Here is a 57,671-nt window from a genome sequence, read left to right as displayed (position 1 = left end):
GCCCTGGGCCAAGGCATACACCAAGGCCCTCCAGACCATCACCGCACTGCCCCAACGATGCTGAACACCAACCCCGCCCCTACGACCCGAGGACCTTGGAGAGGCCGGCAGACCGGCGGATCCCGCATGCCCTCAAAGCCCACAACAAGGCCGCGGAAGCAACCATCACCAACCGCCGACAACTCAGCGGCTCTCCGGTGGATCCGGGTTAAGAGGTCGTTTTCTCCCGTTGTTTTATCCCGTGAGGCGGATTTGTTCCGGTGATGTCGGGTCGCGCCAGGAGATGGTGGCCTCGCCGGTGAGTCGGCGGGCCATGAGCTCGGTCATCGCAAGGTGGATCATGGCTTCGGAGCGAGCCGGAAGAGTCTCGTAGTCGCGGGTCAAGCGGCGGTGGAGCATGAGCCAGCCGTAGGTTCGCTCCACGGTCCAGCGTTTCGGGATCGGGGTGAATCCCCTGGTCCCGGGATTGCGCTGGACGATTTCGAGGTCGATGCCGAGGGTGGCGGCATGCTCCACGAAGTGCTTGCGGTAGCCGCCGTCCACCCAGACTTTGCGGATGGTGGGATGGGCGGAGGCAGCCTGCTCGAGGAGAGCCTGACCTGCGACGGAGTCCTGAACACTGGCCGCGGTGACAAGGACCGCCAGCAGAAGGCCGAGGGTGTCGGTGATGATGCTCCGTTTGTGGCCGACGATTTTCTTGCCGGCGTCGGTGCCCTGGCTCGAAGCGGGGACACTGGTGGAGGTCTTGACGCTCTGCGCGTCGATCACGCAGGCCGACGGGTTCGCGTTGCGGCCCTCCTTCTGTCGTACCAACTCCCGCAACAGGCCGTTGAGCTGGCCGAACACGCCGTCCTTCTGCCACTTGGCGAAGTAGCCGTAGACGCCTTCCCAAGGCGGGAAGTCGTGGGGTAGGTAGCGCCACTGCACCCCGGTACGGTCTACGTACAAGATCGCGTCCATGATCTCGCGCAGCTCGTGCTCGGGCGGCCGGCTGATGTCCAGGGCGTGTCGGCGTCGCTCGGACCGCCAGGCGGACGGAACCGGCTCGATCAACTCCCAGCGAGCATCAGAAAGATCACTCGGATACGGACGTCGCTCACTCATGGTGTGGACGTACCGCGTGCAGCCGAGTGCGCCCAGGCGCACGGAATTACCTGTGGAAGCACAGCCCAGAAGCGGGCTTCCTGGGATGAGACAGGCGCAAGCCTCCTCCCGCCCCAACCGTCACCCCACCAACCCCACGAGACCAACCCAGTCCAACAGCCCCTTCAGCACCACATCACTGCACAGAAGAAAGCGGGCAATAAGAGGGCGCCAGAGATGAAAACGACCTCTAAGAGGACGTTCTGAGCCGGTATGCGCGCTTCGGATGCGGGCTTGAGTTGGCCACGGCTCGGAAGATCACGCGGTCCCTTCGACAGCTTCTACAGTGTCCCGAGACGAACGGGTCGGGGGCATGGCGATCAGAAGGGTTGACGCACCGACGTGGCACAGAACGAGCGTTGGCTGACCTGAAGCCCGTTCGCCAGCGTCAGGCCGCCGCTCTGGCGCTGTGGCGGTGGCGTGCGCCGGTGCTCGCGTTCGAAATGGATGCCGACTGGGGCGTCGACCCGCATGTGCTGGAGTCGCTGTTCCGACTGGCAGCGGAACCTCCTGGGGAACAGTCGAACCGCGCCTACGGCCAGGCATCCGCCGAGCTGTGCACGGCCCCGATCTTCGAGTCCGAAGTCGACCCAGACACGGTCCAGCTCTTCCAACTGGAAATCTTCGGGGGCTTGTGGGCCTTCGGCGAGCTGCTCGACAAGCCAGGCCTGGACGAGGCCAAACGAGTAGTCGAGCTGTCGTCCGGCCTGGCGGGCTACCTGGACGGTCTCGTCGAGGGCTCGTTTTACTCCCATCCCTCGGAGGAAGCGCACCACCAGTACCTCGCCGACCTGGCGGACCGTACGAGCGGCGAGGGCTACTTCGCCTCACGCAACTTCGTTGTCGAGTCCGCGTGCCACGGCGCTCTCCGGACCTTTCGCGATTCCGATGGGCTGCTCGACTCGTCCGCGGGACGCGAGTTGCTCGCGCTTTGCGAGGACTTCGGCGAAGAGCTTGTCGCAACGCTGCGGTGGCTCCGCACGACGGGCCATTAGCGATCACGCCGCGAGCCCGGCGGCGGGCTGGCGACTCGGCGGACGATGCGTCTGGGCACCTCGGGCATGCGTCCGAATGTACGCGCGACACGGTCTCCGGGCGGGATGCCACGGCGTCTTGGTGGGAAGAGGCCGTGGACCTCGACAGCCGCGGCCGCCTCTGGCCAGCTACTCGCCGCTCTCCGCCTGCTCGACGACGTAGATGCCCATGCCGGTCACGGTCTCGACCAGGCCCTCGTCTTTGAGGACCTGGACGGCCTTACGCAGGGTGTCCCGTGCGACAGAGAACTCGGCTTCCAGGTCGACCAGGCTGGGGATGCGGCGGCCGGGCGGGATGGTGCCGTCGGCGATGCGGCTGCGGAGCGCGTTGGCGACCTGCCGGTAGGGCGGCACGGGCGACTCTCTGTCGATGCTGCTCATGATCGGGACGCTAGGTGACTGCCGCAGTCTTGCCATAGCTACCCACGGGGCTAGTCGGGGGTAGTACGGTCGCTCTACGCTGGACAGAGAAAGGACCCCGGCGGGTCGGTCAGGACCCCCGGGGCGTGGACAGCACCCAAGGAGTGCCGACATGACGAACCCTACGGCCCGACCATCCACCGCTGAAGATCAGGTGTCGGTCGACCTGGAGACCATGCGCGCCGCCGTCGACCGCCTGCTGGACCCGGACTCCGTGCCCGAGGCGCTGCCGCCGGCCCTCGACGATCTGGACGCGCTGACGCTCCTGCTGCGCGGGCACCTCGACCTGCTGATGCCGGCGGTCGACCAGCTGGCCCGCAAGCTGTCGAAGAACAGCATTCCGAGGTACTGCGCCCTCGCCTGCATCGGTGAGGCCCGCAGCAGGCTCAGGGAGCAGCCGAGTTCCGCGTTAGGCGGAGCTCTGGCCCACGCCCGTCGTCTAGCCCGCGCGCTGAACGCGCTGTGCGACCACTTCGAGGCCCTCGCCCAGGCCGCGCCGTGAAGTCGATCACCGGCCTGCTCGTGTACGTGGCGGTCGTGACCGCCCCCGTCCTGGCTCCGGTGCTGGCCCGCACACCGCGCTAACACACGCCATAGACCCCGCCTCTTCCGTGCTCCGCAAGACACGATGAGGCGGGACCGCCCGTCCCGTCGGATCTCCGCAAGAGTCGGCGGGGCGGGATCCTTTTTCCTGCGCGTGTGTTGAAGGTCGGCGAGGTCACGATCTGGCTTCAGCCGAGACAGGGACGCCGCCCGCTCGTGCCACGAGCGGGCGGCGTCGGTGTGCCAGTGACTGGACCGAGGTGGAAACGCCGGAGGGTCAGCGCAAGGGGGGGTGTGCGCTGACCCTCCGGTGACGGCTGTCTCGGCTACTTCCCGAGTCCTACTTGCGAAAGACCAACGGGGGTGGCTCCGGGGCGGCCGTCAGGATCGGTGTGCCGCCCGCCCCGGGGGGTTTGGGGCGTGCGGCCGTCCGATCGGTGAGGAGATCCGGAGCCGAAGGCCCCGGGTGTGTGCGCGAGGGCACGACCAGGTCGAAGCTGGGGAGGCCTCGGCCCGATGTCACCCACAGTCCCCTGTGGGCGGGGTGTTTCTCTCATCTGGGTAGAACCTACGACAGGGGGAACCACTCCGACAGCAGGAAACGCGCCCTGCCATCCACCTCGCACACCTTCTTCACACGCTCTGACCCCTGCCCCCTCCGGCTCGGCCCCGCGGCGGGCGCGGGGCCGAGGAGGGCAGGGGACCAGGAGCACGCATTCTGTGGCTCAGCTGGGAGTTTCCTGTGAGCGCGAGGTCATTTCCCCGGTGCGTCAGATGCGCGCGAAAGCCTGCTCGATGATGTCGAGGCCCTCGTTCAGCAGGTCCTGACCGATGACGAGCGGGGGCAGGAAGCGCAGCACGTTGCCGTAGGTGCCACAGGTCAGGACCAGCAGGCCCTCCTGGTGGCAGGCCTTGGCGAGCGCGCCGGTCGCCTCCGGGTTCGGCTCCTTGGTGGTGCGGTCCTTGACCAGCTCGATCGCGATCATGGCGCCGCGGCCGCGGACATCGCCGATGACGTCGAACTTCTCGGCCATCGCCGTGAGGCGGGCCTTCATGGTCTCCTCGATCTCCTTCGCGCGGGCGTTGAGATCGAACTCCTTCATCGTCTCGATCGCGCCGAGAGCGCCGGCGCAGGCGACCGGGTTGCCGCCGTAGGTGCCGCCGAGGCCGCCCGCGTGTGCGGCGTCCATGATCTCGGCGCGACCGGTCACGGCGGCGAGCGGCAGACCGCCCGCGATGCCCTTGGCGGTGGTGATCAGGTCCGGGACGATGCCCTCGTCCTCGCAGGCGAACCACTGGCCGGTGCGGCAGAAGCCGGACTGGATCTCGTCGGCGACGAAGACGATGCCGTTGTCCGTGGCGAACTTGCGCAGCGCGGGCAGGAAGCCCTTCGCCGGCTCGATGAAGCCGCCCTCGCCGAGCACCGGCTCGATGATGATGGCGGCCACGTTGTCGGCGCCGATCTGCTTGGTGATCTGGTCGACGGCCTGGGCGGCGGCCTCGGGGCCGCAGTTCTCCGGACCGGTCGGCCAGCGGTAGGCGTACGCCATCGGCATGCGGTAGACCTCGGGCGCGAACGGGCCGAAGCCGTGCTTGTACGGCATGTTCTTGGAGGTCAGGGCCATCGTCAGGTTGGTCCGGCCGTGGTAGCCGTGGTCGAAGACGACGACCGCCTGGCGCTTGGTGTAGGCACGGGCGATCTTGACGGCGTTCTCGACGGCCTCGGCGCCCGAGTTGAACAGCGCGGACTTCTTGGCGTGGTCACCGGGCGTGAGCTCGGCCAGCGCCTCGGCGACGGCCACGTAGCTCTCGTAGGGCGTGACCATGAAACACGTGTGCGTGAAGTCCTGCAGCTGCGCCGACGCGCGGCGTACGACGGCCTCGGCGGAGGCGCCGACCGACGTCACCGCGATGCCGGAGCCGAAGTCGATCAGACGGTTGCCGTCGACGTCCTCGATGATCCCGCCGCCCGCGCGCGCGGTGAAGACCGGCAGCACGGAGCCCACGCCCTGCGCGACCGCCGCGGTACGGCGGGCCTGCAGTTCCTGCGACTTCGGGCCGGGGATGGCGGTGACGACGCGGCGCTCCTGGGGAAGTGCGGTCATGGGGGCTCCCTGAGATCGTGCGAACCCGGCCCGGAACAGCCGGTGCACCGGCGTGCCGGTGGGCGGCGGGGTCGGGCGGGGGTGTTTTTCGGACGCTTACCTTCTTTTCTCGCAGGTTAAGACCGGTCGCCGGGGGTGGGCATGCTCCATGTGGGCGCCTTGGCCGGGGCCGCTTGTCCGCACTGGACATAGCGCCGTGGGTCGCGGCTTCGCGGGCGCGGCCGTGTAAGCGGTGAACTCCCCTTGCGGGAGCGTTAGATTGACTCGCTGATGGTGCAGGGAGCGGCTGGTCAGGGGGGCAGGAGCGATGGACAGCGACGGGACGCAGGACGCGCGCGGCACACGGGCCAATCCCGTGCCGCGTCCGGCCGGGCCGCCTCAGGTGCCGCCCCGGCCGGCGCACGCCCCCGGGGCACCGCCCCGGCCGGACGGCACGGCGTTCCTGGCCTGGCTGCGCGCGCCGCGGCCGGAGACGGCGCCCGGCGTGTGGCGTCTCGGGCACCGGCCGCGGCCCGAGCAGGAACCCGAGCGGACGCCGACGCGGCAGCTGATCAGCGGGGCGCTCATCGCCTTCCTGGTGGGCTGGCTGATCTGGTCGCTGCTGTGGAACGGTTACCTCGGCGGCTGGTGGGTGGTGCCGCTCGAACTGTTCACTCCGGACTCCTGGCGCCACAGCGGCGACCGCGTCGGCAACGCCTTTCTCTGGTACGGCTACTACACGGTCATCGCCCTCGCCATCATGACCGTCGTCGGCAAGCTCGGCCGCTGGGGCGAGCTCTGGCGGCGCTTCGGCCCGCCGGCCTGGCGCGCCGCCGCCCCGGTCAGCCAGCGGCCCCCGGCACCGGAGGACGACCCGGCCCAGTGGAACCAGCTGCGCGCCGCCGGTGCGGGCGACGCCGCCGACCGGCTCGCCGCCGACGCGCGCGCCGGACTCATGGGCGACGTTGACCACGCCCGGGTGGCCCGCGCCTGGCAGGGTGTGCTCAACGGCCGGCACAGCCTCGCCTCTTTCACCGGCGCGGTCCTCAAGGACGGCGCCGCCGCCTGCCTGCACCCCTCGGGCGAGCGCGACCTGCCCGCCCGGCTCGGCCGGCACGACCTGATCACCGGGCAGGTACGGCTCGGCTCGACCGTCGACGACACCCGCAACCCCTACGCCTACCGCGGCACGGGCCTCGCCCTCGGCCCCGAGCTGCTCGGCACCTCGCTGGTCGCCGTCGGCCCCGCGGGCTCCGGCAAGACCGGCTCGGTCGTATGGCCGCTCGCCGAGTCGCTGTGCCTGCACGCGCTCGCCGGCCGGGCCGCGGTGGTCGTGGTCGGCGCGGCCGGTGCCGGGCTCGGCCCGGCGGACGCCTACGACGTCGTCGTACGCATCGGCCATCCCGAATCGGTGTACGACCTGGACCTGTACGGCGGGACCAGCGACCCGGACGAGGCGGCGGCCGTGCTCGCCGAGGCGCTCGTGGGCGACCTCGCCGATCCGCACCCGGGCGGGGACAGCCGCCGCTCGACCACCGTGCTCGCCCAGTTGCTCGGGCCGTACCGGGCCGTGCACGGCCGGTTCCCGTCCGTGCCGGAGCTGCGTCAGCTCCTCGACGGAGCCCCCGGACCGCTCTCGGCGTTGCGCAAGGCCCTTCAGGACACCGGGCAGGACTCGCTGCTGCGCGAGCTCGACGCGCGCGAGCGTCAGTCGGGGCACCCCGGCGACGTGGGCGGCGTCCTGGCGGACCGGGTCGCGCTGCTCGACCGGCCGGCGTTCGCCGCCTTCTTCGACACCTCAGGGCAGTCCCGGCCCTTCTCCCTGCGCGCCCTCGACCACCCGGTACGGGTCAGGATCGACCTGCCCGAGCGCGGCCACGCCGACGCCTCGCGAATCCTGGCGCGGCTGGTCCTCGCCCAGTTCACGGCCAGCGTCGCGACCCGCGAGGACCGGTCGTTGTTCGCGTGCCTGGTGCTCGACGACGCGACGGGTGCGGTGACACCCGAGACCGTGCGCGGCGTCCAGCGGCTGCGGTCCGCCAACGCCGGCGTGGTCCTGACCCTGCGCACCCTCGACGACGTCCCCCGGCCGCTGCGGGGCCCCCTGCTCGGCGCCACCGGCTGCCGGATGGCGCTGTCCGGGCTCACTCCCTGGGACGGGCAGGACTTCGCCGAGGTCTGGGGGAAGGAGTGGATCGAGACGCGGGACGTCACGGACCGGCAGATCATCGCGGAGACCCCGGCGGGGAAGGCGCTGCACATGCTGCGGCGGGTGATCACCGGGCATGCGCCCACCGCGCGGGCCGTGACCGTCCGCCAGGTCGAGCGCGAGCGCTGGTCCGCGTCCGAACTGGCGCACGCGGTCCCGCCTGGCCACGCGGTGCTGTCCCTGACGAATGTACGGGGCGAGCATGCGCCTCCGCTCCTCGTGGACCTGCGGAGCTGAGACAGCCGGGCCGGGACGTCCGGGGTTCTTGGCACGCGGCGACCGTACGGTGAGGCAGAATCGACATAGCTCGTTCATACGCCGCGGCCAAAGGATCACAAAGATCACACAGTCCGTGGCTGCCATGGATTTCGTGCAGACCCTATCCGTGCCGACCTGAAGGCCTCATGCCTCCCACGCTCGCCTCGCTCGTCCACCACTCCGCGCTGAAGCTCACCGTGCGCGCGGGCGAGGACCGCCTGGACGTGCCCGTCCGCTGGGCGCACGTCAGCGAGCTCGCCGACCCGGTGCCCTACATGGAGGGCGGCGAGCTGCTGCTGATCACGGCGCTGACGCTCGACGCCGACGACCCCGAGGCCATGAGCCGCTATGTGAAGCGGCTCGTGGGCGCGGGCGTGGTCGGGCTCGGGTTCGCCGTCGGGGTGAACTACGACGAGATCCCGAAGGCCCTCGTGGACGCGGCGCGAGAGGAGGGGCTCCCGCTGCTCGAGGTGCCCCGGCGCACCCCCTTCCTCGCCATCAGCAAGGCCGTCTCCGCCGCCATAGCGGCCGACCAGTACCGCGCCGTGACCGCGGGGTTCGCCGCCCAGCGCGAGCTGACCAAGCAGGCCCTCAACGACGGCCCCGAGGGACTGCTCGCCGCGCTCGCCGGGCAGGTGGACGGCTGGGCCGCGATGTACGACCCCTCCGGCGCCGTTGTCGCGGCCGCACCCGAGTGGGCGGAGCGGCGGGCGGCCCGGCTCACTGCCGACGTGGAACGGCTGCGGGAGCGGCCCGCCCCGGCCAGTTCCGTGGTCGCGGGGCCGAGCGGCGAGGACCGGGTCGAGCTGCACTCCCTCGGCACCGGCCGGCGCCCGCGTGCCGCGCTCGCCGTGGGCACCGCGGCCGCGCTGGGCACCGCCGAGAGGTACGCCGTGCACTCCGCCATCGCCCTGCTGACCCTCACCACCGAGCGGTCCCGGTCCCTGCACGCGGCCGAGCAGCGGATCGGGGCGGCCGTGCTGCGCATGCTGCTCGCCGGTCAGCCCGACCACGCGCGGGCGGTGGCCGGGGACCTGTACGGCGGCCTCCTCGACGCGCCCTTCCGGCTGATCCTCGCCGAATCGGCGTCCGCGTCGGCGGCCCGGGCGCACGCCGACGGGCACGCACGCGTGGCGCCCGCGCCGCAGACCGCCGTGGCGCCGGCGCCGGCGGAGACGAACGGCGATCCGCTCGGTGGGCTCACCGAGACCCTGGAGTCCGCCGCCGCCCGCTCCGGGGAGGCCGTGCTCGTCGTACCCGACGGGGAGCGGCTCGTGGTGCTCGCCGTCGACGGGGGCGCGGCTGTGGCCGCCTGCCAGGAGTACGTGCAGGCGGCGCGGGCCGCCGCGGTGGAGCATCCGGCCGCCGACGAGGGCGAACTGGTGGTGGGGCTTTCGGCGCCCGCCGGGCCGATCGCCGTCGCGGTCGCCTACAAGCAGGCCGAGCAGGCGCTGTCGGTGGCCCGGCGGCGCGGCCGGTCCCTGGTCGAGCACGAGGAGCTGGCGGCCGGCTCGGTCGTGCCGCTGCTCGCGGACGACGCCGTGCGTGCCTTCGCCGACGGTCTGCTGCGCGCGCTGCGCGAACACGACGCCACGGGGCGGGGCGATCTGGTCGCCTCGCTGCGCGCCTGGCTGTCCCGCCACGGCCAGTGGGACGCGGCGGCGGCCGACCTCGGCGTCCACCGCCACACGCTGCGCTACCGGATGCGAAGGGTCGAGGAGATCCTCGGGCGCTCGCTCGACGATCCGGACGTGCGGATGGAGCTGTGGCTGGCGCTCAAGGCGTCCGCCTCGGCGGGCGAGTGACGGCCACCGGACCGCGGCTGTACAACCCGTACTAGCCCCGCACCCCACTGCTACGCACCGGACAAACGACCCATCGCCCACCCGGCCCTACCGTGGACCTCGAACTTCATGGAACACCAACCTCGGAAGGGCCGGGACTCGCACATGACTTCCACCCACGCCTTCTGGCTCGCCGGCCGCCAGGCCACCGGTGAGACCACCTTCGACGTCACCTCCCCGTGGGACGGCCGGCTCGTCGGCAAGGTCAGCGTCCCGACCGAGGCCCAGGTCGAGGAGGCCGTGGCCGCCGCGTACGCCGTGCGCGACGAGTTCGCCGCCACCCCGGCGCACGTCCGGGCCGCCGCGCTCGACCATGTGTCGAAGCGCCTGGTCGAGCGCACCGAGGAGATCGCGCAGCTGATCTCCGCCGAGAACGGCAAGCCCATCAAATGGGCCCGTGGCGAGGTCGGCCGCGCCGTGTCCGTGTTCCGCTTCGCGGCCGAGGAGGCCCGTCGCTTCAACGGCGGCGAGGCCCAGCGCCTCGACACCGACGCCGGCGGCCAGGGCCGCCTCGCGCTGACCCGCCGCTTCCCGAAGGGCGTCGTCCTCGGCATCGCGCCGTTCAACTTCCCGCTGAACCTGTGCGCCCACAAGGTCGCCCCGGCCATCGCCGCTGGCGCCCCGATCATCCTCAAGCCGGCGCCCGCCACCCCGCTGTCCGGCCTGATCATCGGTGACCTGCTCGCCGAGACCGACCTGCCCGCCGGCTCCTGGTCGATCCTCCCGGTCGCCAACGACCGCATGCCCGCGCTGGTCCAGGACGAGCGGCTGCCGGTCATCTCCTTCACCGGCTCCGACAAGGTCGGTTACGCGATCATGGACTCGGTGCCGCGCAAGCACCTCACGCTGGAGCTCGGCGGCAACGGCGCGGCCGTGGTCCTCGCCGACTACGCGAGCGACGAAGACCTGGACTGGGCCGCGAACCGCATCGCCACCTTCTCCAACTACCAGGGCGGCCAGTCCTGCATCTCCGTGCAGCGCGTGATCGCCGACGCGTCGGTCTACGACCGGCTGCTCCCGCGTATCGTCGCGGCGGTCGAGGCGCAGGTCACCGGTGACCCCTCCGACTCCGCCACGGACGTCGGCCCGCTGGTCAGCGAGGACGCGGCCAAGCGCGTGGAGTCCTGGGTCGAGGAGGCGGTCGGTGCGGGCGCCAAGCTCCTGACCGGTGGCAAGCGGGACGGCGCCGCCTACGCACCCACCGTCCTGACCGAGGTGCCGGCCGATGTGACCCTCTTCTGCGAGGAGATCTTCGGGCCGGTGCTCACGGTGCAGAAGGTGGACGGCGAGGCGGAGGCCTTCGCCGCCGTCAACGACTCCAAGTACGGCCTCCAGGCGGGCGTGTTCACGCACGACCTCCAGGTCGCCTTCCGTGCCCACCGGGCCCTCGAGGTCGGCGGCGTCGTCATCGGCGACGTGCCCTCCTACCGTGCCGACCAGATGCCGTACGGCGGCGCCAAGCAGTCCGGTGTCGGGCGTGAGGGCGTCAAGTTCGCGATGGACGACTACACGTACGAGCGCGTGCTGGTCCTGACGGGCCTCGCTCTCTGACGCCACGTTCACGCCGACGGCCGGAGCCCGCTGTGCGGGGGCTCCGGCCGTCGGCGTACGACCACATCCCGAGCCGAGCACGGTCGTGCGCAGGAACGTCCGGGTGGTGACAGGCAACGGGCCGACAGGGACAGTGTCATATGCGGGCGTTGTGCCTATTTTGCATACAATATGTTTCTTCATTCCTCCAAGGTCAGACCACCCCGCGAGTCACCCTGTCGTGGGCGAGTCGTGCGGGGGTGCCGGTCGTCGGGGTGCGGTGTCGCAGGTCGTGGCCGCCGAGGTCTTCAAGGGCCCGGGTCGACTTGACACCAGGGCCAGTTCGGCGGATGTCGGCCGAGATGTTTTCCCGGGCGGGTGGTTGCGCGAGGACTGGTGGCGGCGCCCGGATTGGGGTACCAACGATCGAGTAGCACCGGTCAGTAACGTACGCCCGCAAGATCGCCGTACGGCGCACTTGGTCGTCGTACGACTTCTTGATCGAAGCACGCCCCATTGATCCCGATTCGCGGCGAGGTGAGCCTCATGTCCGCACCAACAGCCCCCACTCCCAAGCCCACCGTCACCGAGCGTGAGGCCCGTCAGGTCGCCGAGGCCGCACGCCAGCAGGACTGGCAGAAGCCCAGCTTTGCCAAGGAGCTGTTCCTCGGCCGTTTCCGGCTCGACCTCATCCACCCCCACCCGCTGCCCACCGACGAGCACGTACAGCGCGGCGAGGAGTTCCTCGCCAAGCTGCGCGACTTCTGCGAGACGCAGATCGACTCCGCCCGCATCGAGCGGGAGGCGCGGATCCCCGACGAGACGATCGACGGGCTCAAGGAACTCGGCGCCTTGGGCATGAAGATCGACACGAAGTACGGCGGTCTCGGCCTCACTCAGGTGTACTACAACAAGGCGCTCGCTCTGGTCGGCTCCGCGAGCCCGGCGATCGGCGCGCTGCTGTCCGCGCATCAGTCGATCGGCGTACCGCAGCCGCTCAAACTCTTCGGCACCCAGGAGCAGAGGGACACCTTCCTGCCCCGCTGTGCCCGCACCGACATCTCGGCGTTCCTGCTCACCGAGCCGGACGTGGGTTCGGACCCCGCCCGCCTCGCAACCACGGCCGTCCCGGACGGGGACGACTACGTGATCGACGGCGTGAAGCTGTGGACCACCAACGGCGTGGTCGCCGATCTGCTCGTCGTCATGGCGCGCGTGCCCAAGTCCGAAGGCCACAAGGGCGGTATCACCGCGTTCGTCGTCGAGGCCGCGTCGGAAGGCGTCACCGTCGAGAACCGCAACGCCTTCATGGGGCTGCGCGGCCTCGAGAACGGCGTCACGCGCTTCCATCGCGTGCGCGTCCCGGCCGCCAACCGCATCGGACCCGAGGGCGCGGGCCTCAAGATCGCGCTCACCACGCTGAACACCGGCCGGCTCTCCCTGCCCGCGATGTGCGTGGGCGCGGGCAAGTGGTGTCTGAAGATCGCCCGGGAGTGGTCGGCGGTCCGCGAGCAGTGGGGCAAGCCGGTCGCGCTGCACGAGGCGGTCGGTTCGAAGATCTCCTTCATCGCGGCGACCACCTTCGCCCTGGAGGCGGTCGTCGACCTCTCCTCGCAGATGGCCGACGAGGACCGCAACGACATCCGTATCGAGGCCGCCCTCGCCAAGCTGTACGGCTCGGAGATGGCCTGGCTGATGGCCGACGAGCTGGTCCAGATCCGCGGCGGCCGGGGCTTCGAGACGGCCGAGTCCCTCAAGGCGCGCGGCGAGCGGGCGGTGCCGGCCGAGCAACTGCTGCGCGATCTGCGCATCAACCGGATCTTCGAGGGCTCCACGGAGATCATGCACCTGCTGATCGCACGCGAGGCGGTGGACGCCCATCTGTCCGTGGCCGGTGATCTGATCGATCCGGACAAGTCCCTGGCCGACAAGGCGAAGGCCGGTGCGAACGCCGGTGTCTTCTACGCCAAGTGGCTGCCGAAACTGGTCGCGGGTCAGGGCCAGGTCCCGGGCGCGTACGGCGAGTTCCGCCAGGAGGTCGACCTCTCCTCGCACCTGCGGTACGTCGAGCGCAGTGCCCGCAAGCTGGCCCGCTCCACGTTCTACGGCATGTCCCGCTGGCAGGGCCGCATGGAGACCAAGCAGGGCTTCCTGGGCCGGATCGTGGACATCGGCGCCGAACTGTTCGCGATGAGCGCGGCCTGCGTGCGGGCCGAGCACCTGCGTCGCTCGGGGCAGCACGGACGCGAGGCCTACCAGCTCGCCGACGTCTTCTGCCGGCAGTCCCGCATCCGCGTCGAGGAACTGTTCGGCCGGCTGTGGGCCAACACGGACGACCTCGACCACAAGGTGGTCAAGGGAGTGCTGTCCGGTACGTACGAGTGGCTGGAGGACGGCGTCGTCGACCCGTCCGGCGAAGGCCCCTGGATCGCGGACGCGACGCCCGGCCCGAGCCGCCGGGAGAACGTGCACCGTCCGATCCGGTGACGGCGGCATCCCCGCGCCCCTTTCGGGGTGCGGGGAACCGCGCGATCAACCACGGGTGACCGGTGGCCGACGCATGACGCGCGGCCCCGGTCGCTTGCTCGCGGGGCTCAGCAGTACTTGTCGCTGGGGTCCCGCGTCGTCCACGAGCAGGAGTCGACCTTCGAACCGTTCGACTTCGTCAGCGTCGCCGTGTCGCTCGTGTTGTTCCAGACGTACCAGCGACGGTTCTGGTACTTGTCCGCCGTGGTGTCCTTGCCCCGGCCGGTGTGCACCTTCATCGTCTTGTGCGCACCGATCTTCACGTTGAGGAACGTGTACCGGTGGTTCGAGGCGTCCTTCAGGATCCAGCCCTTCAGCGAGACCGCCGAGGAACCGTTGTTCTTGATCTGGACCCATTCGGCGTTGAGGCTCTTGTTCGAACCGTCGTCCTTGCCGGGGCTGTCGAACCAGACCCGGTAAATGGTCACCCCACCCGCGGCCTGCGCGGGAGTGGCCAGGAATGCCGTGCTCGCCAGGGCCACGGCGCCCGCGAGAGCGGGCAGGGCGGCGCGAATGCGCATGAAGATCCCCCCAAGGATGTCGTCCTCCGGCCGGTCTCCCACCGGCCAGGATTGAAGAGTTATCACAAGATCTTCACTGGAGCTTCACAGGAGGCGATTCTGCTTCGCCCGGCAGCGAGGGCGGATATGGCGCACGCGTGAGGGATGCCCTGTCCTCACGTCGGCGCCGTACCGCAACAATGGAGGCATGAGCGACAGTCCAGCCCCTCTTGCCGACCCCCATCTCGTCTTCGACTCCGTGGACGGAATGCGGGAGGTCGTGATCCTCGGCTCCACCGGCTCGATCGGCACCCAGGCCATCGACCTCGTGCTGCGCAACCCCGACCGCTTCCAGGTCACCGCGCTCTCGGCCAACGGCGGCCGGGTCGGACTGCTCGCCGAGCAGGCCCGCCGGCTGCGTGTGCGCACGGTCGCCGTCGCGCGCGAGGACGTCGTGCCGGCCCTGCGGGAGGCCCTGAGCGCCCAGTACGGCCCCGGAGAGCCGCTCCCCGAGATCCTCGCCGGACCCGAGGCGGCGACCCGCCTGGCCGCCTCGGACTGCCACACGGTCCTGAACGGCATCACCGGCTCCATCGGCCTCGCGCCCACCCTCGCCGCCCTGGAGGCGGGCCGTACGCTCGCGCTCGCCAACAAGGAGTCGCTCATCGTCGGCGGCCCGCTGGTGAAGGCCCTGGCCAAGCCCGGCCAGATCATCCCGGTCGACTCCGAGCACGCCGCCCTCTTCCAGGCCCTCGCCGCCGGCACCCGCGCCGATGTGCGCAAGCTCGTGGTCACCGCCTCCGGCGGCCCGTTCCGCGGCCGGACGAAGGCCGAGCTGGCCGACGTCGCCCCCGAGGACGCCCTCGCCCATCCCACCTGGGCGATGGGCCCGGTCATCACGATCAACTCGGCGACCCTGGTGAACAAGGGCCTGGAAGTGATCGAGGCGCACCTGCTGTACGACATTCCCTTCGATCGCATTGAGGTGGTCGTGCATCCGCAGTCGTATGTCCACTCGATGGTGGAATTCACGGACGGATCGACGCTGGCGCAGGCGACGCCCCCGGATATGCGGGGGCCGATCGCCATCGGACTCGGCTGGCCCGAACGGGTGCCCGAAGCGGCGCCCGCCTTCGACTGGAGCAAGGCGTCCACCTGGGAATTCTTCCCGCTCGACACCGAGGCGTTCCCCTCGGTCGGACTCGCCCGGCACGTGGGAGAGCTCGCGGGCACGGCCCCGGCAGTGTTCAATGCGGCAAATGAGGAGTGCGTCGACGCGTTCCTGAACGGCAGCCTGCCGTTTCTCGGGATCATGGATACGGTCACACGGGTGGTGGAGGAACACGGCACCCCTCGTAAGGGAACTTCTCTGACCGTCGCGGACGTCCTCGAAGCGGAGGCCTGGGCGCGCGCCCGGGCGAGGGAACTGACGGCGCAGACGGCAACCGCGGAGGCTCGTGCATGACGACCCTGATGATGATCCTCGGCATAATCGTCTTCGCGTTGGGCCTGCTGGTCTCGATCGCCTGGCACGAGCTGGGGCATCTGTCGACGGCCAAGCTCTTCGGCATCCGGGTGCCGCAGTACATGGTCGGCTTCGGCCCGACCGTCTGGTCCCGCAAGAAGGGCGAGACCGAGTACGGCGTCAAGGCGATTCCGCTCGGCGGCTACATCCGCATGATCGGGATGTTCCCGCCGGGGCCGGACGGCCGGATCGAGGCCCGCTCCACCTCGCCGTGGCGCGGGATGATCGAGGACGCGCGGGCCCAGTCCTTCGAGGAACTGCAGCCCGGTGACGAGGACCGCCTCTTCTACACGCGCAAGCCGTGGAAGCGGGTCATCGTCATGTTCGCGGGCCCCTTCATGAACCTGATCCTCGCCGTGGCGGTCTTCCTCGGCGTGATGATGACCTTCGGCGTCCAGACCCAGACCACCACGGTCTCCAAGGTCTCCGACTGCGTCATCCAGCAGAGCGACAACCGCACCAAGTGCGTGAAGGACGACCCGGCCGCTCCCGCCCGGGCCGCCGGACTCAAGCCCGGCGACAAGATCCTCGCGTTCAACGGCGCACAGGTGCAGGACTGGTCCATGCTCCAGTCCGAGATCCGCGCCAACCCCGGCAAGGACGTCACGCTCACGGTCGAACGCAAGGGCCAGAAAGTCGACCTGCACGCCCACCTGATCAAGAACCAGGTGAGCAAGACGGACGGCAACGGCGGCTATGTCGAGGGCAAGTACGTGTACGCCGGCTTCCTCGGCTTCACACCCGCCGCGGGCATCGTCCCGCAGTCCTTCGACCAGTCCGTGCAGCGCATGGGCGACATGATGGAGAATGGCGTCGAGTCGCTGATCTCCCTGCCCGGCAAGATCCCGGCGCTGTGGGACGCGGCCTTCGGCAACGCGCCCCGCCAGCCGGACTCCCCGATGGGCGTGGTCGGCGCGGCCCGAGTCGGCGGTGAGGTGTTCACCCTCGACGTCCCGCCGTCCCAGCAGATCGCGATGATGCTGCTGCTCGTCGCGGGATTCAACCTGTCCCTGTTCCTGTTCAACATGCTTCCGCTGCTCCCGCTCGACGGCGGGCACATCGCGGGCGCCCTGTGGGAGTCGCTGCGCCGGACCGTGGCCAAGGTGCTGCGCCGCCCGGACCCGGGCCCCTTCGACGTGGCGAAGCTGATGCCCGTGGCGTACGTGGTGGCCGGGATCTTCGTCTGCTTCACCATCCTGGTGCTGATCGCGGATGTGGTTAACCCGGTGAAAATCTCCTAGCCACTCGGTGTTGGCGGCGGCCGGGGAGACTTCTTCCCGGCCGCCGCCCATTGGGTGGGTTTAACGGACCGTGATGTGCTGGCGTCGGGGCCCGTGGCGTAATCTCAAGGCTTGGAGCCCGTCGTTCCGGGACCGGACCTTGATCCACAACTTGGGGTTGCACAGCAGATGACTGCGATTTCACTTGGCATGCCGTCCGTTCCGATCAAGCTCGCCGAGCGCCGGAAGAGCCGGCAGATCCAGGTCGGATCCGTGGCGGTGGGCGGTGACGCCCCGGTGTCGGTGCAGTCGATGACGACGACCCGTACGTCGGACATCGGTGCCACGTTGCAGCAGATTGCGGAGCTGACCGCGTCGGGCTGCCAGATCGTCCGGGTGGCGTGTCCGACGCAGGACGACGCGGACGCGCTTGCGACGATCGCGAAGAAGTCGCAGATCCCGGTGATCGCGGATATCCACTTTCAGCCGAAGTACGTGTTCGCGGCGATCGAGGCGGGCTGTGCGGCCGTCCGGGTGAATCCGGGCAACATCAAGCAGTTCGACGACAAGGTCCGGGAGATCGCGAGGGCGGCCAAGGATCATGGCACGCCGATCCGGATCGGGGTGAACGCGGGCTCGCTGGACCGTCGGCTGCTGCAGAAGTACGGCAAGGCGACGCCGGAGGCGCTGGCGGAGTCGGCGCTGTGGGAGGCGTCGCTGTTCGAGGAGCACGACTTCCGGGACATCAAGATCTCGGTCAAGCACAACGACCCGGTTGTGATGATCGAGGCCTACCGGCAGCTGGCGGAGCAGTGCGAGTACCCGCTGCACCTGGGTGTCACCGAGGCGGGTCCCGCTTTCCAGGGCACGATCAAGTCGGCGGTCGCTTTCGGTGCGCTGCTCTCGCAGGGCATCGGGGACACCATCCGGGTCTCTCTGTCGGCTCCTCCGGTGGAGGAGGTCAAGGTGGGCACCCAGATCCTGGAGTCGCTGGGGCTGCGTGAGCGTGGTCTGGAGATCGTGTCCTGCCCGTCCTGCGGTCGTGCGCAGGTGGATGTGTACAAGCTGGCCGAGGAGGTCACGGCGGGCCTGACGGGGATGGAGGTCCCGCTGCGGGTGGCGGTCATGGGCTGTGTCGTCAACGGTCCGGGCGAGGCCCGCGAGGCGGACCTGGGCGTCGCCTCCGGCAACGGCAAGGGCCAGATCTTCGTCAAGGGCGAGGTCATCAAGACCGTGCCGGAGTCGAAGATCGTGGAGACGCTCATCGAAGAGGCGATGAAGCTCGCCGAGCAGATGGAGAAGGACGGCGCGGCGTCCGGCGAGCCCTCGGTCTCCGTGGCCGGCTGAGTCCCGCTTCCTTTCCCCGCGTCACCTGCGCCCCGTCACACGGTTTGTGACGGGGCGTACGTGTTCCCTTGACAGCTCCGATGTATGGCGACAGCTTGTGGAGCGCACGGCCCTTCTGTCCCACGAGATGCGCACAGACCCGCACAGACGTCGGATGACCAAGGTGCCCGTATGAGAAGCCGCAGACTTCTGGCCCTCTGGGCCGGGCTCCTTTCCCTGCTCGCCGGGCTCCTCCTTGCCGCACCCGCCTCCACGGCCTCCGCCGCGCTCACGCCCACGGCGCCCGCGGGCGGGCAGCCGTATCCGCCGCGGCAGACCATGCTCCGGAACGCCACGGCGGGGCTCTTCCTGCACTGGGGCATGTTCACCGCGCCCAAGCACTACGACTGTGCCGAGTGGGAGAAGGCCGTCACCGACGGCGGCTGAAACCCCGGCTACTGGGTGGACGAGGCCCGCAAGATCCGCGCGAGCTATATCGTGCTCGCCACCTTCCACTCCCGTCTCGGCTACGCCCGCCCCTGGCCCTCGAAGATCCCCGGCTCCTGCTCCACCCGGCGTGACATCCTCGGCGAACTCATCCATGCCGCCGACGCCAAGGGCATCAAGGTCATCCTCTATATGACCGACGACCCCCAGTGGCACGGCGAGCAGGGCATCGAGACCCTCGACTCGGCCGCCTACTCCGCCTACAAGGGGCATGACGTCGACCTCACGACCCGTCAGGGCTTCGGTGAGTTCTCGTACGACAACTTCTTCGAGGTCATGGCCGACTACCCGAAACTCGCCGGGTTCTGGATCGACAACGACAACGAGTACTGGGAACAGCACCGGCTCTACGAGCAGATCCGCGAGCTGCGCCCGGACATGACCCTGAGCAACAACAACGAGGACACCCCGATCATGGACATGGTGTCTCACGAGCAGAAGACCGGGATGACCCCGCCCTACGATCAACCGTCGGCGATCTGGACCCCGCTGCCGCGGCTGACCGAGTCCTGCTACAAGGTCCCGGACACCGGCAGTTGGTGGTACGACGGCCAGGACCGGCCCGTCTCCACCGCGCTCAACGTCGACCGGTACATCGCCAACGCGGGCAACTCCATCAGGTCCCTCATGGACTTCACCGCCATGGTGAACGGCAGATTCCCGCCGTAACAGGAGCAGTTCACCAACCTGATGAGGGACTACCTCCCGCCCATCTGGGAGTCCCTGCACGGCGTCGACGCGGGCGGCTTCCTCCACGGCGGGATGCAGCCCGGTGCCTGGAACGACGGCGCGTACGGCTACATCACCGTCAGCCGGGCCCACCGCACGACCCAGTACGTGCACATCACCACCGCACCGGTGAGCGGCGACGAGATCCGGGTCCGCGACAACGGCTACCGGACCGAGCGCGTCACCGACCTGCGCACCGGCAAGCGGCTCCACTTCGACCAGCGGGACGGGACCCTCACCGTCAGCGGGATCACCGGCTGGGACCCGTACGACACCGTCCTGAAGGTGCGGACCGCACCCCAGCGCGAGGGCGTGTATCCCACCGGCAGCGTCAAGGCGAGCGAACCCGCGCTCACCGGCGGTGACTTCACGACCTACACCGACAACCAGGGCGCTCTGCCGACGAGTTACACCCTGGACCTGGGTCGGATCCGCAAGGCCGCCTTCCTTGCGATCAACCAGCGCGAGTGGTCGCCCACCTACAACAGGGAGACCTTCGGCAGGAAGGAGGACTCCGCCAGGATCAAGGACTACACGGTTCCCGTGAGTGATGACGGGCGTACATGGAGTGACGTCAAGGCCGGTGTGCTGGAGAGCGCCAGAGGGGTCCGCTTCATCGACCACGGCGCACCTGTGAGCACCCGGTACATCAAGCTCGACGTGCCGACGACCTGGGCGGCGCCCACCGTTCCCGCCTTCTACCGGCAGCTGAGAATCGACGAGATCCAGGTCGGCTACGACCATCCCTCGGGCCACGGCTGACCCAGTGGTCAGCCCGCGCCGCCCGTGGGACGGGAGACCGGGCGGCGCGGCACAAGCGCGCCAGGTACAGTGCGGAGATCAGCAGACCCCAGGGTGAGGCTCCCGCACTTGTTGACGCAGACCACCACACGGGTCCTCGAACCGAGTGACCTGGACGCCGCGCTCGCCGTCCTCGACCGCGAGCCGGTCGCGAACGCCTTCGTGACGTCGCGTGTCCAGGTCGCCGGCCTGGATCCCTGGCGCCTGGGCGGCGAGATGTGGGGCTGGTACGAGGACGGCATGCTCACCTCGCTGTGCTACGCGGGCGCCAACCTCGTCCCGATCTGTGCGAGTCCCCGCGCGGTGCGGGCCTTCGCCGACCGCGCCCGGCGGGCCGGCCGCCGCTGCTCCTCCATCGTCGGGCCCGCCGAGTCCACCGCCCTGCTGTGGCGGCTCCTCGAGCCCAGCTGGGGCCCGGCCCGTGAGATCCGCGGACACCAGCCACTCATGGTCACGGACCGCATGCCGGCCGGCATCACCCCGGATCCGTACGTCCGTCGCATCCGCAAGGACGAGATGGAGACGATCATGCCGGCCTGCGTCGCGATGTTCACCGAGGAGGTCGGCGTCTCACCGCTGGCAGCCGACGGCGGGCTGCTCTACCAGGCCCGGGTGGCCGAACTCGTCGGCTCCGGACGCTCGTTCGCCCGCCTCGACGACGACGGCAAGGTCATCTTCAAGGCGGAGATCGGTGCGGCCACCCCGCAGGCCTGCCAGATCCAGGGCGTGTGGGTCGCTCCCGAGTACCGCGGCCAGGGACTCGCGGCCCCCGGCATGGCGGCGGTGCTGCGCTTCGCGCTGGCGGACGTGGCCCCGACGGTGAGCCTGTACGTCAACGACTTCAACACCGCCGCGCGCCGGACGTACCGGAGAGTGGGCTTCCAGGAGGTCGGCGCGTTCATGAGCGTGCTGTTCTGAGCGGCCGCTGCTGGAGCGGCGGCACCGGGGACCGTGCGACCGGCCACCCGCGAACGTCGCCCGGAGGGCGGTTCGCACCCCCCTGTAGGCTCCCCGCATGCTGCGCTTCCCCGGTCACGGTCGCCGCGACCCCGAAGACGTCGTGATCGGCCCCCTGGACCTGTCCGCCCGCGTCGACGAGGCGCTCGCCGTACAGGCCGTGGCGTTCGGGCTGGGCGCCGACGAGATCGCCGTACGCCGTCAGATCGTGCTGCGGCACATGAGCTACCCCGGGGCCCGGGCGCTCGGCGCCACCACCGCCGGTGGACGGCTCGTCGGATTCGTCTACGGCATGCCCAACGACCGGACGCACTGGTGGTCCACGGTCGTCGAACCGTATCTGCGGGCCCAGGGGAACGCCGGGTGGCTCGACGACTCGTTCGTGATCACCGAGCTGCATGTGCACCCGCACCACCAGAACCGGGGCATCGGCCGGGCCCTGATCACCACCATCACCGACGGCGCGGAGCAGCCCCGCTCGATCCTGTCGGCGATCGACACCGAGAGCCCGGCCCGCGGGCTGTACCGCTCGCTGGGCTATGAGGACCTCGCCCGGCGGGTGATCTTCCCCAGCGCCCCGAAGCCGTACGCCGTGATGGGCGCCCCGCTGCCGCTGCGCCGACGCTGACGAATTTCCGCCCGCCCCTGCTGCCCGGTTAACCTCCTAGCCATCACCCTCCCTCGCTCTCGGCTGCGCTCGGGCGGGGGGACCCCCATCAGCAGGAGTCGAGAAATCATGGCGAACGCACCGGTCCAGCGCATGTCCCAGTTGATGGCGAAGACGCTGCGCGACGACCCGGCCGACGCCGAGGTCCTCAGCCACAAACTGCTGGTGCGCGCCGGTTACGTACGCCGCACCGCCGCCGGGGTGTGGACCTGGCTGCCGCTCGGCAAGAAGGTCCTCGCCAATGTGGAGCGGGTCGTCCGCGAGGAGATGGACGCCATCGGCGCCCAGGAGGTGCTGCTGCCCGCGCTGCTGCCCCGGGAGCCGTACGAGGCGACGGGCCGCTGGGACGAGTACGGCGCCGAGCTGTTCCGCCTGAAGGACCGCAAGGGCGGCGACTACCTGCTGGGCCCGACCCACGAGGAGATCTTCACGCTGCTCGTGAAGGACCAGGCGTCCTCGTACAAGGACCTGCCGGTGATCCTCTACCAGATCCAGACCAAGTTCCGGGACGAGGCCCGGCCCCGTGCGGGCATCCTGCGCGGCCGGGAATTCCTGATGAAGGACTCGTACTCCTTCGACCTCGAGGACGAGGGCCTCGCCCAGTCCTACGCCCTGCACCGCCAGGCCTACCAGCGCGTCTTCGAGCGCCTGGGCCTCGACTACCGGATCTGCGCCGCGACCGCCGGCGCGATGGGCGGCTCCAAGTCCGAGGAGTTCCTCGCCCCGGCCGACGCCGGCGAGGACACCTTCGCGGACTGCCCGAACTGTGACTTCGCCGCCAACACCGAGGCGATCACCTACGAGCTGAAGCCGGTGGACGCGGCGGACGTGCTCGCCCTCGAGGAGATTCCGACCCCGGACACCCCGACCATCGAGACCCTCGCCGCCTCCCTCGGCGTCCAGGCCTCCGACACCCTGAAGAACCTGCTCGTCAAGGTCGACGGCGAGATCGTCGCCGTGGGCGTCCCCGGTGACCGCGAGGTCGACATCGACAAGGTCGAGGCACACTTCGCCCCGGCGGTCGTCGAGATGGTCACCGAGACGGACTTCGCCGGCCGGCCGGACCTGGTCCGCGGCTACGTCGGTCCGCAGGGCCTGGAGAAGGTCACCTACATCGCCGACCCGCGCGTGGCCCCGGGCACCTCCTGGATCACCGGTGCCAACAAGGAGGGCATGCACGCGAAGAACGTGGTCGCGGGCCGCGACTTCGAGGTCGACGCGTACGTCGACGTCGTGGTGGTCCAGGAGGGCGACCCGTGCCCGAAGTGCGGAACCGGGCTCAAGCTCGACCGCGCGATCGAGATCGGCCACATCTTCCAGCTGGGCCGCAAGTACGCCGACGCCCTCAAGCTCGACGTCCTCGGCCAGAACGGCAAGCCGGTCCGGGTGACCATGGGCTCCTACGGCATCGGTGTCTCCCGCGCGGTCGCCGCGCTCGCCGAGCAGACCGCCGACGAGCAGGGGCTGTGCTGGCCCAAGGATGTCGCCCCGGCCGATGTGCACGTCGTGGCGGCGGGCAAGGCCCTGCAGACCGAGCTGGCCCTCGACGTCTCCCAGAAGCTGGCCGAGGCCGGTCTCCGGGTCCTGGTGGACGACCGTGCGGGTGTCTCGCCGGGCGTGAAGTTCACGGACGCCGAGCTGATCGGCGTGCCTCAGATCCTGGTGGCGGGCCGTCGCTCCGCCGAGGGCGTCCTGGAGCTCAAGGACCGCAAGACGGGCGAGCGCGAGGAACTGACGGTGGACGAGGCGATCGCCCGCCTGACGGCCTGAGCCTCATCGCCCGACACCCGATGGCCGCCGGTCACCGACCGGCGGCCATCGGCCGTTCCGGGGCCGATACCGAGTCCTGCCGCTGCGAAGCTCCCGACCCGGGTGTGCGGGTGTCGTTCGGCTGGCCATCGCACTGCGCGCTGTCGGGCTCCGGCTTCGCTGCCATGGTCGGATCGGCGGCCGTCGGTTGTCCACGGGCCGGTGCTGAGTGCCGCTGCGTCGCTCCCGGCTCGGGGTGGGGCGTCGTACGGCACTACGCGCTGCGGGCTACGACTCCGCCGCCGTTCCTGTCGGCGACCGTCGGCTGTTCCGGGGCCGACGGCCGAGTGCTGCCGGTGCTGAGTGCCGCTGCGTCGCTCCCGGCTCGGGGTGTGGGGGTGCCGTGCGGCTCTCTTGAAAATGCCCCTCAGGCGGCTTCTGTGCGTGGAGTGAGAGTGACCTCGTAGCCGAGGGCGTCGAGCTGGGTGAGGAGCCGTCGGCGGCGGGTTTCGTGGCTGACGCGGTTGCTGAAGTGGTCGGGACCGAGGTCCTGGTAGGGGGTGTCGGTGCTGAGCATGTGGTAAATGGAGACGATCATGCTGTGGGCGACGGCGACGATGGCGCGTTTGTCACCGCGCCGGGCACGGATGTGGTGGAACTGGGCGCACAGGTAGGTGCCCTTCAGTCTGGAGTTACACAGGGCGGCCATGCCCAGGGTGCCCTTGAGCCAGACGTCGCCGTGGCGGGTGGGGGCGTACTTGCGTTTCCCGGCGGACTCGCGGTTGCCCGGGGCCAGGCCGGACCAGGCGGCCAGGTGTCCCGCGCCGGGGAAGCGGCTCATGTCCACCCCGATCTCGGCGATGATGCTGTAAGCGGCCAGAGTGCTGATCCCGGGGATCGTGATGAGCAGTTCGACCTGGCGGCGAAACGGGGCGATCTGCCGGGCGATCTCCTCCTCCAACAGCGCAATGCGGGCGCTGGCGTCGCGGATGGCCCGGATCAAGATCTGGACCATGAAGCCGTGGTGTTCGTTGAAGTTCCCGGTCAGGACCTGGACCAGTTCGCTGTGCTTCTTACGCAGCTGGCCGACGGCCAGGTCGGCCAGGGCCTCGGGATCACGTTCGCCTGCCACCATCGCCTCAAGCATGCGCAGGGCTGAGACGCCTGCGATGTCGGAGACCACCGCGGTGAGCTTGATCCCGGCGTCCTCCAGCAGGTTGCCCAGCCGGTTGATCTCCCGGGAGCGTTCCTGGACGGTCTCGGTGCGATACCGAGTCAGGTCCCGCAGCTGTCGGATTTCCCTGGGCGGGACGAACGAGGGCCGCACCAGCCCGTTCTCGACCAGCCGGCAGATCCACTGCGCGTCGGTCACATCGGTCTTGCGGCCCGGGACGTTCTTGATGTGCTGGGCGTTCAGCAGCCATGGCTCGATCCCGTCGGTGGCCTCCAGCAGGTAGTACAACGCCTTCCAGTACGAGCCCGTGGCCTCCATCCCGAACACGGTGATCCGCTTGTCCAGCAGGTAGTCCCGCAGCTGCAGCAGCCCGGCGGTCGTCGTCGGGAATCTCTTCGTCTCCTGATGGCGCCTCGAGCCCTTCCCAGGCACCCGGATGCACACCGCGCAGTCCCGTTTGCCTAAGTCACCGCCAGCGCATCGTTCGTGAAGCAGGTCCATGCCCGCCCCCTTGCCTCTCGTGGTGCATGTCCGATTCACAGCGGCACCCGCCCGACAGGGTCGCAGACCGGGTAAGACGCTCTCTTGCGCCGGGTAGCGGGAACGCATCACTGCGTTCCCGCCCCCTAAGAACCGGACGTGCGGCGCCAACCGCATCCGGCTCAAGCAAGCCTTGAAGGCTCGTTGGCGGACAGAAGTGCTGGCCTGCCATCGGCGCCGAGAGTCTGGCGGCGGTGGCAGTGCGCGTGCACAAGGCGTGGAGCGGCGGGTTCGTCCGGCGTGCCGACTGCCGCGTCGGCGATGAACGCGTGTTTGCGGATCGCGTGGCGGACAGCCTTGAGCCACTGCTCCCATGCGTCCGGGCGCTGTGGTTCATGGTCGGCGTGCAGCAGCAGCGCCCCACATAGCGGGCAGCGGCTGTCCTGCGCTTGGATCAGTCGTAGGACGGCGCTGGCCAGTGGGGGTTGGCTGCGGCGACGCCGGTTGGCCCAGAAGTCGGCCAGGGCCGGGTCGTCGACCGACGCCGTTCCTGGCACCATCCGGTGCCGGACGATGGGTGTCCAGGCGAATTTGGCGAGGTAGCGACCGCTGGCGCGGTCCCCGAAGACCCACCGGTCCTGCCTGGACTTGTTGAACTCGCCGAAGTACCGGGCTGTGACCCAGCGGTTCGACTTGTTCGGGTGGGAGTACCTGGCCCACTTGTAGGTCAGTCTCCACACGTGGTGGTCCAGCGAGGCGAACGCCCGTTTGGAGACACCGATCCGGTAGTAGGCGGCCCACCCCTTGATGATCGGGTTGAGCTTGGCCACCACCGCTTCGGCATTGGTCCCTCGCAGGGCCAGCACCTCTGCGGTGAGCCGTTCCCGGATCCGCCGCAGGGCTGCCTGACTCGGCTTGGTCAGCAACTTGCCGCGATACCGGCGGATGTTGAACCCTAGGAAGTCACAGCCCTCGTCGAGGTGGACGACACGCGTCTTGTCCTCGTTGAAGGCCAGGCCCCTGGGCACCAGCCACGCGGCCAGCCGCGCCTTGACCTGTTCGGCCTGCTCACGGGAGTGGCACAGCGCGAGCAGGTCGTCGGCGTAGACGACCAGAACCGGGGAGCCCGGCGCCGTGGTCGCGGCACTGCTGCCGAGACGTTGGTACCGTACTCCGGCAGCCTCTTCCATGCCATGAAGGGCAATATTCAATAGCGCGGGACTGATCACCCCGCCTTGCGGAGTCCCCTCCTCGGTCGGGGTGAACCAACCTTTCTCGACCACGCCAGCCCTCAGCCATCCGGCTATCATTCCCCTGCCGGGAAATGTGCCCAGAGAGGCCAGTAGATAGCTGTGGTCGATTCGGTCGAAAGCCGCTTTCAAGTCGGCATCGAGCACCCACAGGCGTTTGGCGTTCCTGCCGCTTGCCGTTGTGTGGATGGCCACGATTGCGTCATGACAGCCACGACCGGGCCGAAAACCATAGGATCTCGGCCCGTATCGTGCCTCCCACTCGGGTTCCAGTGCTCCGAGAGCCAGGGCCTGAAGGCACCTGTCGGCAATCACGGGAATTCCTAGCGGGCGCCGGTCTCCGTTGCCCTTCGGTATATACACGCGCTTGACCGGCTTGGGTTTCCACGGTTTTGCGTGATGCTGTATCCAGTCGGTCAGTTCGGCCTTGGACTGGGGCAGCAGTGCGGTCTTCCCGTCGATGCCGGCCGTCGCGCGACCGGCGTTGATCTCCGTGACCCGCCGCACGCTCGCCAGCGTGTTGGCGCGGGAGCGGAGCATCAACTTCTGAAGATTCCTGACCCTGGCCAGGTCCCCTGCCTGCGATGCCGTGAAGATGCGCTGCCGCAGACGCCGTACGTCGTCCTCGACCTGTCGCCATTTGACCGACGACCAGTCGGTGATCTCGTCCTCCGGTCCGTTCGCCATCACAACAGCGCTCGTTGCGATCTGAGCCGCCCCGTTCGCCCTCGTTGCCATGGCGTCTAACTTGCCCTTCGGTTCCGGTGTCATAAACAGTCGTGTCTCACAGGCTCACCAGATCCACGTCAGCACCCTTTCGAGTCGAGGCATAGACCCCTATCCGACCAGTTATGCGGGTCCGCCGACGGAGTTGTCGGTTTCCGGCTCCCGGGTTCCTGTTTCCTTTCGGCTGTCGGCCTTCGCTTGTTGGATCCTCCTGCTCCCGCTGAGGAATTGGGCCTTCCTTGCGGTCGGCTTACCCGACGGACTTGTCGTCGGGACCTTATCGGGGTTGTCGTGTTCCGCATGAGTGAGATGTGACCGGGTTGGGTGTCCTCTGAACCCCGGGGACGGCGGTGTGCTCCCGAGTGGCGAGCACTGTCCACTCGGCGCCTGCCGCTTTCCTGCGGCCAGTCCCTATCACCCGCTGGTACTACCCATCGACGGGAGTTTGCTTGACGAGGCATCATCGAGGATTCATTTGCATTCACCCGTCCGCTCTTCCCCAGCCTGTAACCCCCGGATGGAACGGAGGTCCTTGGGCCTCGACCTCAGGCTTCGCACCCCGCAGTTACCCGCGACGCACGCTGAGGCGGGGACAGACCCTGCACACGGGCCTGGGCCCTACACCTTCGACATCAGTCGAACCTCCTCGGTGACGAACCACTCAACTCAAGCGACCTCACGTCGCAAGTGCTCACGGCAACAATCCCGGATACCTGCATTGGCCCCCGCGTCCGACTGGCTAACGGACTGAACACCCGTACCAAGCAATTACGACGTCAGCCGGACGGACACCAGCCCCGATTTTCCGCCCTCCGGGACGGGGCCCTCAAGGGCCCCTGGGAGACTGGCTATCGCACCGCGCGCTGCGGGCTGTGGCTCCGCTGTGGTCCGGTCGGCGACCGTCAGTTGTTCCGGGGCCGACGGCCGAGTGCTGCCGCTGCCGAGGGCCGCTGCGCAGCTCCCGGCTCAGGGTGTGGGGCGTCGTACGGCACTGCGCGCTGCCGGGCTACGGCTTCGCCGTGGTCCCGCCGTCGCCTGTCGGCTGTTCCGGTGCCGAGGGCCGCTGCGCAGCTCCCGGCTCAGGGTGTGCGGCGCCGTACGACAGGCCATCGCACCGCCCGCTGCCGTGCTGCGGCTCTGTCGTGGGGTCCTGTCGCCGGCCACGACGGCCGGCGGCTGTGGACCCCTCGGTCCTGGGCTCACACGTCCGGGTGATGTGCGACGGGCTGGTCACAGCCAGCTCGCGAACTCCAGCAGCAGTTCCGCGTCCTGGTCCCGGCCGACCCGGCGGGCCCGCACCCCGGACTCGACCGCCCGGAACAGCGTCCAGCCGCGCAGCCGCTCCTGGTCGAGGTCCAGCGACTCCGCGAGCCGTTTCACCCGGCGGCGCGTGATCGACGCGCCGGAGGGTGCCGCGATCAGGTCCTCCACCCGGTCGCGCACCAGCCGCGCCAGGTCGAAGGCGCACTCGCCCACCACCGGGTCCGGGCCCACGGCGAGCCACGGCATCCGCTCTCCGGCGAGCACCTTGCTCTGCCGGAAGGTGCCGTGCAGCAGCCGCTCGCCGGGCGGGGTGGCGAGCAGGTTCTCCCGGGCCACCAGTGCCGCGTCCACCAGGGGCGCCACCTCGGGGTCCGTCTCCGCTCCCACCCGCATCGCCTCGGCCTGCCGCCCGGTCCGGGCGGCCACCGTCTCGAAGGAGTGACCGACGGGCGGCTCCACCCACAGCCGGCGCAGCGTCCCCGCGGCCTCCAGCAGGGCCTTGGCCTCCGGCAGCGACCGTACGGACATCTCCGGATGCAGCCGCTCGAGCAGCAGGACGCCCTGCGCCGGGTCCGCGTCCAGCAGCCGCACTGCGCCGAGCCCGCCCCAGTGCGCGAGCGCGGCGCACTCGCTCTCGGGCCGGGCCCGCGGCGGCGCCAGCTTCAGTACGGCGGGCGTGCCGTCGGCCTGCCGCACCAGCAGGACCAGACTGCTGCGGCCGCCCGGTGCCTGCACCCGCTCGACGGTCAACTCGCGTAGATCCACGGCCTGCCGGGCCAGCCCGGAGAGCTTGTCCAGCCACTCGGCGCCGCCGTCCGGCATTGCCTCGCCGAGCGCCCGTACGAGGCGCTGCGGCGGTTCGAAAGCCATGCGCGAGTACTTCCCTTCCAGGTCCGCTTCGCACGCGCGTGGTGTGCGCGTACGCCTCAAGTCCGTGACGTCGCCGACGCGGTGGGGGCGGTAGCCGCCCGCTCGGCGAGACCTGGGAAGGCTACGCTCTCGCCGCTCCAGCGCACCGCCCGCACCGCCGCCTCCCGCAGCGCCCCGGCGGCGAAGCCCCGCCTGGTGCCCGTCGAGGCCCGGACGAGATCGGAGTACACCCCCGCCAGCCTCGCCTCCAACTCGGCGGCGAGCCGTACGGCGGCGGCGGAGTCCGGGACCCGGAAGGGCAGCGCGTAGCCGGCCGCGGCGGCGTCCGGTGTGCCGCCCAGGTCCCGCACGGCCCGGGTCAGTTCGTCCCGTCGCGCCCGGTGGGCGTCGTAGGCGGACTGCGCCTCCTGCCGCCGGGTCCGCTCGATCAGCCCGCCGACGACGCCGTAGCCGTAGACCGCCGCGTGTTCGGCGCGCAGGGCTGCCTGCAGTGCTGTGAGTTCGCCGTCCGCGGAGTCCGGCGTGCCGGTGTGCGTGCCCGGTGTGCTGCTTGCCGTACTCACTTCGGGGCCTCCGTCAGCAGATATGCGTGCGCTGCGCCGGCCGCCGCCACGGACGCCATCAGCCGTGCCAGCTCACCCGGTACCTCCAGCAGTGCCTTGGCCCGCTGGTCGGCCAGCGTGCGCTCGGCCGCGGCCAGGCCTGCGAGGGCGGTCTTGGGATCCGCGGGTACGGGAGAGGCGGTGGGTGAGGCCGACGCGGAGACCGGAGGGGACATCGAGGGGGAGGGCGACACCGGCACCGAGGGGGAGGCCGAGGCGCCCGAACCGCCGCCGAACGCCTGCGCATGCTGGACGACGGCCGTGCGCAGCGGCTGCAGCCGCGCCGCAAGCGCCGGATGGGCAGCGATCACCGCGGTGTACCGGTCGGCCAGCGTCTCGCTGTCACGGGCCGCACGTGCCCGTACCTTGTCGGCGACCGAGATGGTGCCGCCCCCGGTGACGGTCGAGTCGGGGGCGCTGGAGCAGCCCGCGAGCAGCGTGGCGCCCGCGGCCGAGACGAGCAGGCTTCGTCTGCGCAGGGGGATGCGCGGGTGCGGGGGGAACGGCACGGCAGACGTCCTCGAGAGGCGAGTTGACGAACGGATGGGCGACTCGCCCGTGATCACGGTACCCGGGTGCCGCCCCGGCTCTCGCCATCGGCTCGGCCGTTCACGCCCGGGGCCCTTGCCCATGGCCCAGGTGGACGGCAACACTCCCCGCGACCGGATACCCTTTGACCTGACACGCGACCAACCCATAACAGCACACGCGGCCGAGGAGTCACCCGGATGAGCACCACCCAGAGCGAGAGGCTGCGAGAACTGCTGGAGCCGCTCGTCAACTCCCAGGGACTCGATCTCGAGGAGATCGCGGTGGACTCGGTCGGGCGCAAGCGGGTGCTGCGTGTCGTCGTCGACTCCGACACCGGTGCCGATCTGGACCGGATCGCCGATGTGAGCCGTGTGCTCTCGGCGAAGCTCGACGAGGCGGACGCGATGGGCGAGGGCGAGTACACCCTCGAGGTCGGAACCCCGGGCGCGGAGCGCCTCCTCACGGAACACCGGCACTACGAGCGGGCCGCGGGCCGGCTGGTGAAGTTCCAGCTGGCCGAGGGCGGCGAGCTGGTCGCCAGAATCCTGCAGGTCGACGACGAGGGCGTCGACCTCGAGGTGCCCGGTGTCAAGGGCCGCAAGGCCACCACGCGCAGACTCGGCTTCCCGGACATCGTCAAGGCGCGCGTCCAGGTCGAGTTCAGCCGCAAGGACGACAGCGACATGAAAGAAGAAGAGGAGGCGTAGCTGTGGACATCGACATGAGTGCCCTGCGGGGCTTGGTGCGGGAGAAGGAGATCTCCTTCGACCTGCTGGTCGAGGCGATCGAGTCGGCCCTCCTCATCGCCTACCACCGCACGGAGGGAAGCCGCCGTCACGCGCGCGTGGAGCTCAACCGGGAGACCGGCCATGTGACCGTGTGGGCGAAGGAGGACCTCGAGGACCTCGAGGAGGGGCAGGAGCCCCGCGAGTTCGACGACACCCCGTCGGGCTTCGGCCGTATCGCCGCCACCACCGCCAAGCAGGTCATCCTGCAGCGCCTGCGCGACGCCGAGGACGACGCGACGCTCGGCGAGTACGCGGGGCGCGAGGGCGACATCGTCACCGGTGTGGTCCAGCAGGGCCGCGACCCGAAGAACGTGCTCGTGGACATCGGCAAGCTGGAGGCCATCCTGCCAGTGCAGGAGCAGGCGCCGGGCGAGACGTACGAGCACGGCAAGCGGATCCGGTCGTACGTCGTCCGGGTGGCCAAGGGCGTGCGCGGTCCGTCAGTGACGCTTTCCCGGACCCACCCCAATCTGGTGAAAAAACTGTTCGCGCTGGAGGTGCCGGAGATCGCCGACGGCTCCGTCGAGATCGCCGCGATCGCCCGCGAGGCCGGTCACCGTACGAAGATCGCCGTGCGGTCCACCCGTTCGGGTCTGAACGCCAAGGGCGCGTGCATCGGCCCCATGGGCGGCCGTGTGCGCAATGTGATGGGGGAGCTCAACGGCGAGAAGATCGACATCGTCGACTGGTCGGACGACCCGGCCGAGATGGTGGCGAACGCGCTCTCCCCGGCCCGTGTCTCCAAGGTCGAGGTCGTGGACCTCGCGGCCCGCTCGGCGCGGGTGACGGTCCCCGACTACCAGCTGTCGCTGGCGATCGGCAAAGAGGGGCAGAACGCGCGTCTGGCGGCCCGGCTGACCGGCTGGCGGATCGACATCCGGCCCGACACCGAGCAGCCCGCCGAGAGGCGCGACTGAGGCGGCTGACCTCGGCCGGGAATATCTCCCGGCCGGGTTGCGCTGAGATCACGACAGTTCCGTGCGCAGCAACTGTTCGATTCTTGCCCCAAAGGGGTGAGGTCGGTGCGGGGAGGTAGACTTAAGCGTGTCTGGCCGGACGCATGCCCGTGCATGCCCTGAGCGCACCTGTGTGGGGTGCCGGGAGCGAGCGGCCAAGATCCAACTGCTGCGCACCGTGGTGACCGGGGGCGAATGTGTCCCCGATCCTCGCGGTACGCTGCCCGGCCGGGGTGCGTACGTACACCCCGCCGTGGCCTGTTTCGACCTGGCGGTCCGCCGCCGGGCGTTCCCACGGGCGCTCCGCGTCCCGGGACCGCTCGACACAAAGGCGTTGCGCCAGTACGTCGAGCAGGCGGAAGGTTACTGAGCAGCACCTTGCTGAGCAGGCAATACCGTTGGAAGTGCCGTACGGAACCCCGTGCGGCCCTGGTACCTCGCGAGTCGAAAGCAGGTCGAGATTGCGATGAGCACTCGATGAGTACGCGATGAGTACGCCCATGAACTAGCGACGGTCCGGCCGCAACCCGGACCTCAAAGGAGCGAAGTGGCTAAGGTCCGGGTCTACGAACTCGCCAAGGAGTTCGGTGTGGAGAGCAAGGTCGTCATGGCCAAGCTCCAGGAACTCGGTGAATTCGTCCGTTCGGCGTCCTCCACGATTGAGGCGCCTGTAGTACGCAAGCTGACTGACGCCCTGCAGCAGGGCAACGGCGGTGGCGGAAAGCCCGCCGCCTCGCGCAAGGCCGCATCGGCGAAGCCGGCCGCGCCGTCCCCGGCGCAGGCCGCACGTCCGGCTGCCCCGCGCCCGGCGGCGCCCAAGCCGCCGGCTGCAGAGCGGCCCGCGGCTCCGGCCCCCACGGCTCCGGCCCCGGCGGCTTCGGCCCCGGCGGCGCCGGGTCCGCGTCCGACGCCGGGCCCGAAGCCCGCGCCTCGGCCCGCTCCGGCGGCTCCTGCCCCCAGTGCACCCGAGTTCACGGCCCCTCCGGCGGCTCCGGCCGCCCCGGCCTCGCGTCCGGCGGGCCGTCCGGGTCCCGGTGCCCCGAAGCCTGGTGGCCGTCCGGCGGCGCCCGGTCAGGGTCAGGGTCAGGGCGGCGCCCAGGGTGCTCGCCCCGGTGGCCCGCGTCCGGGTGCTCCCGGTGCCCGTCCGGGTGGCCGTCAGGCGGGTCCCCGTCCGGGCAACAACCCCTTCACCTCCGGTGGCTCCACCGGCATGGCGCGCCCGCAGGCGCCCCGGCCGGGCGGTGGCCCCCGTCCCGGTGGCCCGGGTGCCCCGGGTGCCCCTGGCGCCCCGCGTCCGCAGGGTGCGGGCCAGGGCGGTCCCCGGCCGCAGGGTGCGGGCGGCGGTCCGCGTCCGCAGGCTCCCGGCGGTCCCCGTCCGACCCCGGGCGGTATGCCTCGCCCGCAGGGCGGTCCCCGTCCTGGCGGCGGTCACGGCGGCGGCCCCGCCGGCCCGCGTCCGAACCCGGGCATGATGCCGCAGCGTCCGGCTGCCGGACCGCGTCCCGGTCCCGGCGGCGGCCGCGGCCCGGCCGGTGCCGGTCGTCCCGGCGGCGGTGGCGGTCGTCCCGGTGGCGGTGGCGGCTTCGCCCGTCCCGGCGGCGGTGCCGGTCGTCCCGGTGGTGGCGGCGGCGGTTTCGCCGGTCGTCCCGGTGGCGGCGGTCCCGGTGGTGGCGGCGGCGGCTTCGGCGGTGGCGGTGCCGGTCGTCCCGGCTTCGGTGGACGTCCCGGTGGTCCGGGCGGCCGTGGTGGCACGCAGGGTGCCTTCGGCCGTCCCGGCGGTCCGGCGCGTCGTGGCCGCAAGTCGAAGCGGCAGCGCCGTCAGGAGTACGAGGCCATGCAGGCCCCGTCGGTCGGCGGTGTGATGCTGCCTCGCGGCAACGGCGAGAGCATTCGCCTGTCGCGCGGTGCGTCGCTCACCGACTTCGCGGAGAAGATCAACGCCAACCCGGCGTCCCTCGTCGCGGTCATGATGAACCTGGGCGAGATGGTCACGGCCACGCAGTCCGTCTCCGACGAGACGCTGCAGCTCCTCGCCGGCGAGATGAACTACACGGTTCAGATCGTCAGCCCCGAGGAGGAGGACCGCGAGCTGCTCGAGTCCTTCGACCTGGAGTTCGGCGAGGACGAGGGCGACGAGGAGGATCTGGTGGTCCGTCCGCCGGTCGTCACCGTCATGGGTCACGTCGACCACGGTAAGACCCGCTTGCTCGACGCCATCCGCAAGACGAACGTCATCGCGGGCGAGGCCGGTGGCATCACCCAGCACATCGGTGCCTACCAGGTCGCGACCGAGGTCAACGGCGAGGACCGGGCGATCACCTTCATCGACACCCCGGGTCACGAGGCGTTCACCGCCATGCGTGCCCGTGGTGCGAAGTCGACCGACATCGCGATCCTCGTGGTCGCGGCCAACGACGGTGTCATGCCGCAGACGGTCGAGGCCCTGAACCACGCCAAGGCGGCCGACGTGCCGATCGTGGTCGCGGTCAACAAGATCGACGTCGAGGGTGCCGACCCGACCAAGGTGCGCGGTCAGCTGACCGAGTACGGCCTGGTGGCCGAGGAGTACGGCGGCGAGACGATGTTCGTCGACATCTCCGCCAAGCAGGGTCTGCACATCGACAGCCTCCTGGAGGCGGTCGTCCTGACCGCCGACGCGGCGCTGGACCTGCGGGCCAACCCGAACCAGGACGCGCAGGGCATCTCGATCGAGTCCCGTCTCGACCGCGGCCGCGGTGCCGTGGCGACGGTCCTCGTCCAGCGAGGCACGCTGCGGGTCGGCGACACGATGGTGGTCGGCGACGCGTACGGCCGCGTCCGGGCGATGCTCGACGACAACGGCAACAACGTGGCCGAGGCCGGCCCGTCGACGCCGGTGCAGGTCCTGGGTCTGACCAACGTCCCGGGTGCCGGCGACAACTTCATCGTGGTCGAGGAGGACCGTACGGCCCGCCAGATCGCGGAGAAGCGTGCCGCCCGCGAGCGGAACGCGGCGTTCGCCAAGCGCACGCGTCGTGTGTCGCTCGAGGACCTGGACAAGGTGCTCAAGGCCGGCGAGGTCCAGCAGCTGAACCTGATCATCAAGGGTGACGCTTCCGGTTCGGTCGAGGCTCTCGAGTCCTCGCTGCTCCAGCTGGACGTCGGCGAAGAGGTCGACATCCGCGTCCTGCACCGGGGTGTCGGTGCGGTCACGGAGTCCGACATCGACCTGGCGATGGGCTCCGACGCCATCGTGATCGGCTTCAACGTCCGCGCGGCAGGCCGCGCGGCGCAGATGGCCGAGCGCGAGGGTGTGGACGTCCGGTACTACTCGGTCATCTACCAGGCGATCGAGGAGATCGAGGCGGCCCTGAAGGGCATGCTGAAGCCGGAGTTCGAGGAGGTCGAGCTCGGTACGGCGGAGATCCGCGAGGTCTTCAAGTCGTCCAAGCTGGGCAACATCGCGGGTGTGCTCATCCGGTCGGGCGAGGTCAAGCGCAACACCAAGGCGCGCCTCATCCGCGACGGCAAGGTCGTCGCGGAGAACCTCAACATCGAGGGCCTGCGTCGCTTCAAGGACGACGTCACCGAGATCCGCGAAGGCTTCGAGGGTGGTATCAACCTCGGAAACTTCAACGACATCAAGATCGACGACGTCATCGCGACGTACGAGATGCGCGAGAAGCCGCGGGTGTAACAGCCACCGGCCAGTACCGGCCGACGGGACGTGTTCCCGTCGGCCGGTGCCGTGTGCCGGAGGCTGCGGCCCCCGGCGCTTCGCCGCGCCCCGGGCGGCCTGTCCTGCATGAAGGGCGGGCCGGGCCGAGCGGCCCGGCCGGAACGGCTGTGACCGGTGGAAAACCCCGTCGAGCCGATCCGGTGTTCGTTGTACGGTTTTCGTGTCCCTGCCCATACGGACGGCGGGGCCATCGATCCCGCACCGGCGGGTCATCCGGACACACACATGTACGTGGGGACTCTGTCCTTCGACCTGCTCCTCGGCGACGTGCGGTCGCTGAAGGAGAAGCGCTCCGTCGTCCGCCCGATCGTCGCCGAGCTCCAGCGGAAGTTCGCGGTGAGCGCGGCCGAGGTGGATCACATGGAGCTCTACCGGCGGGCGGGCATCGGCCTTGCCATGATCTCCGGCGATGCGGGGCATCTGAACGACGTACTGGACCGGTGCGAGCGGCTGGTCGCCGGACGCCCCGAAGTGGAGCTGCTGTCCGTCAGACGGCGCCTCCACGGCGACGACGACTGACCAGAGAAGACAGATCAGGAAAGAACGGGAGACGGACCAGTGGCCGACAACGCGCGGGCGAAGAGGCTGGCGGACCTCATCCGAGAGGTGGTGGCCCAGAAGCTGCAGCGCGGGATCAAGGACCCGCGGCTCGGCTCGCACGTCACCATCACGGACACCCGGGTGACGGGTGATCTGCGGGAGGCGACCGTCTTCTACACGGTGTACGGGGACGAGGAGGAGCGGAACGCAGCGGCCGCCGGACTGGAGAGCGCCAAGGGCATCCTGCGCTCCGAGGTCGGTCGGGCCGCCGGTGTGAAGTTCACGCCGACCCTCGCCTTCGTCGCCGATGCCCTCCCGGACACCGCCAGGAACATCGAAGACCTGCTGGACAAGGCGCGCGCCTCCGACGCGAAGGTGCGCGAGGCGGCCACCGGCGCCGCGTACGCCGGTGAGGCCGATCCTTACAAGAAGCCCGGCTCCGAGGACGAGACGGACGACGCCACCGAATGACCCAGCAGCACACCACGCCCGACGGCCTCGTCATCGTCGACAAGCCGTCGGGCTTCACTTCCCACGACGTCGTGGCCAAGATGCGCGGGATCGCGAAGACGCGGCGCGTCGGCCACGCGGGGACGCTGGACCCCATGGCGACCGGCGTGCTCGTCCTCGGCGTGGAGAAGGCCACCAAGCTCCTCGGACACCTCGCGCTGACCGAGAAGGAGTACCTCGGGACCATCCGGCTCGGGCAGAACACCGTCACGGACGACGCCGAGGGGGAGATCACCTCCTCCACCGACGCCTCCGGGGTCACCCGCGACGCCATCGACGCCGGGATCGCCAAGCTGACCGGTGACATCCTGCAGGTGCCGTCCAAGGTCAGCGCCATCAAGATCAACGGCGTGCGGTCCTACAAGCGGGCCCGCGAGGGCGAGGACTTCGACATCCCGGCCCGGCCCGTCACCGTTTCCGCCTTCACCGTCTACGACGTCCGGGACGCGGTCGCCGAGGACGGCACCCCGGCGCTGGACCTGATCGTCTCCGTCGTCTGCTCTTCGGGCACCTACATCCGGGCCCTGGCCCGGGATCTGGGCGCGGACCTCGGCGTCGGCGGCCATCTCACCGCACTGCGGCGCACCCGTGTCGGGCCCTACAAGCTGGACGCCGCCCGCACCCTGGACCAGCTCCAGGAGGAGCTGACCGTGATGCCGATCGCCGAGGCCGCGGCGGCCGCGTTCCCGCGCTGGGACGTGGACGACAAGCGGGCCCGGCTGCTCACGAACGGGGTGCGCCTGGAGATGCCGGACGAGTACGCGGGCGCCGGTCCCGTCGCCGTGTTCGCCCCCGAGGGCCGGTTCGTCGCGCTGGTCGAGGAGCTCAAGGGGAAGGCGAAGAGCCTGGCCGTGTTCGGCTGAGCCCGGCCCGTGGAGCGGCGAGCACGGGGATGCGAGCCGCCGCTCCACGGGTCCCCCCTCGGTTCCCCCCACAGAGGTGTATCCATCCCCTGTCGTCCATTCACCCCATTGAGCAGGCGCTCGGAGTGAACCAAGGGAGCGGAAGGGGGCGCGTTCACCATGACATCTGTCCCGCTGATCTTCGTCGGCCTACCGTCGGATCCAGGTACGGCGGGGAGGTTCCAGCATGGCGGTACGGGGCTCTCGGACACGGGACGGCAGCGGTGGAGCGGGCGGAGCGGGTCCCGCGCTCGCACGGTTCTACGACCTGGTGGGACGCCCGCGCGGCATCGGGTTCGCCGTAGACCACGACGGCACGGTGATCACCGGTCACGAGGTCGTGGACGGAGCGGACCGGCTGGTCCTGGAAGCGCCGGACCAGCGCGTCTGCGTGGTGGGCGCCGATGAGGTGACCCCGCTGCCGCACGCGGGACTCGCCCTCGTGCGCACCGAGGGACTCGATCTGCGCCCGCTCCCCGTCACGGCGCGGGACCGCATCGGGACCGGCACATACGTAAGGATCGCCGCGGGCGGCTGGCGTGAGGCACGCGTGCTCGGCACGACCGCCGTCACCTACCGGGCCGCGGACGGCTCCCATCCCCTCGAAGCCGCGCTGGAGCTGGCGATCGGCACGGCTGGTACCGAGGCGCTCCGCGTGGGCGGGGGCGCGGCCGGCGGGCCCGTACTCGACGCGGCGACCGGAGCCGTACTGGCCGTGCTCGGCACCGTGCTGCGCACGGAACACCGGGCGACGGGCCTCGCGGTGCCCCTGCGCGGTCCTGGTGGGCCGCTGGAGGGGCTGCTCGCCCGGAGCGCGGAAACGGTTCCTGCGTACGGGGCGGATCTCAACCTCGCCGGCGTCCTGGAACTCACGGCAGCGGGAGCGCAGGGCCGGTACGACGACGTCGAATCCCTCTCATCCGCCGTGGTCCTCGGGGAGTTCGCGGCCTTCGAGAAGGGCGGCGCCACCGTCCTCGGGCTCGTCGGGTCCCTCGGTAGCGCGCGTACGACGGCACTCGACTGCCTTGCCGCACAGCAGTCCCGGGCGCCGGAGCCGGTCCCCGTGATCCGGCTGCGCGGAACGGACCTCATGGGCACGGACACCTCCTGGCTGACGCGGTCGGACGGGCGCTGGAGCGGGCGGAACGATTTGTGACGGCGGCCGGCTGCCGGCCGGCCGGCCAGGGGAGCGAGACGGATCATCCAAGTCTCGAGCGTGTGGCCCGTGTCGCACGCGACGCCGGGCGCCCGCTGCTGCTCCTCCTCGACGCCCCGCGGCAGATGCCGTCCGCCTCCGGCCCCCGGTTCACCGACTGGGCGACGGCCACGGCCAGTTGGCTGCGCGAGACGGGGGCACGACTTGTCGTGGGGTGCGGGGCGGAGTACTGGGAGCGGGTGGCCGCGGCGTTCCCCGGGGAGATGCTGCACCGGGGATCTCCTCTGATTGTGGTGCCGGAGAGTCGGCGGTGGGGACGGGAACCGGTTGTGCAGCACCGGGAACCGCGTGCGGACGAGCTGGTGGTGCCCGTGGACGCGGTGGCGCGGCTTGTGGATGTGCGGAGGGCGGCTGCGGACGTGTCGGTTCGGCCTTCGGACGTGCGGGGTGTGCCTGCGGGCGTGCGGGGGGCTCCTTCCGAGTGGCCGATGCTGCCGGCGGACGCGCCGGTGGTGACCTGGGGCCGTTCGGTCGGGGACGGGCGGAGGACCGAGGCCGGGTGTGAGCCGGCCGGAGCCGTGCTTCGCCCGGCCTGCCCGCGGGGTCTGCGGCCCCTCGCGACCGGCGGGTCCGTCCTCGCCCCGGGTGTCGCGCCGTCGCCCCAGTTCGGAGGGTCCGGAAGTCGGGCCTCCGCCGTACTCGCCGAGGGGCCGCCCGCCCTCGCGGGCGGCGACCATCACCTCACCCTCGAAGAACCCGCCGACTCGCTCCAGCGCACGTATCTCGACCTGGACGCCGCTCTGCACGCTCTGGTCCACGCTCACGCGCTGGGGGCGGGGGAGCACCCCGTGTCTTCGCTGACGGCGACGGCGGCCGCCCGGCGCCGCGCGCGTGCCGTGCATGGGCAGCCCGCCCCGGTCGGCACCCTGCCCGTGTCACGCCACCGGGTGGGCCCGGTCGTACAGGCGCTGCTCCGGGTGGCCCGCGAGGAAGGCGACGCGGAGCTGGCCCTCCGCCTCGAGGACCTGGCGCATGCTCTGGACGCGCTGCTGCCGCTCCGTGCCGCTCCGCCTGACGAGGCCGCCCTGTGCGCGACCAACCTCCTGGCCGGCACCCTCCTGCGCCTGCCGGACGCGACGCCGTACCTGTACGTCCTGCGTCTGACCGCCGACCGAATCGTGCGCTGGCGGGCTCAGCAGCGGAGCGTTCCCAGCGAGTTCGGGCCGTGGTTCTGGGAAGCACTGCGGGTGCCGGAGGCGGAACGCTTCGACCTGCTGAGGAGGCTGGTCGCTGCGGACGAGCCCGCGCGGCCGGCCGAGGCGTACGGCACAGGACATGACGCGGGCAGTCCCGCCGACGGCCGCCGGCCCGGCGTCCCCCGGTACCTGGACGCCGTAGCGCGACTCCTTGCCGCGGATCCCGTCTCCGTGCCGCGTCACCTCACCCGCTGGTTCGACGACGAGCGCCCTCTTCCCGCCACCCCGCACGCCACCGTCGCCACGGCAGCGCAGGCCCTGCTGCACACGCACCGGCGCGCCGCCCTCGACGAGCTGGCCGAGGCGCTCGTCGACAGCGGTCACCGGCGCGGCGACGAACTGCTCGCCGCGCTCGCCGAGGAGGAACCGTCCGCCATCTGCCGGGCCGTGGACCGGTGGGCGCACGACGGGCGGCCCGTGCGACGGACGGCCGCGGTGGCCCACGGGCTCCGCGCCGCCCCGCACGTGCGCGCCGAGACGGACCGCGAGCTGCTGCGCCATGCCGCGCTCGTCCTGCTCGCCCGCCCCGCCGACTGCACCGTGCACGGCGGAGCCCTCGCCCTCCTCGTACAGGATCCGCTGACCCGCGCCCGGTACCTTCCGCAGGCCCTCGCGCGGTTCACGGCCGGTGATCCGCAACTGCCCGCGAGCGTCCTGGCCACCGCCCTGGCCGGGCATCCGGAGCCGGTGCTCGCCGCGTTCCGCACCCGGCTGCGGCGGTGCGGGCCGGATGCCGGGCAGACCCTGCGGACCCTTCTCGATGCGGCGCCCCTCGCCCTCGCAGGCCCGGCCGCCGTCCTCGTACGCGAGACCGTGACGCGGCGTCCTGACACGGACGCGGGACTCGCCCGCTCCGGCGAGTCCGAGGACCTGGGCAGCCAGGTCGCGGCGTATGTCGGCGGGCGTCTGGACCGTGACCGCGCCGCCCGCGCCTTCCTGCTGCCGCTGGTCGCCGGGCTGCTCGACGGCGGCCCACCACAGCTGCGGTCGGCGCTCGCCGGCGTGCTGGCCGCGCCCGGCGGCGCACAGTCGCGCCCCCTGCGGCGCGAACTGCTCGACCTGCTGCTCGGCCAGGAGCGGGACCCCGCGGTCCTCGACGCGGCCCTGCGCGCGGCGGCAGACGGTGTGCACCGGGGCGGACAGGAGCATGCCCGCCATGCCATCCACCGGACGGGCCTGGTCCTGGCCCGCACCCCGGAGGGCGCCGCGCGCTTCGACTGCGAACTGTTCGACCTCGCCCGGCACGTCCCCGGCTTCGCCCGGCTCGTCGCCCACTGGCTGACCGACGACCCGGCGGACTGGGCCGTCCTGGTCGGTCCGCACACCCGCCGCATGATCGAAAACCTGGCGAGCCTGCAGGTCCCGGCCCTACCGGTGCGGTCCGGAGTATGACCGCTGTGGCCCTCGTCCTTCCCCGGTGCGGGCGCCGGGCTCACCGGGCACTGACCCCGGCGGGGCACGTGCCGACTGTCACAGCGCCCATGCCGATGCTGGCCGAAGCCACCCGGCATGGCACCCTTAGACCTGCGTACGAGGCAGACACGGACATGGGTTCGACGAGGAGCGGTCACAGTGCAGCGCTGGCGTGGCTTGGAGGACATCCCCCAGGACTGGGGGCGCAGCGTCGTCACCATCGGGTCCTACGACGGAGTCCACCGCGGACACCAGCTGATCATCCGGCATGCCGTGGAACGCGCGCGGGAGCTGGGCGTTCCCTCGGTCGTCGTCACCTTCGACCCGCACCCCAGCGAGGTCGTGCGCCCGGGCAGCCACCCGCCGCTGCTCGCCGCGCACCACCGTCGTGCCGAACTGATGGCCGAACTGGGTGTGGACGCGGTCCTCATCCTGCCCTTCACCACGGAATTCTCGCGGCTCTCGCCCGCCGACTTCGTGGTCAAGGTCCTGGTGGACAAGCTGCACGCCAAGGCCGTGGTCGAGGGCCCGAACTTCCGCTTCGGCCACAAGGCAGCGGGGAACGTGGAATTCCTGGCCGAGCAGGGCAAGACGTACGACTTCGAGGTCGAGGTGGTGGACCTCTACGTCAGCGGTGAGGCGGGCGGCGGCCAGCCCTTCTCCTCCACTCTGACCCGGCGGCTGATCGCCGAGGGCGACGTCGAGGGGGCGCGCGAGATTCTCGGGCGCCCGCACCGCGTCGAGGGGGTCGTCGTACGAGGCGCCCAGCGCGGCCGTGACCTCGGCTTCCCGACCGCCAACGTCGAGACGCTGCCGCACACCGCGATCCCGGCCGACGGCGTCTACGCCGGCTGGCTGCACGTCGGGGACGAGGCGATGCCGGCCGCGATCTCCGTCGGTACGAACCCGCAGTTCGACGGCACCGAGCGGACGGTGGAGGCGTACGCCATCGACCGCGTGGGGCTGGATCTGTACGGACTGCACGTCGCGGTCGACTTCCTGGCGTTCGTCCGCGGCCAGGCCCGGTTCGACTCGTTGGAAGGGCTTCTGGAGCAGATGGCGCAGGACGTGCAGCGCTGCCTGGTTCTGATCGCGGCGTACGACGCGGACTGACGCGCTCCACGTGCACCACGCGCTCCTGTGACCACCGGGGCGGTGCCTGAACGCCGGGGTGGCCCGTGTCTCAGACACGGGCCGCCCCGTTTTCGTTGCCGTCGCTTCCCCGCCTCGGGGACCGGCCGCTACTGCTGGGGCGGCGGCGGAGGCGGGGTCTGGCCCGACTGCGGCGGGTGGGGCTGCTGAGCCGGCGGGTACGGCGGGCCGGGCTGGGGCTGCGCGCCCTGATCCGGCTGCTGCGGCTGCCCGGCGTCGGCGCCCTGGTACGGGTAGGGGGCCGGGCCCGGCTGCGGGTACGGCTGGGCGGTGTGGGGCGGCTGGGGAGCCTGACCAGGCGCGGGATGGCCGGGGGCGGACTGCCTGGGGATGTGCTGCCCCGGGATCTGCTGACCGGGAATCTGACCGGGCATCTGCTGTCCCGGAATCTGCTGTCCTGGGGCCTGCTGACCGGGAATCCCGCCGGGCGCCGGCTGTCCGGGGATCTGCCCCGGGGCGTACTGCCCGGGCACGAACTGTCCGGGCATCTGACCAGGCAGCGGCGGTGCCGCAACTGGGGGAGGGTTGCCGTCCGACGTCCACAGGCCGTGCGACTGCTGGTGGCGCGCGAAGTCCTCGGCGACCATCGCAGCCAGCGTGAAGTACGCCTCCCGGACCTTCGGCCGCATCATGTCCAGGTCGACCTCCGCACCCGCGGCCAGGTGCTCGTCGAACGGCACGACCACGACTCCGCGGCAGCGCGTCTCGAAGTGCGAGACGATGTCCTCCACCTTGATCATCTTGCCGGTCTCGCGGACCCCGGAGATGACGGTGATGGAACGCGCGACGAGGTCCGCGTACCCGTGCGCCGACAGCCAGTCCAGCGTCGTACTGGCGCTGCTCGCACCGTCGACGGACGGTGTCGAGATGATGATGAGCTGGTCGGCGAGGTCGAGCACCCCGCGCATGGCGCTGTACAGCAGGCCCGTACCGGAGTCGGTGAGGATGATCGGGTACTGCCTGCCCAGTACGTCGATCGCGCGCCGGTAGTCCTCGTCGTTGAAGGCCGTGGACACGGCCGGGTCGACGTCGTTGGCGATGATCTCCAGGCCGGACGGGGCCTGCGAGGTGAACCGCCGGATGTCCATGTACGAGTTGAGGTACGGGATCGCCTGGACCAGGTCGCGGATGGTGGCGCCGGTCTCGCGGCGGACCCGGCGGCCGAGCGTGCCCGCGTCCGGGTTGGCGTCGATCGCGAGGATCTTGTCCTGCCGCTCGGTGGCGAGCGTGGAGCCGAGCGCGGTGGTCGTGGTCGTCTTGCCGACGCCGCCCTTGAGGCTGATGACGGCGATCCGGTAGCACGACAGAACCGGCGTACGGATCAGGTCCAGCTTCCGCTGCCGCTCGGCCTCCTCCTTCTTGCCGCCGAGTTTGAACAGACCACCGCCACCGACCGGACGGCTGCTCTTCGTCTTCTGCTTCTTGTTGATCAGCCGGTCGGAGGACAGCTCCACCGCCGCCGTGTAACCCAGGGGCGCCACACCGGGGTTGGTCTGCTGCCGCTGGTCATGCTGCACGGGCTGCGGCCAGGCGGCACCGGCGCGCGGGTCGACTGGGGGCTGCGGCTGGGCGGGCGGCTGCGGGAAGCCGTAACCACCGGCCTCGGCCGGGGAGTTGGGCCCGGACTGCGGTGGGAATCCGTACCCCTGGGGGGCGGCGGGGTTCGGTACGGGGGCCGTGGCGTTCGGCTGCGGCGTCTGGGGGTACTGAGCCGGCGGCTGCGGCGCCGGGGCGTGCGCGTCGGGCTGCGGGAATCCGTAGCCGCCCTGCTGCGGTACCGGGGCGTTCGGCTGCGGGAATCCGTAACCGGGCTGCGCGACAGGGGCGTTGGGGGCAGGCGGAGCCGGTACTCCCTGCTGCGGGAATCCGTAACCGGGCTGTCCAGCGGAGGCGGTGGGCGCCTGCGGAGTCGGGACTCCGGGCCGGGGGAATCCGTACCCGGGCTGCGCGGGCGGGGCGTCGGCGCCCGTGCTCGGCGGGGCCTGGTTCCAGGCGGCGGGAGCGGGCTGCGATGCCTGCGACGGGACGGGCTGCTGCTGGGGCGGCACCGTCGGCTGCGGCAGGGCCTGCCCCTGGGCGGCTTGGGCGGGCTGGTGCGTGGCCGGCCACTGCGCCGCCGGACCGGGTGCGGCCGGCTGGTAGGCGGGCGGCAGTGGCGGAACCGTGCTCTGCGGCACCGGCGGCGGGGTCCAGCCCTGCGGCGGCTGTACGTGCCCGGACGCCTCCCGGGCCGCGTCGGCGTCCTGGGAGGCGGTGGGCGTGACGCCGGCGGGGCCGGCGGGCCCCGTTGCGGAGTGGCCGGAGTCGGCCTCGTCGGGGGCGGCGTCGGAATCGGAGTCGGCCTCGGCGGTGGCCTCTGAGGCCGGGTGGTCCGAGGCGGGGGAGCCGCTGGTGCCGGAGTCGGCGGCCGCGGGGGCGACGGGCGCCGCGGGTGCGAGCTCGCTCGTCGCCGCGCCGGAGGCCGCAGCGTCAGCGGACGGTTCGTCCGAGGTCTCGCCTGCCGGCTCCGGAGCGGGCCCGGAGTCACCGTCGTCGGCAGCATCGCTCGTCTCGCCGGCGCCGGAGCCCGGCGTGCTCCCGGCGGGGGCGTTCGCCGAGGGCTTGGTCAGCTCGAAGTCACCCTTGTCCTGGGCGGCTTCGCCCTGCCGCTCGGGCTCGGTCGCATCGGAACCGACACCCTCGGCCGCCTTGCTCGCGGCGGCCAGCTGGTCGAACTCATGCTTGAGCGCGGTCGGCGAGAACCTCACCGTGTCGCCGCTCTCCGGGTCCCCACCACTCGAGGGCCCGGCCGTGGGCACGTCGGTCGGCGGCGTCCACACGGGGAATCCGTCGCCGGACGCGGCGTTCTGCACGTGGACCGGGTTCACGGCCGGAGCTGCAGGCACACCCGGCTCGGGAGCAGCCGCCTGCGCAGGCGGAACCGGAGCGGTGGGAAGAACCTGAGGAACGGGCGGAACGGGTGCGGCGGGCGCATGGGGAGTCGCTGGAGCCTGCGGTTCCTCGACCGCCGCCGACGTGTCCGCCGACCCCCCGGACGCGTTCTGCGTGTACCAGGCGGGGGGCGCGTAGTCGATGGTGAACTCGCCCGTCATCTCAACGGCGGACTCGGCGTCGGACTGGTCATCGTCGGGTGAAGCCCAGCCCCCGCGGATCCCGTCCCGATCGCTGTTCACAGTTCCTCCTGGTGTGGTCGAGCACCCTTGTCGTGCTGGGGCGACCGCTCTTTGTGCGGAGTCGTCCGACGCCGTCCGATTCCGCCCGGCAATTCCCCGGGGCGCCGGCGGCCCGCCACAGGTTCTGGTGGGGCGCCCCGACCCAGCCTAATCACCAGGGGCGCCCCCACGGCAGGCCCGTCATCGGCCGCACCTCCTCCCGTGGCGTCACACCCTGACCATCTGTGACCCGCGTACAGGCGAAGGGCATTTACAACCTGGAGGTCAGTGACGAACAAAACCGGACGAAAGCAGGGCGCGAACCGGTCGTAACTACCGCATGCCAGACTGTTGTTGCGCCCCCGCAACCGAAGGCCGTCACAACTCAGTCCATTCTTCGTGGCGTACCCAACAATCCGGTCTCGGCGCCCGTCTTGCAGAGTGGGCAGCGCGTCGTCGTCCGTCCGGGGGAGCGCCCGTCGTGCGGCCTATCACTTCCGCCTCGTCCGGGGAAACCCGCTGGATGCCGACGAGCCGTGCCTGTCGCACGAGCTGCGGTGCGACCGGACTGAGGGGTGGGCCGGTTGAGGCCGGCACGGCGGACTGGCTCTCACCGTCCACGCCGGGGACGACACCGTCGTCCCTGGCGAGCATGTCGGGCAGCTGCTCGCCGTCGAGCCGGCCGACCCCGCGCCCGCCCGCCGGACAGCGTGCTCCAACGAGCGTCGCGCCGCGACCAGTTCGTCGTCGCTGCGTCCGGTCACCCGCAGAGGACCGACGAGCGACACCTCCTGCCGCTTCCCGCGCCCCAGGGTGAGACTGAACGTGGCGGCCGACGCCGGAACCGCGGTGAGAAGTGCGACCAGCTGGTGCAACGAGGTTCCCGAGCCGCCGGGTTGGGGCCAACGCCGGATCCAGTACGTCGTGTGCCGCCGGTTGTCGCAGCGCCGGCTCCGGCCGGACTCCTCGGTCCGCCGCGGCGGGACATCGGCTCTTCCGGACTCGGCGGTCACCAGAGGGTTGGCACAGACGGAGGTGGCGACAGCGGCGGTCAGCTTCTCCTCGTTCAGCACCGTGACCCGGTACCCGCCCCCGTCAGACCCTGATGAGCGAGGCGCTGACCGGGGACGGCACGGCCCTGGACCTCCGCACCATCTGGCTGACCGCCGTGATCGGAGCCGCGTCCGCCGTGGTCCCGGCGCTCGGGCTGATTCTGCTGAGGGGCGGGGTCACCCCCTTCTGGGCCGCTTTCTGGAGATCGCCGAGGGCTTCGTCCTGCTCACGCTGATCCCGCTGACCCTGGCCGTCTTCGACGTGTCCGCGACGGCGCGTGCGATGGCCAGTGCAGAGCCGGGCTCCACGGCTCCGGCTACGGCGATGACCGACCTCGGGCCGAAGCGTGTGCGGATGTGGGCTTCGGCGTCACAGGGGAGGCGCCCCTGCCCGCTCCCGCTCGGCGGGGGCCGGGGCAGAAACCGGGCCTCCCCCGCTCACTCCGCCCCAACCACCCCGCCAGGCCCTCCCGCCTCCAGGTCGAACTCCCCGTCCCGCGCCCCCAGCACGAACGCCTGCCACTCGGCTTCCGTGTACCGGAGTACCGTCTCGGGGTCGAGTGACGAGCGCATCGCCACGGCGCCGCCGGGCAGGTAGGCGATCTCGACCCGCTCCTCCTGCTCTTCGGTACCCGGCGCGCTGTGCCACTGGACGCTCGAGATGTCGAGGGAGTAGAGCTCGTCTCGCTCCCGCTCCTTGCGCGCCTTGACGTCCTCGTTCACTTCTTCCGTCATGGCGAAGCGACCCCTTCCCCGGCGTGCGGATGATCCAGTGGCTCACCCTAGTGGCCGCCCGGGTACCGGCCGGGCGGTTCGGGGATCGTGGTAAGGGCGGCGTCCGCCTGCTGGTACCCTGTGTGACGACCGTTCGTGTACGCACCCCCGGACCCCGAGCCGACCCACCAAGGGTTTCCCAGGGATCTGGAGGCCGCGCCCCGGCGGATCCCCGCCTCCCGAGTCACGGAAGCTCCCCTGAGATGCAGACCAGGGGCACTCGGAAGCCATCAGAAGACTACGAGGAGTACGCGTGTCGCTCGACGCCGCTACGAAGAAGCAGATCATGTCCGAGTTCGGTACCAAGGAGGGCGACACCGGCTCTCCCGAGGTCCAGGTCGCCATGCTGTCCCGTCGCATCTCGGACCTGACCGAGCACCTCAAGACCCACAAGCACGACCACCACTCCCGCCGTGGTCTGCTGATCCTGGTCGGTCAGCGCCGCCGCCTGCTGCAGTACCTGGCCAAGAAGGACATCCAGCGCTTCCGTACGCTGGTCGACCGCCTCGGCATCCGCCGCGGTGCGGCGGGCGCCAAGTAAGACGCCGTGAAGGGAGCGGTTCCCATAAGACGGGGGCCGCTCCCTTTGCTGTACGTGCGGACTGTCACCACCGCTTTGTAGTGTGGTAGCACAACGCCAACGCAATACGAACGACGCAGTGTGAGGAACGTCCGGGCCCACCGGGCGTGAGGCACACACCGAACGAGGAGAAGCGCACCTCGCCGCCGCCGGTCCTCGGTAGTGGCCCCCGGGGGGACGTGAGCCCCGGGTGCTTCGATCGAAGACCGGCCCGCACCAGAAGGGCGCTTCTCCGCCACCGTCCCCCTGCCACACGGGCAGCGAAGGACGAAGACGAGGAGAAAACGCTAGTGGAGAACGAGACCCACTACGCCGAGGCCGTCATCGACAACGGCTCCTTCGGCACCCGTACGATCCGCTTCGAGACGGGCCGCCTGGCCAAGCAGGCCGCCGGCTCCGCCGTCGCGTACCTGGACGACGACACCATGGTGCTGTCGGCCACCACCGCGTCCAAGAGCCCCAAGGACCAGCTCGACTTCTTCCCGCTGACGGTCGACGTCGAGGAGCGGATGTACGCAGCCGGCAAGATCCCCGGCTCCTTCTTCCGCCGTGAGGGCCGTCCGTCCGAGGACGCCATCCTCACCTGCCGTCTCATCGACCGCCCGCTGCGCCCGTCCTTCAAGAAGGGCCTGCGCAACGAGATCCAGGTCGTCGCCACGATCATGGCGCTCAACCCCGACCACCTGTACGACGTCGTGGCGATCAACGCCGCGTCCGCGTCCACGCAGCTGGCCGGCCTGCCCTTCTCCGGCCCGATCGGCGGCGTCCGTGTCGCGCTGATCAACGGCCAGTGGGTCGCCTTCCCGACGCACACCGAGCTCGAGGACGCCGTCTTCGACATGGTGGTCGCCGGCCGCGCCCTGGAGGACGGCGACGTGGCGATCATGATGGTCGAGGCCGAGGCCACCGACAAGACCATCCAGCTGGTTACGGGCGGAGCCGAGGCGCCGACCGAGGAGGTCGTCGCCGCCGGTCTGGAGGCCGCCAAGCCGTTCATCAAGGTGCTGTGCAAGGCCCAGGCGGACCTCGCCGCGAAGGCCGCCAAGCCGACCGCCGAGTTCCCGATCTTCCATGACTACCAGGACGACGTGCTGGAGGCGCTGAGCGCCGCCGTCCGCCCCGAGCTGGCCCAGGCGCTCACCATCGCCGGCAAGCAGGAGCGCGAGGCCGAGCTGGACCGCGTCAAGCAGCTCGCCGCCGAGAAGCTCCTGCCGGAGTTCGAGGGCCGTGAGAAGGAGATCTCCGCGGCGTACCGCTCGCTGACCAAGACCCTGGTCCGCGAGCGCGTCATCAAGGAGAAGAAGCGCATCGACGGCCGTGGCGTGACGGACATCCGTACGCTCGCCGCCGAGGTCGAGGCCATCCCGCGGGTCCACGGTTCGGCCCTGTTCGAGCGTGGCGAGACCCAGATCCTGGGCGTCACCACCCTCAACATGCTGCGCATGGAGCAGCAGCTGGACACCCTCTCGCCGGTGACCCGCAAGCGCTACATGCACAACTACAACTTCCCGCCGTACTCCACCGGTGAGACCGGCCGTGTCGGCTCCCCGAAGCGCCGCGAGATCGGCCACGGCGCCCTCGCCGAGCGGGCCCTGGTCCCGGTCCTGCCCGCGCGTGAGGACTTCCCCTACGCGATCCGCCAGGTCTCCGAGGCCCTCGGTTCCAACGGCTCGACGTCCATGGGCTCGGTCTGCGCCTCCACCATGTCGCTGCTGAACGCCGGTGTGCCGCTGAAGGCCCCGGTCGCCGGTATCGCCATGGGCCTGATCTCCCAGGAGATCGAGGGCGAGACGCACTATGTGACGCTGACCGACATCCTCGGTGCCGAGGACGCCTTCGGCGACATGGACTTCAAGGTCGCCGGCACCAAGGAGTTCGTGACCGCTCTCCAGCTCGACACCAAGCTGGACGGCATCCCGGCCTCCGTCCTGGCCGCGGCCCTCAAGCAGGCCCGTGACGCCCGGCTCCACATCCTCGACGTGATGATGGAGGCCATCGACCGGCCCGACGAGATGTCCCCGCACGCCCCGCGGATCATCACCGTCAAGATCCCGGTCGACAAGATCGGCGAGGTCATCGGCCCCAAGGGCAAGATGATCAACCAGATCCAGGAGGACACGGGCGCCGAGATCACGATCGAGGACGACGGCACGATCTACATCGGTGCCGCCGACGGCCCCTCCGCCGAGGCCGCCCGCGCTACGATCAACGGCATCGCCAACCCGACCATGCCGGAGGTCGGCGAGCGCTACCTGGGCACGGTCGTGAAGACGACCACGTTCGGCGCGTTCGTCTCGCTGCTCCCGGGCAAGGACGGTCTGCTGCACATCTCGCAGATCCGCAAGCTGGCCGGCGGCAAGCGCGTGGAGAACGTCGAGGACGTCCTCGGCATCGGCCAGAAGGTCCAGGTCGAGATCGCCGAGATCGACTCCCGCGGCAAGCTCTCCCTCGTCCCCGTGATCGAGGGTGAGGACGAAGGCGACGCCGACGAGGCGAAGGACGACACCGACAAGTGACGTCCCGTGGCTTCAAGGCGACGGCCCGCACCTCAACCGAGGCGCGGGCCGTCGCCCGTACCCAAACCCTGATCAAAGGCACCAACGGCATCGGCACGGTCCGCAAGACCACCCTCCCGGGAGGCCTGCGCGTCGTCACCGAGACCCTGCCCTCCGTGCGCTCCGCCACCTTCGGCATCTGGGCGCACGTCGGCTCGCGCGACGAGACGCCCGCCCTGAACGGTGCCACGCACTACCTGGAACACCTGCTCTTCAAGGGCACCCAGCGCAGGAACGCCCTCGACATCTCGTCCGCGATCGACGCGGTCGGCGGCGAGATGAACGCGTTCACGGCGAAGGAGTACACGTGCTACTACGCACGCGTGCTCGACACCGACCTGCCGCTCGCCATAGACGTCGTCTGCGACATGCTCACGGGCTCGCTGATCCTCGAGGAGGACGTCAACGTCGAGCGCGGCGCGATCCTCGAGGAGATCGCGATGACGGAGGACGACCCGGGCGACTGTGTGCACGACCTGTTCGCGCACACCATGTTCGGCGACAACGCGCTCGGCCGCCCGGTCCTCGGCACCGTCGACACCGTCAACGCCCTGACCGCGGACCGCATCCGCCGCTTCTACAAGAAGCACTACGACCCCACCCACCTGGTGGTCGCGTGCGCCGGCAACATCGACCACAACAAGGTCGTACGTCAGGTGCGTGCCGCCTTCGAGAAGGCGGGCGCCCTCATGCGGACCGACGCCGCCCCCATCGCCCCGCGCGACGGCCGGCGCGCCATCCGTACGACCGGCCGCGTCGAGCTGCTGGGACGCAAGACCGAGCAGGCGCACGTCGTCCTCGGCATGCCCGGCCTGGCCCGCACCGACGACCGCCGCTGGGCGCTCGGCGTGCTGAACACCGCCCTGGGTGGCGGCATGTCGTCGCGCCTGTTCCAGGAGGTCCGCGAGAAGCGCGGTCTCGCCTACAGCGTCTACTCGTACACCTCGGGCTTCGCCGACTGCGGCCTGTTCGGTGTGTACGCGGGCTGCCGGCCGAGCCAGGTGCACGATGTGCTGAAGATCTGCCGCGACGAACTGGACCACGTGGCCGAGCACGGTCTGTCCGACGACGAGATCGCCCGCGCCATCGGCCAGCTGAGGGGCTCCACGGTCCTCGGACTCGAGGACACGGGCGCGTTGATGAACCGTATCGGCAAGAGCGAGCTCTGCTGGGGCGACCAGATGTCCGTCGACGACATGCTGGCCCGGATAGCCTCTGTCACCCCGGACGACGTCCGGTCGGTGGCCCAGGACATCCTGGGGCAGCGGCCCTCCCTGTCGGTCATCGGCCCGCTCAAGGACAAGCAGGCATCCCGTCTGAGCGAAGCCGTCGCCTGAACACCCCTCCGTAGCCGTCGCCTGAATCCCTCCATAAGGAAGCAAAAGAGATGAGCAAGCTGCGCGTGGCGGTCCTCGGCGCCAAGGGCCGGATCGGCTCGGAGGCGGTCCGGGCCGTCGAGGCCGCCGAGGACATGGAGCTGGTCGCCGCCCTCGGCAGTGGCGACAAGCTGGAGACCCTCGTGGACACCGGCGCCCAGGTGGCGGTGGAGCTGACCACCCCGGCGTCGGTGATGGGCAACCTCGACTTCTGCGTCGGGCACGGCATCCACGCCGTGGTCGGTACGACGGGCTGGACCGAGGAGCGCCTCGCGCAGCTGAGGGACTGGCTGGTGCCGTCCCCGCAGACGGGCGTCCTCATCGCGCCGAACTTCTCCATCGGCGCCGTGCTGACCATGAAGTTCGCCGAGGTGGCCGCCCCGTACTTCGAGTCCGTCGAGGTCATCGAGCTGCACCACCCGAACAAGGTGGACGCCCCGAGCGGCACCGCCACGCGCACCGCCCAGCTCATCGCCGCCGCCCGCGAGAAGGCCGGCAGCGCCCCGCAGCCCGACGCCACGGCGACGGCCCTGGACGGCGCCCGCGGGGCGAACGTCGGCGGCGTCCCGGTGCACGCGGTGCGCCTGCGCGGCCTGCTCGCCCACCAGGAGGTGCTGCTCGGCGGTGAGGGCGAGACCCTCACCATCCGCCACGACTCGCTGCACCACAGCAGCTTCATGCCGGGCATCCTGCTCGGCGTCCGCCGCGTCGTGACCACCCCGGGCCTGACCTTCGGCCTCGAGCACTTCCTCGACCTGAAGTAGCCGTCGATGCGCGACAAGATCACCTACGCCGTCACGGCCGCCGTCCTGGTCGTCTACTTCGTCCTGGTCGGCAGCCGCGGTGTGCTCCTGATCCAGAACGGCACCTTCGTCACCGTGACCTTCGGCGTCGCGGTGCTGATCCTGCCGGCCATCGGCGTCTGGTTCCTGTGGAAGAACACCCAGTTCGTACGCAAGGCCAACCGGCTTGCCGCAGAGCTGGACGCCGAGGGCGGGCTGCCCGTCGACGAGCTGAGGCGCACCCCCAGCGGCCGGATCGACCGCGACTCCGCCGACGAGGTCTTCGCCCGGCGCAAGGCGGAGACGGAGGCGGCCCCGGACGACTGGCGCAGCTGGTTCCGGCTGGCGATCGCCTACCACGACGCCCGTGACACGCCCCGCGCCCGCAAGGCGATGCAGCGGGCGATCGCCCTGCGCGAGGGCAGGACGGTCCAGGCCTGAGCGGTGCGGCGCCCCGGCGGGCCCGCGCCGGCAGGGGGTGCCGTGCGTGCGAGCCGACGGAGGCCGTGCGCAGATCCTGGGCCGGGCGACAAGACGCCCGAGCCGTCATGCACGACGAAGGGCCGGCCCGCACGCCGCGGGCCGGCCCTTCGTCGTCGTATCGCCTCAGCCCCGGTGGTACTCCGCGGCCCACGCCTCGACCGTGTCCGCCGCCCGGTCGAAGGCCTGCGGACGCGCCAGGAAGTCGGCGCCGTGCGTGGTGAGCAGCGGCGGCATGTCCTCAGGCGCACGGCCCCTGCGTACGAGGACGAGAGCCTGCCCCTGAACGGTGCGCGGCAGCCCGAGCCACCGCACCGGCTGCTGCACCGTCCGCACCGCGACGACCCGCTCCCAGGGCACCGTGCTCGTCGCGAAGAAGCCCACCCGGCGCAGTCCACGTGCGCTCACCCAGACGCCCATCCGCAGCAGGCGCAGGGCGGCGGCTATGACGACTATGCCGATGCCGAGCACCGTGCCGGCGCCGGAGGGCGTGCCGGTGAGCCCGATGATGACGGCCGCGAAGAGCACGTACGAGGCGAGCAGCAGCAGCAGCGCGGCCGCACCGACCCGCCAGGGGCCGGGACGGTAGGGGCGCCGCCAGCGGTCGCGGTTGTCGTACGGCAGCGGGAGGTCGTCAGCGGCCTGTTCGGAAGCACGGTCGGCCGTCAGGAAGGGCAGGGGCACGGCTGATCCTCACTCGGTCCATAGGGCTGTGCCCGGTGAGGCTATCGAGACGTGTCCACGCCCACCACCCTTGGGGGTCCAAGTGCGGTGCCTGTGGGCCGCGCGGGCGACCTGAGGCGTCACCGCCCGGTGGAGGCCTCGGAGTGCTGTGTCGCGGCGGGCGACGGCTGTGACATGGCCGGCATTCCTATGACCAGGGCGCCGACGAGCCCGGCGACGACGGTGAGTCCCAGGAGCCAGCGGCCGGCCAGCTGACCGGCCGAGGCACGCTCGCCGGGCGGGGGAGCGACATTGCTGCGGAACGAGTCGGCTTCGGCGAGGAAGGCGAACGGTACGGGCTCGCGCCGACGGGACATGGGGAGCGCTTCTCCTCTGGGATGGCAGGACCGGGGGTCCGGGATGTGAAGACGGGGTGACGTGAACGGATCGCCGTCACCAACACAGACGCGCGAACGGCGGGAAAGGTGCCCCCTTTCGCCAAATTCGCAGAAGTTCGGCGGCGAATGTCGCGGACCGGTACCGAACGCCCCGTTGTCAGTGCCGGGCCGTAGAGTGGGCGCCGCCCGAGCTTGTGATGGGAAGGACTCTCCACACCGTGACCGACACCCCCGCCGACGACCTCAAGCCCAGCTTCCGCAGCGACGTCACCGTCGAGCTGGTCAAGCACAGCGCGGCCGACTCCGACGTGCTGTGGGCCGCCCGCGTCTCCACCGCCGGTGAGCAGTCCCTGGACGAGCTGAAGAAGGACCCGGAGCGCTCCAAGGGCCTGATCAACTACCTGATGCGGGACCGGCACGGCAGCCCCTTCGAGCACAACTCGATGACCTTCTTCATCAGCGCCCCGATCTTCGTCTTCCGCGAGTTCATGCGGCACCGGGTGGGCTGGTCGTACAACGAGGAGAGCGGGCGCTACCGCGAGCTCCAGCCGGTCTTCTACGTCCCCGCCGAGTCCCGCAAGCTGGTACAGGAGGGCCGCCCGGGCAAGTACCGGTTCGTCGAGGGCACCCAGGCCCAGCAGGAACTGGTCGGACGGGTCATGGAGGACTCGTACGTGCAGGCGTACGAGGCGTATCAGGAGATGCTCGCCGCCGGAGTCGCCCGCGAGGTCGCCCGCTCGGTCCTGCCGGTCGGACTTTTCTCGTCGATGTACGCGACCTGCAACGCCCGCTCGCTGATGCACTTCCTCGGCCTGCGCACCCAGCACGAGCTGGCCAAGGTGCCTTCTTTCCCGCAGCGGGAGATCGAGATGGTCGGCGAGAAGATGGAGGCGGAGTGGTCCAGGCTCATGCCGCTCACCCACGCCGCCTTCAACGACAACGGGCGCGTGGCCCCGTAACGCGCTCCTCATTCCCCCGTCGGGCACAGATGTGCGGTCAGCCGAGCGAAGTGTCCGTATTGCGGCATTTCGAGTAGTTCATCTAGCCTGATCAAACGGACCCGGCACTGCTTGAACCCCCGAGCAGGCAGTGCCGGGCTCCGCATATGTCAGGACTTTTTCGGCCCACCCAAGGGCAGACCCCGCGCGGGGCAGCGAGTAGCGTGTACCCATGGCTCCGACCTCCACTCCGCAGATCCCCTTCGGGCGGATCCTCACCGCCATGGTCACGCCCTTCACGGCGGACGGCGCACTCGACCTCGACGGCGCGCAGCGGCTCGCCACCCACCTGGTGGATGCAGGCAACGACGGCCTGATCATCAACGGCACCACGGGTGAGTCGCCCACCACGAGTGACGCGGAGAAATCGGATCTCGTACGAGCCGTGCTGGAGGCCGTCGGCGACCGCGCCCATGTCGTCGCCGGCGTCGGAACCAACGACACCCACCACAGCATCGAGCTGGCGCGTGCGGCGCAGCAGGCCGGCGCGCACGGTCTGCTGACCGTCACGCCGTACTACAACAAGCCCCCGCAGGAGGGCCTGTACCGGCACTTCACGGCCATCGCCGACGCCACCGACCTCCCGGTCATGCTCTATGACATCCCCGGCCGCAGCGGCGTCCCGATCAACACCGAGACCCTCGTCCGGCTGGCCGAGCACCCGCGGATCGTCGCCAACAAGGACGCCAAGGGCGACCTCGGCCGCGCCAGCTGGGCCATCGCCCAGTCCGGCCTCGCCTGGTACTCCGGCGACGACATGCTCAACCTGCCCCTGCTCTCCGTGGGTGCGGTCGGCTTCGTCTCGGTGGTCGGCCACATCGTCACGCCCGAGCTGCGGGCCATGGTCGAGGCCTACGTGAGCGGTGACGTCCAGAAGGCGCTGGAGATCCACCAGAAGCTGCTGCCGGTCTTCACCGGCATGTTCCGCACCCAGGGCGTCATGACCACCAAGGCCGCGCTCGCCCTCCAGGGCCTGCCCGCCGGACCGCTGCGCTCGCCCATGGTCGAGCTCTCATCCGAGGAGACCGCCCAGCTCAAGATCGATCTTGCTGCCGGCGGGGTACAGCTCTGACAAAGACTTCACAACTGAATAGGCAGGACGAAGGTGCCTGCACCCCACATTGACAACTGCTTTTGCACGAACGTCATGCGCGCCGCGTGCCCCACAGGTACGTGGCGTGCATGGTGAGGAGAGTCTTTTGAGTCATCCGCACCCTGAACTCGGCTCGCCCCCGCCACTCCCCGAAGGCGGCCTGCGGGTCACCCCGCTCGGCGGTCTCGGCGAGATCGGCCGGAACATGACGGTCTTCGAGTACGGCGGCCGCCTGCTGATCGTCGACTGCGGAGTGCTCTTCCCCGAGGAGGAGCAGCCCGGAATCGACCTGATCCTGCCGGACTTCTCGTCGATCCGAGACCGTCTCGACGATGTCGAGGGCATCGTCCTGACCCATGGTCACGAGGACCACATCGGCGGCGTCCCCTTCCTGCTGCGCGAGAAGCCAGACATCCCGCTCATCGGCTCCAAGCTGACGCTCGCCCTCATCGAGGCGAAGCTTCAGGAGCACCGCATCCGTCCGTACACCCTCGAGGTCGCCGAGGGCCGGCGCGAGCGCATCGGCCCCTTCGACTGCGAGTTCGTCGCGGTCAACCACTCCATCCCGGACGCCCTAGCGGTCGCCATCCGCACTCCCGCCGGCATGGTGGTCCACACGGGCGACTTCAAGATGGACCAGCTGCCGCTGGACAACCGGCTGACCGACCTGCACGCGTTCGCCCGGCTGAGCGAAGAAGGCATCGACCTGCTGCTCGCAGACTCCACCAACGCCGAGGTCCCGGGGTTCACGCCGCACGAGCGCGACATCTCCAATGTGCTGCGCCAGGTCTTCGCCGGTGCCCGCAAGCGGATCATCGTGGCGAGCTTCGCCAGTCACGTCCACCGCATCCAGCAGATTCTCGACGCGGCGCAGGAGTACGGCCGCCGGGTCGCCTTCGTCGGCCGCTC

Annotated in this window: 47 protein-coding genes and 2 pseudogenes (1 of these 49 only partly in view); 34 read left to right on the top strand and 15 right to left on the bottom strand. The window is 70.5% G+C overall.

The features are described 5' to 3' along the window. Positions 1-234 precede the first annotated feature (234 nt). Complete coding sequence (locus ACQEXA_RS17970) at positions 235-1,104, bottom strand: IS5 family transposase (RefSeq protein ID WP_432933268.1); 870 nt, start codon at positions 1,102-1,104, stop codon at positions 235-237. A 398-nt stretch (positions 1,105-1,502) separates the two neighbouring features. On the opposite strand from ACQEXA_RS17970, the gene ACQEXA_RS17965 reads away from it, so the two are divergent. Beyond that, positions 1,503-2,138: a hypothetical protein gene (locus ACQEXA_RS17965; protein ID WP_432933270.1), complete on the top strand. Its 636-nt coding sequence runs from the start codon at positions 1,503-1,505 to the stop codon at positions 2,136-2,138. Between the two features lie 168 nt (positions 2,139-2,306). On the opposite strand, the gene ACQEXA_RS17960 is transcribed toward ACQEXA_RS17965, so the two are convergent. Further along, complete coding sequence (locus tag ACQEXA_RS17960) at positions 2,307-2,558, bottom strand: GntR family transcriptional regulator (protein ID WP_432933272.1); 252 nt, start codon at positions 2,556-2,558, stop codon at positions 2,307-2,309. Between the two features lie 151 nt (positions 2,559-2,709). Between ACQEXA_RS17960 and ACQEXA_RS17955 the strand changes: the two genes are divergently transcribed. After that, positions 2,710-3,099 carry a DUF6415 family natural product biosynthesis protein gene (locus ACQEXA_RS17955; protein ID WP_432933274.1) on the top strand — a complete coding sequence of 130 codons (390 nt, stop codon included), beginning with the start codon at positions 2,710-2,712 and terminating at the stop codon, positions 3,097-3,099. 400 nt (positions 3,100-3,499) lie between these two features. Here ACQEXA_RS17955 and ACQEXA_RS17950 read toward each other — a convergent pair. Beyond that, positions 3,500-3,697, bottom strand: a pseudogene (locus tag ACQEXA_RS17950) (phosphatase PAP2 family protein); the annotation flags it as partial. Between the two features lie 213 nt (positions 3,698-3,910). Then, positions 3,911-5,245, bottom strand: coding sequence for a 4-aminobutyrate--2-oxoglutarate transaminase (gabT, locus tag ACQEXA_RS17945; protein WP_432933276.1), 1,335 nt, complete (start codon positions 5,243-5,245; stop codon positions 3,911-3,913). Between the two features lie 307 nt (positions 5,246-5,552). On the opposite strand from gabT, the gene ACQEXA_RS17940 reads away from it, so the two are divergent. The 4 genes from ACQEXA_RS17940 (at position 5,553) to ACQEXA_RS17925 (ending at position 13,552) form a co-directional block, all read left to right on the top strand. Continuing rightward, the gene (locus ACQEXA_RS17940; protein WP_432933278.1) at positions 5,553-7,670 is read left to right on the top strand and encodes an ATP-binding protein; all 2,118 of its coding nucleotides are present in this window, start codon (positions 5,553-5,555) and stop codon (positions 7,668-7,670) included. Between the two features lie 167 nt (positions 7,671-7,837). Next, positions 7,838-9,496: a PucR family transcriptional regulator gene (locus ACQEXA_RS17935; protein ID WP_432933280.1), complete on the top strand. Its 1,659-nt coding sequence runs from the start codon at positions 7,838-7,840 to the stop codon at positions 9,494-9,496. A 144-nt stretch (positions 9,497-9,640) separates the two neighbouring features. After that, positions 9,641-11,086, top strand: a complete 1,446-nt coding sequence (locus ACQEXA_RS17930; protein WP_432933282.1) for an aldehyde dehydrogenase family protein — start codon at positions 9,641-9,643, stop codon at positions 11,084-11,086. Between the two features lie 525 nt (positions 11,087-11,611). Continuing rightward, on the top strand, positions 11,612-13,552 hold the full coding sequence (locus ACQEXA_RS17925) for an acyl-CoA dehydrogenase family protein (protein ID WP_432933284.1): 1,941 nt from the start codon (positions 11,612-11,614) through the stop codon (positions 13,550-13,552). A gap of 107 nt (positions 13,553-13,659) precedes the next feature. On the opposite strand, the gene ACQEXA_RS17920 is transcribed toward ACQEXA_RS17925, so the two are convergent. After that, positions 13,660-14,112, bottom strand: a complete 453-nt coding sequence (locus tag ACQEXA_RS17920) for a lamin tail domain-containing protein (protein WP_432939604.1) — start codon at positions 14,110-14,112, stop codon at positions 13,660-13,662. 187 nt (positions 14,113-14,299) lie between these two features. Between ACQEXA_RS17920 and dxr the strand changes: the two genes are divergently transcribed. The 9 genes from dxr (at position 14,300) to ACQEXA_RS17875 (ending at position 23,593) form a co-directional block, all read left to right on the top strand. Continuing rightward, positions 14,300-15,556 (top strand): 1-deoxy-D-xylulose-5-phosphate reductoisomerase, encoded by a 1,257-nt coding sequence (gene dxr, locus ACQEXA_RS17915; protein WP_432933286.1) that lies wholly within the window; start codon positions 14,300-14,302, stop codon positions 15,554-15,556. Beyond that, positions 15,553-16,857, top strand: coding sequence for a M50 family metallopeptidase (locus ACQEXA_RS17910; RefSeq protein ID WP_432933288.1), 1,305 nt, complete (start codon positions 15,553-15,555; stop codon positions 16,855-16,857). The genes dxr and ACQEXA_RS17910 overlap by 4 nt, the downstream gene beginning before the upstream one ends. A 168-nt stretch (positions 16,858-17,025) precedes the next feature. After that, on the top strand, positions 17,026-18,183 hold the full coding sequence (ispG, locus tag ACQEXA_RS17905) for a flavodoxin-dependent (E)-4-hydroxy-3-methylbut-2-enyl-diphosphate synthase (protein WP_360998563.1): 1,158 nt from the start codon (positions 17,026-17,028) through the stop codon (positions 18,181-18,183). Positions 18,184-18,354: 171 nt separating this feature from the next. Then, positions 18,355-18,609 carry a hypothetical protein gene (locus ACQEXA_RS17900; protein ID WP_433130548.1) on the top strand — a complete coding sequence of 85 codons (255 nt, stop codon included), beginning with the start codon at positions 18,355-18,357 and terminating at the stop codon, positions 18,607-18,609. 15 nt (positions 18,610-18,624) lie between these two features. Further along, positions 18,625-19,338 carry an alpha-L-fucosidase gene (locus ACQEXA_RS17895; protein ID WP_433130546.1) on the top strand — a complete coding sequence of 238 codons (714 nt, stop codon included), beginning with the start codon at positions 18,625-18,627 and terminating at the stop codon, positions 19,336-19,338. Between the two features lie 21 nt (positions 19,339-19,359). Then, positions 19,360-20,160, top strand: a complete 801-nt coding sequence (locus ACQEXA_RS17890; RefSeq protein WP_432933292.1) for a discoidin domain-containing protein — start codon at positions 19,360-19,362, stop codon at positions 20,158-20,160. Between the two features lie 108 nt (positions 20,161-20,268). Beyond that, positions 20,269-21,117 carry a GNAT family N-acetyltransferase gene (locus tag ACQEXA_RS17885; RefSeq protein WP_432933294.1) on the top strand — a complete coding sequence of 283 codons (849 nt, stop codon included), beginning with the start codon at positions 20,269-20,271 and terminating at the stop codon, positions 21,115-21,117. Between the two features lie 97 nt (positions 21,118-21,214). Then, positions 21,215-21,784, top strand: a complete 570-nt coding sequence (locus ACQEXA_RS17880; protein WP_432933296.1) for a GNAT family N-acetyltransferase — start codon at positions 21,215-21,217, stop codon at positions 21,782-21,784. 108 nt (positions 21,785-21,892) lie between these two features. After that, positions 21,893-23,593, top strand: coding sequence for a proline--tRNA ligase (locus tag ACQEXA_RS17875; protein ID WP_432933298.1), 1,701 nt, complete (start codon positions 21,893-21,895; stop codon positions 23,591-23,593). A gap of 406 nt (positions 23,594-23,999) precedes the next feature. On the opposite strand, the gene ACQEXA_RS17870 is transcribed toward ACQEXA_RS17875, so the two are convergent. The 5 genes from ACQEXA_RS17870 to ACQEXA_RS17850 form a co-directional block, all read right to left on the bottom strand. Then, complete coding sequence (locus tag ACQEXA_RS17870) at positions 24,000-25,247, bottom strand: IS110 family transposase (RefSeq protein WP_433130544.1); 1,248 nt, start codon at positions 25,245-25,247, stop codon at positions 24,000-24,002. Positions 25,248-25,408: 161 nt separating this feature from the next. Next, positions 25,409-27,214, bottom strand: coding sequence for a group II intron reverse transcriptase/maturase (gene ltrA, locus ACQEXA_RS17865; protein WP_433134578.1), 1,806 nt, complete (start codon positions 27,212-27,214; stop codon positions 25,409-25,411). Between the two features lie 1,218 nt (positions 27,215-28,432). Further along, positions 28,433-29,335, bottom strand: coding sequence for an aminoglycoside phosphotransferase family protein (locus ACQEXA_RS17860; protein WP_432933302.1), 903 nt, complete (start codon positions 29,333-29,335; stop codon positions 28,433-28,435). Positions 29,336-29,391: 56 nt separating this feature from the next. Then, positions 29,392-29,898, bottom strand: coding sequence for a ferritin-like domain-containing protein (locus ACQEXA_RS17855; RefSeq protein WP_432933304.1), 507 nt, complete (start codon positions 29,896-29,898; stop codon positions 29,392-29,394). Further along, a complete protein-coding gene (locus ACQEXA_RS17850) occupies positions 29,895-30,446 on the bottom strand; it encodes a hypothetical protein (RefSeq protein WP_432933306.1) in 552 nt (183 codons plus the stop codon). The genes ACQEXA_RS17855 and ACQEXA_RS17850 overlap by 4 nt, the downstream gene beginning before the upstream one ends. Positions 30,447-30,665: 219 nt before the next feature. Here ACQEXA_RS17850 and rimP point away from each other — a divergent pair, with 219 nt between their 5' ends. The 10 genes from rimP to ACQEXA_RS17800 all read left to right on the top strand — a co-directional run bounded on the left by rimP (position 30,666) and on the right by ACQEXA_RS17800 (position 42,820). Further along, on the top strand, positions 30,666-31,175 hold the full coding sequence (rimP, locus tag ACQEXA_RS17845) for a ribosome maturation factor RimP (RefSeq protein WP_359405658.1): 510 nt from the start codon (positions 30,666-30,668) through the stop codon (positions 31,173-31,175). Between the two features lie 2 nt (positions 31,176-31,177). Beyond that, positions 31,178-32,173 carry a transcription termination factor NusA gene (gene nusA, locus ACQEXA_RS17840; protein ID WP_359405661.1) on the top strand — a complete coding sequence of 332 codons (996 nt, stop codon included), beginning with the start codon at positions 31,178-31,180 and terminating at the stop codon, positions 32,171-32,173. 127 nt (positions 32,174-32,300) lie between these two features. After that, positions 32,301-32,582, top strand: a complete 282-nt coding sequence (locus ACQEXA_RS17835; RefSeq protein ID WP_432933308.1) for a YlxR family protein — start codon at positions 32,301-32,303, stop codon at positions 32,580-32,582. A 177-nt stretch (positions 32,583-32,759) separates the two neighbouring features. After that, positions 32,760-35,888, top strand: coding sequence for a translation initiation factor IF-2 (infB, locus tag ACQEXA_RS17830; RefSeq protein ID WP_433130542.1), 3,129 nt, complete (start codon positions 32,760-32,762; stop codon positions 35,886-35,888). A gap of 267 nt (positions 35,889-36,155) precedes the next feature. After that, positions 36,156-36,449, top strand: coding sequence for a DUF503 domain-containing protein (locus tag ACQEXA_RS17825; protein ID WP_432933312.1), 294 nt, complete (start codon positions 36,156-36,158; stop codon positions 36,447-36,449). A 39-nt stretch (positions 36,450-36,488) separates the two neighbouring features. Continuing rightward, positions 36,489-36,941, top strand: a complete 453-nt coding sequence (rbfA, locus tag ACQEXA_RS17820; RefSeq protein ID WP_432933314.1) for a 30S ribosome-binding factor RbfA — start codon at positions 36,489-36,491, stop codon at positions 36,939-36,941. Further along, on the top strand, positions 36,938-37,843 hold the full coding sequence (truB, locus tag ACQEXA_RS17815) for a tRNA pseudouridine(55) synthase TruB (protein ID WP_432933316.1): 906 nt from the start codon (positions 36,938-36,940) through the stop codon (positions 37,841-37,843). The genes rbfA and truB overlap by 4 nt, the downstream gene beginning before the upstream one ends. A gap of 226 nt (positions 37,844-38,069) precedes the next feature. Further along, positions 38,070-39,038, top strand: coding sequence for a trypsin-like peptidase domain-containing protein (locus ACQEXA_RS17810; protein ID WP_432933318.1), 969 nt, complete (start codon positions 38,070-38,072; stop codon positions 39,036-39,038). Between the two features lie 62 nt (positions 39,039-39,100). Next, a complete protein-coding gene (locus tag ACQEXA_RS17805) occupies positions 39,101-41,686 on the top strand; it encodes a hypothetical protein (RefSeq protein ID WP_432933320.1) in 2,586 nt (861 codons plus the stop codon). 180 nt (positions 41,687-41,866) lie between these two features. Continuing rightward, on the top strand, positions 41,867-42,820 hold the full coding sequence (locus ACQEXA_RS17800) for a bifunctional riboflavin kinase/FAD synthetase (RefSeq protein WP_359405682.1): 954 nt from the start codon (positions 41,867-41,869) through the stop codon (positions 42,818-42,820). 128 nt (positions 42,821-42,948) lie between these two features. Here the strand turns inward: ACQEXA_RS17800 and ACQEXA_RS17795 are convergent, their stop codons facing one another. Beyond that, positions 42,949-46,032: an SCO5717 family growth-regulating ATPase gene (locus tag ACQEXA_RS17795; RefSeq protein ID WP_432933322.1), complete on the bottom strand. Its 3,084-nt coding sequence runs from the start codon at positions 46,030-46,032 to the stop codon at positions 42,949-42,951. Between the two features lie 470 nt (positions 46,033-46,502). Next, positions 46,503-47,084, bottom strand: coding sequence for a hypothetical protein (locus ACQEXA_RS17790; RefSeq protein WP_432933324.1), 582 nt, complete (start codon positions 47,082-47,084; stop codon positions 46,503-46,505). A gap of 32 nt (positions 47,085-47,116) precedes the next feature. On the opposite strand from ACQEXA_RS17790, the pseudogene ACQEXA_RS17785 reads away from it, so the two are divergent. Beyond that, positions 47,117-47,355: pseudogene (locus ACQEXA_RS17785) on the top strand (type VII secretion integral membrane protein EccD); the annotation flags it as partial. Positions 47,356-47,501: 146 nt separating this feature from the next. On the opposite strand, the gene ACQEXA_RS17780 reads toward ACQEXA_RS17785, so the two are convergent. Next, positions 47,502-47,798 (bottom strand): DUF397 domain-containing protein, encoded by a 297-nt coding sequence (locus tag ACQEXA_RS17780; RefSeq protein WP_432933326.1) that lies wholly within the window; start codon positions 47,796-47,798, stop codon positions 47,502-47,504. A gap of 292 nt (positions 47,799-48,090) precedes the next feature. Between ACQEXA_RS17780 and rpsO the strand changes: the two genes are divergently transcribed. The 5 genes from rpsO to ACQEXA_RS17755 all read left to right on the top strand — a co-directional run bounded on the left by rpsO (position 48,091) and on the right by ACQEXA_RS17755 (position 53,571). After that, entirely contained in the window at positions 48,091-48,378 is a 288-nt protein-coding gene (gene rpsO / locus ACQEXA_RS17775) for a 30S ribosomal protein S15 (RefSeq protein WP_138052768.1), read from the top strand. A 329-nt stretch (positions 48,379-48,707) separates the two neighbouring features. Beyond that, positions 48,708-50,933 (top strand): polyribonucleotide nucleotidyltransferase, encoded by a 2,226-nt coding sequence (locus ACQEXA_RS17770; protein WP_432933328.1) that lies wholly within the window; start codon positions 48,708-48,710, stop codon positions 50,931-50,933. Next, entirely contained in the window at positions 50,930-52,309 is a 1,380-nt protein-coding gene (locus ACQEXA_RS17765) for a M16 family metallopeptidase (protein WP_432933330.1), read from the top strand. Before ACQEXA_RS17770 ends, ACQEXA_RS17765 begins: the two co-directional genes overlap by 4 nt. A gap of 50 nt (positions 52,310-52,359) precedes the next feature. Then, positions 52,360-53,112 carry a 4-hydroxy-tetrahydrodipicolinate reductase gene (gene dapB / locus ACQEXA_RS17760; RefSeq protein ID WP_432933332.1) on the top strand — a complete coding sequence of 251 codons (753 nt, stop codon included), beginning with the start codon at positions 52,360-52,362 and terminating at the stop codon, positions 53,110-53,112. Positions 53,113-53,118: 6 nt separating this feature from the next. Further along, positions 53,119-53,571, top strand: coding sequence for a hypothetical protein (locus ACQEXA_RS17755; RefSeq protein ID WP_359405701.1), 453 nt, complete (start codon positions 53,119-53,121; stop codon positions 53,569-53,571). Positions 53,572-53,736: 165 nt separating this feature from the next. On the opposite strand, the gene ACQEXA_RS17750 is transcribed toward ACQEXA_RS17755, so the two are convergent. Continuing rightward, positions 53,737-54,294, bottom strand: coding sequence for a hypothetical protein (locus ACQEXA_RS17750; protein ID WP_432933334.1), 558 nt, complete (start codon positions 54,292-54,294; stop codon positions 53,737-53,739). Positions 54,295-54,413: 119 nt separating this feature from the next. After that, positions 54,414-54,650, bottom strand: coding sequence for a hypothetical protein (locus ACQEXA_RS17745; protein WP_432933336.1), 237 nt, complete (start codon positions 54,648-54,650; stop codon positions 54,414-54,416). A gap of 239 nt (positions 54,651-54,889) precedes the next feature. On the opposite strand from ACQEXA_RS17745, the gene thyX reads away from it, so the two are divergent. From thyX to ACQEXA_RS17730, 3 genes are all read left to right on the top strand, one after another. After that, complete coding sequence (gene thyX / locus ACQEXA_RS17740) at positions 54,890-55,630, top strand: FAD-dependent thymidylate synthase (protein WP_359405710.1); 741 nt, start codon at positions 54,890-54,892, stop codon at positions 55,628-55,630. Positions 55,631-55,841: 211 nt separating this feature from the next. Further along, positions 55,842-56,741, top strand: a complete 900-nt coding sequence (gene dapA / locus ACQEXA_RS17735) for a 4-hydroxy-tetrahydrodipicolinate synthase (RefSeq protein ID WP_432933338.1) — start codon at positions 55,842-55,844, stop codon at positions 56,739-56,741. Positions 56,742-56,868: 127 nt separating this feature from the next. Further along, positions 56,869-57,671 carry the 5' portion of a ribonuclease J gene (locus tag ACQEXA_RS17730; protein ID WP_432933340.1) on the top strand. Its footprint extends 883 nt past the window's final position, so the window shows 803 of its 1,686 coding nt (coding positions 1-803); the start codon lies at positions 56,869-56,871; its stop codon lies beyond the right edge, outside the window.

The organism is Streptomyces sp. CA-106110, assembly GCF_050936285.1.
In the GTDB taxonomy this organism is placed as follows: domain Bacteria; phylum Actinomycetota; class Actinomycetes; order Streptomycetales; family Streptomycetaceae; genus Streptomyces.
Note: the sequence above shows the minus strand (reverse complement) of the source record. Positions and strands in the feature narration are given on the sequence as shown.

Bases quoted from the DNA above. Each gene is read 5' to 3' on its own strand.
- ACQEXA_RS17970 (WP_432933268.1), bottom strand. From the start codon at position 1,104: ATGAGTGAGCGACGTCCGTATCCGAGTGATCTTTCTGATGCTCGCTGG.
- ACQEXA_RS17960 (WP_432933272.1), bottom strand. From the start codon at position 2,558: ATGAGCAGCATCGACAGAGAGTCGCCCGTGCCGCCCTACCGGCAGGTC.
- ACQEXA_RS17955 (WP_432933274.1), top strand. From the start codon at position 2,710: ATGACGAACCCTACGGCCCGACCATCCACCGCTGAAGATCAGGTGTCG.
- gabT (WP_432933276.1), bottom strand. From the start codon at position 5,245: ATGACCGCACTTCCCCAGGAGCGCCGCGTCGTCACCGCCATCCCCGGC.
- ACQEXA_RS17940 (WP_432933278.1), top strand. From the start codon at position 5,553: ATGGACAGCGACGGGACGCAGGACGCGCGCGGCACACGGGCCAATCCC.
- ACQEXA_RS17935 (WP_432933280.1), top strand. From the start codon at position 7,838: ATGCCTCCCACGCTCGCCTCGCTCGTCCACCACTCCGCGCTGAAGCTC.
- ACQEXA_RS17930 (WP_432933282.1), top strand. From the start codon at position 9,641: ATGACTTCCACCCACGCCTTCTGGCTCGCCGGCCGCCAGGCCACCGGT.
- ACQEXA_RS17925 (WP_432933284.1), top strand. From the start codon at position 11,612: ATGTCCGCACCAACAGCCCCCACTCCCAAGCCCACCGTCACCGAGCGT.
- ACQEXA_RS17920 (WP_432939604.1), bottom strand. From the start codon at position 14,112: ATGCGCATTCGCGCCGCCCTGCCCGCTCTCGCGGGCGCCGTGGCCCTG.
- dxr (WP_432933286.1), top strand. From the start codon at position 14,300: ATGAGCGACAGTCCAGCCCCTCTTGCCGACCCCCATCTCGTCTTCGAC.
- ACQEXA_RS17910 (WP_432933288.1), top strand. From the start codon at position 15,553: ATGACGACCCTGATGATGATCCTCGGCATAATCGTCTTCGCGTTGGGC.
- ispG (WP_360998563.1), top strand. From the start codon at position 17,026: ATGACTGCGATTTCACTTGGCATGCCGTCCGTTCCGATCAAGCTCGCC.
- ACQEXA_RS17900 (WP_433130548.1), top strand. From the start codon at position 18,355: ATGAGAAGCCGCAGACTTCTGGCCCTCTGGGCCGGGCTCCTTTCCCTG.
- ACQEXA_RS17890 (WP_432933292.1), top strand. From the start codon at position 19,360: ATGAGGGACTACCTCCCGCCCATCTGGGAGTCCCTGCACGGCGTCGAC.
- ACQEXA_RS17880 (WP_432933296.1), top strand. From the start codon at position 21,215: ATGCTGCGCTTCCCCGGTCACGGTCGCCGCGACCCCGAAGACGTCGTG.
- ACQEXA_RS17875 (WP_432933298.1), top strand. From the start codon at position 21,893: ATGGCGAACGCACCGGTCCAGCGCATGTCCCAGTTGATGGCGAAGACG.
- ACQEXA_RS17870 (WP_433130544.1), bottom strand. From the start codon at position 25,247: ATGGACCTGCTTCACGAACGATGCGCTGGCGGTGACTTAGGCAAACGG.
- ltrA (WP_433134578.1), bottom strand. From the start codon at position 27,214: ATGGCAACGAGGGCGAACGGGGCGGCTCAGATCGCAACGAGCGCTGTT.
- ACQEXA_RS17860 (WP_432933302.1), bottom strand. From the start codon at position 29,335: ATGGCTTTCGAACCGCCGCAGCGCCTCGTACGGGCGCTCGGCGAGGCA.
- rimP (WP_359405658.1), top strand. From the start codon at position 30,666: ATGAGCACCACCCAGAGCGAGAGGCTGCGAGAACTGCTGGAGCCGCTC.
- ACQEXA_RS17825 (WP_432933312.1), top strand. From the start codon at position 36,156: ATGTACGTGGGGACTCTGTCCTTCGACCTGCTCCTCGGCGACGTGCGG.
- truB (WP_432933316.1), top strand. From the start codon at position 36,938: ATGACCCAGCAGCACACCACGCCCGACGGCCTCGTCATCGTCGACAAG.
- ACQEXA_RS17810 (WP_432933318.1), top strand. From the start codon at position 38,070: ATGGCGGTACGGGGCTCTCGGACACGGGACGGCAGCGGTGGAGCGGGC.
- ACQEXA_RS17780 (WP_432933326.1), bottom strand. From the start codon at position 47,798: ATGACGGAAGAAGTGAACGAGGACGTCAAGGCGCGCAAGGAGCGGGAG.
- dapB (WP_432933332.1), top strand. From the start codon at position 52,360: ATGAGCAAGCTGCGCGTGGCGGTCCTCGGCGCCAAGGGCCGGATCGGC.
- ACQEXA_RS17755 (WP_359405701.1), top strand. From the start codon at position 53,119: ATGCGCGACAAGATCACCTACGCCGTCACGGCCGCCGTCCTGGTCGTC.
- ACQEXA_RS17745 (WP_432933336.1), bottom strand. From the start codon at position 54,650: ATGTCCCGTCGGCGCGAGCCCGTACCGTTCGCCTTCCTCGCCGAAGCC.
- dapA (WP_432933338.1), top strand. From the start codon at position 55,842: ATGGCTCCGACCTCCACTCCGCAGATCCCCTTCGGGCGGATCCTCACC.